The 57,671-nt window shown below is 48.4% G+C and carries 51 protein-coding genes and 1 pseudogene (2 of these 52 cut by a window edge); all 52 read right to left on the reverse strand.

Annotated features, from left to right (window positions below; translation table 11 throughout):
- Nucleotides 1–1,241, reverse strand: the 5' portion of a protein-coding gene (locus tag CZ379_RS18945; protein ID WP_110933048.1) for a 2-oxoacid:acceptor oxidoreductase subunit alpha. 520 nt of this gene lie to the left of the window's left edge; the window shows 1,241 of its 1,761 coding nt (coding positions 1–1,241); it begins with the start codon at nt 1,239–1,241; its stop codon lies off the left edge, out of view.
- 228 nt (nt 1,242–1,469) lie between these two features.
- Nucleotides 1,470–2,444, reverse strand: a complete 975-nt coding sequence (locus tag CZ379_RS18950; protein WP_199925685.1) for a dipeptidase — start codon at nt 2,442–2,444, stop codon at nt 1,470–1,472.
- A gap of 128 nt (nt 2,445–2,572) precedes the next feature.
- A complete protein-coding gene (locus tag CZ379_RS18955; protein ID WP_006286829.1) occupies nt 2,573–2,833 on the reverse strand; it encodes a stage V sporulation protein S in 261 nt (86 codons plus the stop codon).
- 128 nt (nt 2,834–2,961) lie between these two features.
- Entirely contained in the window at nt 2,962–3,756 is a 795-nt protein-coding gene (locus CZ379_RS18960) for a TIGR00282 family metallophosphoesterase (RefSeq protein ID WP_110934461.1), read from the reverse strand.
- Between the two features lie 88 nt (nt 3,757–3,844).
- Nucleotides 3,845–5,386, reverse strand: a complete 1,542-nt coding sequence (gene rny / locus CZ379_RS18965; protein WP_110933049.1) for a ribonuclease Y — start codon at nt 5,384–5,386, stop codon at nt 3,845–3,847.
- A 283-nt stretch (nt 5,387–5,669) separates the two neighbouring features.
- Nucleotides 5,670–6,497 (reverse strand): regulatory protein RecX, encoded by an 828-nt coding sequence (locus CZ379_RS18970; RefSeq protein ID WP_234404956.1) that lies wholly within the window; start codon nt 6,495–6,497, stop codon nt 5,670–5,672.
- 135 nt (nt 6,498–6,632) lie between these two features.
- On the reverse strand, nt 6,633–7,694 hold the full coding sequence (recA, locus tag CZ379_RS18975) for a recombinase RecA (protein ID WP_110933050.1): 1,062 nt from the start codon (nt 7,692–7,694) through the stop codon (nt 6,633–6,635).
- Nucleotides 7,695–8,475: 781 nt separating this feature from the next.
- Complete coding sequence (locus CZ379_RS18980) at nt 8,476–9,741, reverse strand: competence/damage-inducible protein A (protein ID WP_110933051.1); 1,266 nt, start codon at nt 9,739–9,741, stop codon at nt 8,476–8,478.
- 48 nt (nt 9,742–9,789) lie between these two features.
- On the reverse strand, nt 9,790–10,377 hold the full coding sequence (pgsA, locus tag CZ379_RS18985) for a CDP-diacylglycerol--glycerol-3-phosphate 3-phosphatidyltransferase (protein ID WP_110933052.1): 588 nt from the start codon (nt 10,375–10,377) through the stop codon (nt 9,790–9,792).
- Nucleotides 10,374–11,702, reverse strand: a complete 1,329-nt coding sequence (gene rimO, locus CZ379_RS18990) for a 30S ribosomal protein S12 methylthiotransferase RimO (protein ID WP_110933053.1) — start codon at nt 11,700–11,702, stop codon at nt 10,374–10,376. The genes pgsA and rimO overlap by 4 nt, the downstream gene beginning before the upstream one ends.
- A 138-nt stretch (nt 11,703–11,840) precedes the next feature.
- The gene (locus tag CZ379_RS18995) at nt 11,841–12,332 is read right to left on the reverse strand and encodes a YajQ family cyclic di-GMP-binding protein (protein WP_110933054.1); all 492 of its coding nucleotides are present in this window, start codon (nt 12,330–12,332) and stop codon (nt 11,841–11,843) included.
- Between the two features lie 193 nt (nt 12,333–12,525).
- A complete protein-coding gene (locus tag CZ379_RS26305; RefSeq protein WP_199925686.1) occupies nt 12,526–12,687 on the reverse strand; it encodes a hypothetical protein in 162 nt (53 codons plus the stop codon).
- A gap of 88 nt (nt 12,688–12,775) precedes the next feature.
- Nucleotides 12,776–13,786 (reverse strand): RodZ domain-containing protein, encoded by a 1,011-nt coding sequence (locus CZ379_RS19000; protein ID WP_110933055.1) that lies wholly within the window; start codon nt 13,784–13,786, stop codon nt 12,776–12,778.
- Nucleotides 13,787–14,221: 435 nt separating this feature from the next.
- The gene (locus CZ379_RS19005; RefSeq protein ID WP_110933056.1) at nt 14,222–14,476 is read right to left on the reverse strand and encodes a DUF3243 domain-containing protein; all 255 of its coding nucleotides are present in this window, start codon (nt 14,474–14,476) and stop codon (nt 14,222–14,224) included.
- Between the two features lie 144 nt (nt 14,477–14,620).
- Complete coding sequence (ymfI, locus tag CZ379_RS19010) at nt 14,621–15,388, reverse strand: elongation factor P 5-aminopentanone reductase (RefSeq protein ID WP_110933057.1); 768 nt, start codon at nt 15,386–15,388, stop codon at nt 14,621–14,623.
- A gap of 3 nt (nt 15,389–15,391) precedes the next feature.
- On the reverse strand, nt 15,392–16,672 hold the full coding sequence (gene yfmH, locus CZ379_RS19015) for an EF-P 5-aminopentanol modification-associated protein YfmH (protein WP_110933058.1): 1,281 nt from the start codon (nt 16,670–16,672) through the stop codon (nt 15,392–15,394).
- Between the two features lie 3 nt (nt 16,673–16,675).
- Nucleotides 16,676–17,956 (reverse strand): EF-P 5-aminopentanol modification-associated protein YfmF, encoded by a 1,281-nt coding sequence (gene yfmF / locus CZ379_RS19020; protein ID WP_110933059.1) that lies wholly within the window; start codon nt 17,954–17,956, stop codon nt 16,676–16,678.
- Between the two features lie 128 nt (nt 17,957–18,084).
- Complete coding sequence (gene sleB / locus CZ379_RS19025; RefSeq protein WP_110933060.1) at nt 18,085–18,915, reverse strand: spore cortex-lytic enzyme; 831 nt, start codon at nt 18,913–18,915, stop codon at nt 18,085–18,087.
- 161 nt (nt 18,916–19,076) lie between these two features.
- Nucleotides 19,077–21,785, reverse strand: coding sequence for a DNA translocase FtsK (locus tag CZ379_RS19030; protein ID WP_110933061.1), 2,709 nt, complete (start codon nt 21,783–21,785; stop codon nt 19,077–19,079).
- Nucleotides 21,786–21,846: 61 nt separating this feature from the next.
- A complete protein-coding gene (locus CZ379_RS19035) occupies nt 21,847–22,077 on the reverse strand; it encodes a YlzJ-like family protein (protein WP_110933062.1) in 231 nt (76 codons plus the stop codon).
- Nucleotides 22,074–22,838: a ClpP family protease gene (locus CZ379_RS19040; RefSeq protein ID WP_110934463.1), complete on the reverse strand. Its 765-nt coding sequence runs from the start codon at nt 22,836–22,838 to the stop codon at nt 22,074–22,076. Before CZ379_RS19040 ends, CZ379_RS19035 begins: the two co-directional genes overlap by 4 nt.
- Before the next feature lie 208 nt (nt 22,839–23,046).
- Nucleotides 23,047–24,726 carry a ribonuclease J gene (locus CZ379_RS19045; RefSeq protein WP_110933063.1) on the reverse strand — a complete coding sequence of 560 codons (1,680 nt, stop codon included), beginning with the start codon at nt 24,724–24,726 and terminating at the stop codon, nt 23,047–23,049.
- A gap of 225 nt (nt 24,727–24,951) precedes the next feature.
- Complete coding sequence (gene dapA, locus CZ379_RS19050; protein ID WP_110933064.1) at nt 24,952–25,827, reverse strand: 4-hydroxy-tetrahydrodipicolinate synthase; 876 nt, start codon at nt 25,825–25,827, stop codon at nt 24,952–24,954.
- Nucleotides 25,828–25,852: 25 nt separating this feature from the next.
- Entirely contained in the window at nt 25,853–27,073 is a 1,221-nt protein-coding gene (gene dapG, locus CZ379_RS19055; RefSeq protein ID WP_110933065.1) for an aspartate kinase, read from the reverse strand.
- An 81-nt stretch (nt 27,074–27,154) separates the two neighbouring features.
- Nucleotides 27,155–27,816: pseudogene (locus CZ379_RS19060) on the reverse strand (aspartate-semialdehyde dehydrogenase).
- Nucleotides 27,817–27,867: 51 nt separating this feature from the next.
- The gene (locus CZ379_RS19065) at nt 27,868–28,458 is read right to left on the reverse strand and encodes a dipicolinate synthase subunit B (RefSeq protein ID WP_110933066.1); all 591 of its coding nucleotides are present in this window, start codon (nt 28,456–28,458) and stop codon (nt 27,868–27,870) included.
- A complete protein-coding gene (dpsA, locus tag CZ379_RS19070) occupies nt 28,455–29,354 on the reverse strand; it encodes a dipicolinate synthase subunit DpsA (RefSeq protein ID WP_110933067.1) in 900 nt (299 codons plus the stop codon). Before dpsA ends, CZ379_RS19065 begins: the two co-directional genes overlap by 4 nt.
- Before the next feature lie 179 nt (nt 29,355–29,533).
- Nucleotides 29,534–29,983, reverse strand: a complete 450-nt coding sequence (gene dut / locus CZ379_RS19075; RefSeq protein ID WP_234404957.1) for a dUTP diphosphatase — start codon at nt 29,981–29,983, stop codon at nt 29,534–29,536.
- Nucleotides 29,973–31,226: a M16 family metallopeptidase gene (locus tag CZ379_RS19080; protein ID WP_110933069.1), complete on the reverse strand. Its 1,254-nt coding sequence runs from the start codon at nt 31,224–31,226 to the stop codon at nt 29,973–29,975. Before CZ379_RS19080 ends, dut begins: the two co-directional genes overlap by 11 nt.
- Before the next feature lie 174 nt (nt 31,227–31,400).
- The gene (locus CZ379_RS19085; RefSeq protein ID WP_110933070.1) at nt 31,401–32,387 is read right to left on the reverse strand and encodes a polysaccharide deacetylase family protein; all 987 of its coding nucleotides are present in this window, start codon (nt 32,385–32,387) and stop codon (nt 31,401–31,403) included.
- Nucleotides 32,388–32,566: 179 nt separating this feature from the next.
- The gene (gene pnp / locus CZ379_RS19090; RefSeq protein ID WP_110933071.1) at nt 32,567–34,672 is read right to left on the reverse strand and encodes a polyribonucleotide nucleotidyltransferase; all 2,106 of its coding nucleotides are present in this window, start codon (nt 34,670–34,672) and stop codon (nt 32,567–32,569) included.
- A gap of 264 nt (nt 34,673–34,936) precedes the next feature.
- Nucleotides 34,937–35,206: a 30S ribosomal protein S15 gene (rpsO, locus tag CZ379_RS19095; RefSeq protein WP_110933072.1), complete on the reverse strand. Its 270-nt coding sequence runs from the start codon at nt 35,204–35,206 to the stop codon at nt 34,937–34,939.
- 195 nt (nt 35,207–35,401) lie between these two features.
- Nucleotides 35,402–36,355 (reverse strand): bifunctional riboflavin kinase/FAD synthetase, encoded by a 954-nt coding sequence (locus CZ379_RS19100; protein ID WP_407668686.1) that lies wholly within the window; start codon nt 36,353–36,355, stop codon nt 35,402–35,404.
- Between the two features lie 35 nt (nt 36,356–36,390).
- A complete protein-coding gene (gene truB, locus CZ379_RS19105; RefSeq protein WP_110933073.1) occupies nt 36,391–37,314 on the reverse strand; it encodes a tRNA pseudouridine(55) synthase TruB in 924 nt (307 codons plus the stop codon).
- The gene (locus tag CZ379_RS19110; protein ID WP_110933074.1) at nt 37,311–38,288 is read right to left on the reverse strand and encodes a DHH family phosphoesterase; all 978 of its coding nucleotides are present in this window, start codon (nt 38,286–38,288) and stop codon (nt 37,311–37,313) included. The genes truB and CZ379_RS19110 overlap by 4 nt, the downstream gene beginning before the upstream one ends.
- Before the next feature lie 17 nt (nt 38,289–38,305).
- Nucleotides 38,306–38,659: a 30S ribosome-binding factor RbfA gene (gene rbfA / locus CZ379_RS19115; protein ID WP_110933075.1), complete on the reverse strand. Its 354-nt coding sequence runs from the start codon at nt 38,657–38,659 to the stop codon at nt 38,306–38,308.
- A 15-nt stretch (nt 38,660–38,674) separates the two neighbouring features.
- Nucleotides 38,675–41,230, reverse strand: coding sequence for a translation initiation factor IF-2 (gene infB, locus CZ379_RS19120; protein WP_110933076.1), 2,556 nt, complete (start codon nt 41,228–41,230; stop codon nt 38,675–38,677).
- Nucleotides 41,223–41,546 carry a L7Ae/L30e/S12e/Gadd45 family ribosomal protein gene (locus tag CZ379_RS19125; protein WP_110933077.1) on the reverse strand — a complete coding sequence of 108 codons (324 nt, stop codon included), beginning with the start codon at nt 41,544–41,546 and terminating at the stop codon, nt 41,223–41,225. The genes infB and CZ379_RS19125 overlap by 8 nt, the downstream gene beginning before the upstream one ends.
- Nucleotides 41,539–41,853, reverse strand: a complete 315-nt coding sequence (gene rnpM / locus CZ379_RS19130) for an RNase P modulator RnpM (protein ID WP_110933078.1) — start codon at nt 41,851–41,853, stop codon at nt 41,539–41,541. The genes CZ379_RS19125 and rnpM overlap by 8 nt, the downstream gene beginning before the upstream one ends.
- A 41-nt stretch (nt 41,854–41,894) precedes the next feature.
- A complete protein-coding gene (nusA, locus tag CZ379_RS19135; RefSeq protein WP_110933079.1) occupies nt 41,895–42,992 on the reverse strand; it encodes a transcription termination factor NusA in 1,098 nt (365 codons plus the stop codon).
- Between the two features lie 39 nt (nt 42,993–43,031).
- A complete protein-coding gene (rimP, locus tag CZ379_RS19140) occupies nt 43,032–43,493 on the reverse strand; it encodes a ribosome maturation factor RimP (protein ID WP_110933080.1) in 462 nt (153 codons plus the stop codon).
- Between the two features lie 218 nt (nt 43,494–43,711).
- Nucleotides 43,712–48,028, reverse strand: coding sequence for a PolC-type DNA polymerase III (locus CZ379_RS19145; RefSeq protein WP_110933081.1), 4,317 nt, complete (start codon nt 48,026–48,028; stop codon nt 43,712–43,714).
- Between the two features lie 223 nt (nt 48,029–48,251).
- On the reverse strand, nt 48,252–49,703 hold the full coding sequence (gene proS, locus CZ379_RS19150) for a proline--tRNA ligase (RefSeq protein WP_110933082.1): 1,452 nt from the start codon (nt 49,701–49,703) through the stop codon (nt 48,252–48,254).
- A 34-nt stretch (nt 49,704–49,737) separates the two neighbouring features.
- The gene (gene rseP, locus CZ379_RS19155) at nt 49,738–51,015 is read right to left on the reverse strand and encodes an RIP metalloprotease RseP (protein ID WP_110933083.1); all 1,278 of its coding nucleotides are present in this window, start codon (nt 51,013–51,015) and stop codon (nt 49,738–49,740) included.
- A 118-nt stretch (nt 51,016–51,133) separates the two neighbouring features.
- Entirely contained in the window at nt 51,134–52,273 is a 1,140-nt protein-coding gene (locus tag CZ379_RS19160) for a 1-deoxy-D-xylulose-5-phosphate reductoisomerase (protein WP_110933084.1), read from the reverse strand.
- Between the two features lie 67 nt (nt 52,274–52,340).
- On the reverse strand, nt 52,341–53,144 hold the full coding sequence (locus tag CZ379_RS19165) for a phosphatidate cytidylyltransferase (protein WP_110933085.1): 804 nt from the start codon (nt 53,142–53,144) through the stop codon (nt 52,341–52,343).
- Between the two features lie 21 nt (nt 53,145–53,165).
- Nucleotides 53,166–53,933 (reverse strand): isoprenyl transferase, encoded by a 768-nt coding sequence (locus tag CZ379_RS19170; RefSeq protein ID WP_110933086.1) that lies wholly within the window; start codon nt 53,931–53,933, stop codon nt 53,166–53,168.
- Between the two features lie 70 nt (nt 53,934–54,003).
- Entirely contained in the window at nt 54,004–54,558 is a 555-nt protein-coding gene (gene frr, locus CZ379_RS19175; RefSeq protein WP_110933087.1) for a ribosome recycling factor, read from the reverse strand.
- Nucleotides 54,558–55,286, reverse strand: coding sequence for a UMP kinase (gene pyrH, locus CZ379_RS19180; protein ID WP_110933088.1), 729 nt, complete (start codon nt 55,284–55,286; stop codon nt 54,558–54,560). Before pyrH ends, frr begins: the two co-directional genes overlap by 1 nt.
- Before the next feature lie 165 nt (nt 55,287–55,451).
- Nucleotides 55,452–56,102: a translation elongation factor Ts gene (gene tsf, locus CZ379_RS19185; protein WP_110933089.1), complete on the reverse strand. Its 651-nt coding sequence runs from the start codon at nt 56,100–56,102 to the stop codon at nt 55,452–55,454.
- A 142-nt stretch (nt 56,103–56,244) separates the two neighbouring features.
- The gene (rpsB, locus tag CZ379_RS19190) at nt 56,245–56,943 is read right to left on the reverse strand and encodes a 30S ribosomal protein S2 (protein WP_110933090.1); all 699 of its coding nucleotides are present in this window, start codon (nt 56,941–56,943) and stop codon (nt 56,245–56,247) included.
- Nucleotides 56,944–57,163: 220 nt separating this feature from the next.
- On the reverse strand, nt 57,164–57,671 hold the 3' portion of the coding sequence (locus tag CZ379_RS19195; RefSeq protein WP_110933091.1) for a hypothetical protein. It continues 155 nt past the right edge of the window; only the last 508 of its 663 coding nucleotides appear in the window; the start codon falls outside the window, past its right edge; its stop codon occupies nt 57,164–57,166.

The following is a 57,671-nucleotide window of genomic DNA, read 5'->3' on the forward strand; positions in this document are numbered from 1 at the left end:
GGGGATATGCCGTTCTCCGTAAATGCATAACGGTTGAACATGCTGCCGTCTTCACGATCGGGAATATCCTTCACCACATATCCGCGATCAATGACGATTTTGTTGTAATCGAGCATTTCGCAGGACTGCTTGCCCAAAGAGAGCTGAAGATCCGTCGCCAGAATAACAGGCACTTGATATTTATCAGCTAGATTGAAGGCTTCGATCGTATCGTAGAAGCATTCTTCAATTGAGCTTGGCGAAATTACAATCTTTGGAATTTCACCGTGGGTACCATAGATCAGAGCGTTAATATCACTTTGCTCTTGCTTTGTCGGCAGACCTGTACTAGGTCCTCCGCGCTGCGTATCTACGATAACTACAGGAGTTTCCGTCATTCCTGCAAGGCCGATCGCTTCCATCATCAGGGACAAGCCAGGCCCGGCAGATGCGGTCATCGTTCGAACGCCTGCATAGTTCGAGCCGATCGCCATCGTAATTGCCGCAATCTCATCTTCGGTTTGAATCACTGTTCCACCGAATTTCGGTAGTTTTTGAATCAAATATTCCATAATTTCGGAAGCCGGTGTGATCGGGTATGCGCTCATGATTCGGCAGCCCGCAGCAACCGCTCCAAGACCGATCGCATCGTTTCCGATCATGAACAGCTTCTCCTTGCCGTCAGCAGGGCCTAGCTTGAAGCTGTCAATCGGCCCGCCAGCAAGCTCCAGTACGAAATCCGCACCGCGCTTCACCGCTTCGATATTCTTCTCCACAATCGCAGGCCCTTTACGGCCAAACTCTTCTTCCACAGCTTTGTTAAACACTTCTAACGGTAGACCGAGCAACGCCCAAGAAGCTCCGGACGCCACCATATTCTTCATCAGTGAAGTACCCAGCTCTTCCGCAATCGCCGTGATCGGCACTGCAAAAAGAGTCGCGCCCACACCTTCAGGAACAGTAGGATTGAATTTAGCATCCGCCACGATGACGCCACCGCTGCGAAGCTCGTGTGCATTCAAATCGATACTTTCTTGGTCAAAAGCGACTAAAATGTCCAAATCGTCGGAAATTGCACGAATCGGCATTGTACTGATCCGAATTTTGTTATTCGTATGGCCGCCTTTAATACGGGAGGAAAAATGCCGATACCCGTATAAATAATATCCCAGTCTGTTTAAGGCCGTCGAAAAAATTCGATCTGTACTTTCAACGCCTTCACCCTGCTGTCCACCGATCTTCCAAGACAATTGACTAATCAAGATCGCCCACCCCTTTAATCGTATCGCTATAGCACTATTAAGATATTTATAGTGCAGCTAGAATGTTGACTTGGAAACAGTATTCACCGTCTCCATAATTGTGAACATTCTGTTTCAGAGTCATGTCAATTTTATGTCGCAAACAAATAAAAAGCAAGCGTTTTCGAGCCTTTTCTCATATAGTTGTTTTCGATCATATCAATCTCACGATTGGATTAATTAAAGCGCTTACTCTTTTTTTGGCAGCCACATGCGTAAAAAAGCGACTGCATTATCGTACAACCACCCTCGTACAAGGCGCTCCGGATAATGCTTCAGCAGTGTTTCGATCCAATCGGAATATCGTCCGCAATGATCTAAATCACAAAGATAACTTTCGATTCCATCGAAATCTGAGCCGAACATAATAGCTTTCTCCCCGCCTAAAGCACATATATGCTCTAGATGCGGTAGTAGATCTTTGCTGGACGGCGCGCCGCCCTTCTGCACAAACCATGGGACAAATGTCACACCAATTCGCCCGTCCATCCGTATAATAGCTTGAATTTGTTCATCGTGCAAATTTCTAACATGATCGCAAATTTCGTATGCATTTGAGTGAGATGCTATGAAAGGACGCCGCGCCTTCTCAGAGAGCTCTACAAGCTCCCAGAAGCCTTTCTGCGATAGATGGGATACATCCAGTATCATTTCTAGTTGATGGCATAAATGAACCAGCTGGAGACCTTTGAGCGTGAATCCTCCGTTGCGCGGCTCCAGTATGCCATCTGCTGCCCAGTTGGCATGATTCCAAGTGAGTCCGAGACAACGAACGCCCAAATCAAAGCAGATTTGCAAGTAATGCAAGTTCCCTTCTAACCCATCCGCCCCCTCCAGCGACAGCAAGCCCCCCAAACCGCCGCTTTGCTCCCATTGCTCCAAATCCTCGGCGCAGCGAATAGGAGACAAGCCGCTCGGAATGACCTTTGTTTTGAAGATATCTATTTGATCCAGAATATGCTCCACATTCGGTGAACCAAGCTTATTGGATAAAAAAATAGCAAAGCACTGCAGCATCACATTACCTTGTTTCATTCGTTCCATCGTTACGTCAAGCCTATCGTCTCTATTGAAATCCATATCAGGATGAATCCGCATTTTGCTCAATGCATCACAATGGAAATCGACGACTTTTAATTTCAACCTCGTCACCCCGCTTTTCATTAGCTGATTACACCTTTCTACCGTGAAGTGAAACGATGAGTCAACAATATGTCCCCCTAAACGCAAAAAACCTGTCTACGTCAATATCCTCGTAAACAGGTATCTAATTCCTCGAACGATGTATTATTTTATCTAGGCTCAACGATCAGTTTAATGGCTGTACGATCTTCCCCATCGATGACAATGTCAGTAAACGCCGGAATACAAATCAAGTCAACACCGCTAGGTGCGACGAATCCCCGGGCTATCGCTACCGCTTTAATAGCTTGGTTCAGAGCACCGGCCCCAATGGCTTGAAGTTCAGCAGCGCCTCGTTCTCTAAGAACTCCAGCAAGCGCACCGGCAACGGAGTTGGGATTGGATTTTGCTGAAACTTTTAATACTTCCATGGTAAGTACCTCCCTGGGAATAATGGTTGATTCCACTACTTAGAAGATATTCGGTAGAAGTGAAAAAATTCCTGCTTTTTCCCACGGCCCCGTCTTCCGCAACCGTCTTTCAAGCTATTGCCCTTGTCCTACTCCATGATCCATTCATCTTCCAGCAGACGAATTTTTTGAATCTTCTTGGCACGGCCTGTAGACTCATCAATGTCCACAACAACCGCATGGAAATGCCACTTCCCTTCGCATACTTGAAAGCGCACAGGCAGCTGCGTCGTGAATTTGCGCAGCACAGCTTCCTTTTCCATGCCAAGGATGCCTTCACGCGAGCCAACCATGCCTACATCGGTCAAATAAGCGGTTCCCTGTGGCAGTATAATATCGTCGTTGCTTTGCACATGCGTGTGCGTGCCTACGACAAGGGAGGCCCGGCCATCCAGATGCCAGCCCATGGCAATTTTCTCCGAAGTAGCCTCTGCGTGAAAATCCACGAGAATGCATTTGTGTTTCTTTGCTAATTTTCCTATGATGTCATCTGCCGCCCGGAATGGATCGTCAATTGCTGGAAGAAAGGTTCTCCCCATTAAATTAACGATTGCCAGTTCCTTCCCATTTGCTTTAATTACCGTATGGCCGAGCCCTGGTGTACCTGGCGGGAAATTGGCTGGCCGAATCATCCGCGGCTCATCATCGATAAATTCAAATATTTCCTTATTATCCCATGTGTGATTTCCCATTGTAAGGCCATGTACGCCAAGCTCGAAAAACTCTTTGGCAATCGCTGCAGTGATCCCTCTTCCCCCTGCAGCATTCTCACCATTGGCAATGATGATCTGCGGGTTATATTTAGATTTCAATTGCGGCAGCGTTTGCTTCAGTGCTTTGCGGCCCGTACTTCCAACGATATCTCCGATAAATAAGACCTTAATGATCGGTTCCTCCCTAAAAATCAATATTCTTATCTCATAAGCAATGAGAAAAAGCGGCCCCGTAAGGGCCACTTTCTCAGCATTAGCTTTACTTTGCGTATTCAACCGCCCGCGTCTCACGAATGACTGTAACTTTGATATGTCCTGGATAATCCAGTTCATTCTCAATCGTCTTCGTAATATCTCTGGCCAGCCGGAATGCTTCTGCATCGTCGATTTTATCAGGCTGCACCATGACGCGAACTTCGCGTCCAGCTTGAATGGCATAGGATTTCTCCACGCCTTCGAACGATTCCGAGATTTCTTCCAGTTTCTCCAGACGCCGGATATACGTCTCCAGCGTTTCGCGACGAGCGCCAGGTCTTGCCGCTGACAAGGCATCAGCCGCACCAACCAGCATGGCGATCACCGATGTAGCCTCGCAATCCCCGTGATGGGATGCAATACTATTAATAACCACCGGATGCTCCTTGTACTTCTTAGCCAGTTCCACGCCGATCTCGACATGAGATCCTTCCACTTCATGATCAAGCGCTTTACCGATATCATGCAGCAGTCCCGCCCGCTTAGCCAGAACGATATCTTCGCCTAATTCGCCAGCCATCAGGCCCGCCAAATAAGCAACTTCCATCGAATGCTTCAGCACGTTCTGACCGTAGCTTGTCCGGAATTTAAGACGTCCCAAAATTTTGATCAGATCCGGATGAAGCGCATGAACACCAACTTCGAAAGTCGCTTGTTCACCGTATTCACGGATCCGTTCATCCACCTCGCGGCGCGACTTTTCAACCATTTCTTCAATCCGTGCCGGGTGAATCCGTCCATCTGCCACCAGCTTCTCCAGTGCAGTACGGGCGATTTCGCGACGAATCGGATCAAAGCCTGACAAGATGACCGCTTCCGGCGTATCGTCAATAATGAGATCGATCCCGGTCAGTGTCTCCAGAGCTCGGATATTCCGGCCTTCGCGACCGATGATCCGTCCCTTCATCTCTTCGTTCGGCAACGCTACGACAGAAACAGTTGTTTCCGCAACATGATCGGCCGCGCACCGTTGAATAGCCAGCGTAATGATTTCACGCGATTTCTTATCGGCTTCCTCTTTCGCCTGCTGTTCAATATCTTTAATCAGCTGCGCCGTCTCATGGCGTACTTCCTGCTCCACATTATTCAGGATAATGACTCTCGCATCCTCCATCGTTAAGTTGGAGATCCGCTCCAATTCCTGAACTTGATTTTTATAAATCTGGTCAATTTGCTGCTGTGTTTCTTCAATTCGCTTCTCTTTGCCTGCCACCTGCTCTTCTTTTCGTTCGAGCGATTCCAATTTTTTATCCAGCGACTCTTCCTTTTGCAACAATCGTCTTTCTTGCCGTTGAACTTCATTCCGACGTTCACGAATGTCTTTATCAGCTTCAGTCCGGATTTTATGGACTTCGTCCTTAGCCTCCAGAACTGTTTCTTTCTTCAGTGCTTCTGCGTCTTTCTTTGCGCTTTCCAAGATTTGACTTGCAGCGTGTTCCGCACTGGAAATTTTAGCTTCTGCAAGAGATTTGCGAATAAAATATCCGATCACGAACCCAAAGAATAAAGCGGCTGCAACGAGAGCGACCCAGACTCCATCATGCATCTGTTCACCTCCCCGTTGATTCCTCCAAGGCATTCCTTGGGATACTTGCAGTTGTAGTTAACTTTCTCAATTCATCATCATTACTAAGAATCGAATACAGGCCGATTCAGGTAGGCTGCTCATCGTAAATCATGAGCCAATTCGTTATAAGCCTTCATGATTGGCGAATAGAATGTGTACAGAGTCATAATTTTGGAAGGAAAAAAGGACTCTGTGCATATAGACATTTTATTATTTGACGAAAGATATTGTCAAGCAATTGACAGCATCCCCTCCAACGGGCCTATTCCTCTTCCCAATCCTCTGTATTTTTCCGACCTTCCTGATCGGCCAATTCGCGGATGACTTTGGAAACAAGTCCTCCAGAGTATCCCCTGCGCATTAAAAATGCTCCCGTCTTACGTTTCCTTTCCATAAATTCACCTTTTGTAGCATTCCATTTCTTCAGCCCCAGTTGGAATGCACTGTTGTACTCTTCCTCTTCGCTGACCTCGCCAAGCGCATCCTCAATTAAAGGCTTTGCAATGCCCTTCTGACGCAACTCATGACGAACCCATAGTTTTCCCTTCCCGCGATTCCCTACGCGCTGTCTGGCCCATTCCTGAGCGTATGCGGCATCATCTACCAACTTCTCTTGCATTAGCCTGTGAATCACGTCGCTTACCGTATCTTCACTCCACCCCTTCTCTCCAAGGCGCAAAGCGATTTCATAAGCCGTACGCGGCTTGCGGCTCAAATACAAGAGAGCATCGCCGTAGCTTCTCTGCCGCTCATCCGCAGCAATGATCTCTTCCAGGTCAACTTTGGCAAATGCCGTACCCTTGATCATCCGATATTTAATCATGACATCTTCATGAACTTCAATGGAATAGGAACCAAAATGTATCCGATAACGAAACTTAGGCCGCTTTAGGGCTTCCACCCTCGTAATTTCCAACTCTCCATCCTCCGGGAAATCCGCAAACCTTGGTTCCTCGTTAAAGGATTCTCCTTTAGTATTTCCCCAAAAACGTTCTTCAGAAATATCAACTATTCCCTTGGCTTCCTCCAAGTGCCTTTCCCCTTTCTTTGAGGGGTTCGGCATCTTTCGATTACCGCATTGCTCGTACATCAAACAATCCTCCTTGCTGCCGTTCATCTTATCACTCACGTAGAATAACATAGCTCGCGGTTCGTGTCCCCTAATATAAAATAAAAGCGCTCTGTTCTGGAGTACACCAGATTACAGAGCGCATATCATTATAAATTATTCTTCGTCGAAAAGCGCCTGCTCTTCTTTCGCTTCTTCCTCTAACTCGTTAGCCGATGCCGAAGGAACAACCGTTGTCAAATTGCTGGCTTCACGAATTTTCTGTTCAATCGCGTCAGCGATTTGCGGGTTATCCTTCAAATATTGCTTCGCATTCTCGCGGCCCTGGCCAAGACGCTCCCCGGTATAAGAATACCAAGCTCCGCTCTTGTCGACAATGTCATGCTCTACGCCGATATCAATAATGCTGCCTTCTCTGGAGATACCTTCACCGTACATGATATCAATCTCAGCCTGCTTGAAGGGAGGTGCTACTTTATTCTTGACAACCTTCACCCGCGTGCGGTTACCAACCATATCATTCCCCATCTTGATCGTCTCTATGCGGCGTACATCCAGGCGAATCGTAGAGTAGAACTTTAGAGCCCGTCCGCCAGGTGTTGTCTCCGGATTACCGAACATAACGCCGACTTTCTCACGCAATTGGTTAATGAAGATCGCAATCGTCTTCGATTTGCTGATCGCTCCCGACAGCTTACGAAGCGCCTGAGACATCAATCTCGCCTGTAAACCGACGTGCGAATCTCCCATTTCGCCTTCAATCTCCGCTTTCGGAACCAGCGCCGCAACGGAGTCGATGACGATAATATCAACAGCACCGCTTCTTACGAGCGCTTCCGCAATTTCAAGCGCCTGCTCCCCAGTATCCGGTTGGGAAAGCAGCAGTTCATCAATATTAACGCCAAGCTTGCTGGCATAAGATGGATCAAGCGCATGCTCCGCATCGATGAACGCAGCTTGTCCGCCAATTTTCTGAACTTCTGCAATGGCATGCAGAGCCACCGTCGTCTTACCTGAGGATTCCGGCCCGTAAACTTCAATAATTCGGCCGCGCGGCAAACCGCCTGTTCCAAGTGCTATATCCAACGCTATTGAACCACTGGGTACAATTTCCACCTGCATATGAGTGGATTCACCTAGCTTCATAATCGAACCTTTACCGAATTGCTTTTCTATTTGACGAAGCGCCATATCCAGCGCTGCACGACGATCTGACAATTAGCTCACATCCTTATCAAATTGATTAATCGTAGGACTTCACATTTGTAATTGTACCTTGTTTTGGAACGTTTGCCAAGCATTTTTTCGAACATACATTCGGGGGTCTCATCCCTCCCAAACCCTCCCTTACCATAAGGGAGGGCCCCCGTAGGGCTTGCAGCCCTCAGGACTCCCGCCAATTGGAGGAACGTGGGAGGTGCAGAGGCGCTCCTGCCCGCTGTTCCCTTTGGGGATGCGCTCTGAGTTTGTGCGTGGAACGCTTTTCCCCCTTCGGGTACGTCTTACGTTGGGTTCACCTGGGTTACCTGGAAACACGCTGCTCAAGGAGCCAAGGTGGTGCACCCGAGCTGCTTTAGCTGCAAGGAGCCGCTTGTCACCCTACGGGTACGCTCTTGGTCGGCACTCCTGCAAGATGGTGCTGGAAGTTACGATGGTGCGATTTGCTTCTACTTCGTGCCAGGGGGACGCTCTCCCTACGGGATTCGCTTGCGTCCGGTGCAGGGATCTTTTGATGGTACACTCTTGGGTATTGGGCTGGGCGTTACGTTCGTGCGGGCTGTTCTACTTCCCGCTGGGAGAGCGCTCTCCCTTCAGGATTCGCTTGCGTCTGTTCAGATCCAAACACAGTGTTAGATAAATAAGTGCTGCAGCAATTCTATGACACCGAATGGGTCGTCACCCGATCAAACAAAAAAAGAACCGCAGCGCAACAAATCAGTTAGGCTACGGTTCTTCCGTGATCACATTATACATCGAAGCATGCACACTTGCAATATGATTACGCTTCGCCAGCTATCTCTTTCAGTTGCTTCCAAAGGTGGTAGAGAATCGTCTTCGTGGAGCGAATCCGAATCGTCTCCCGGTTCCCCTTCAGGTTCAGTTCAAGAACACGGGTATCCTGCCCGCGGCGCGAGATGCCGATGTATACAAGGCCGACAGGCTTGCGCTCCGAGTAGCCAGGACCAGCCACGCCGGTAATCGACAAGCCGAAATCCGTATCCACGATCATCCGCACTTGCTCAGCAAGCACCTTGGCCGTCTCAGCACTGACAGCGCCGGGAGCGTTTTCGCCCTCAAGCATATCATGAGGGACGTGGAGCAGCTTTTCTTTCATTTCATTGGAATAGCAGACGATTCCGCCATGAAACACCGCAGCGCTGCCTGGAATCGAGGTCAAGGTCTGCATCAAAAGGCCGCCAGTACAGCTTTCCGCACAGCTCACCGTAAGGTTCAGCTCAGTCAGCATATCGACAATCGTTTTTTCGATCGGTATATCTCCGGTAGCATACATATGTTCTCCAAGCCGGGAGGCGATCTCCTTCTCCAGCGTATCCAGCTTGGCCATTGCTTCGCTCTCGCTGTCCGCCTTCGTTGTAATGCGCAGAGTAACCTCACTCTCCTTGGCATAAGGAGCTACTGTCGGATCGATTTGTTTCTCGATCAAATCGATGACCCGAGTCTCCAGTGCAGATTCGCCAATCCCCGCAAATTTCAGCATTTTGGAATAAATCGGCTTCTCATGCGTCAGTACATGCTGCAATATCCAGGTTTTCGCCTGATTTTGAAACATAGGAATCAACTCTTTCGGCGGCCCAGGCAATACAATATAGAACTTGCCATTATGAGCGATAGCGTTCCCCACAGCGAGCCCCGTCTCATTCGGCAGCGGCGTGCATCCATCGATGGCGTGCGCCTGCCGCCGATTGTTCTCGGTCATAGGAATATTCCGGCCCTGAAAGAACCGATCGATGTTATCCATCGCCATCCGGTCATAATGGAGATTTCTCCCAAGAACCGAGGCAAGAGCCTCTTTCGTTAGATCGTCCTGCGTCGGCCCGATGCCGCCCGAGAAAATGAGCACATCCGCCCTGGATTCGGCGGTTTCAATCGCTTGGCGCAAACGATCCATATTGTCGCCAACAACGGTTTGAAAATACACGTCAATCCCGAGAGACGCCAATTCCTGAGACAAAAACTGGGCATTCGTGTTCACAATTTGTCCGAGCAAAAGCTCGGTGCCTACGGCGATAATTTCAGCTTTCATATCCCAACGTCTCCTTCTACCCGCTAAATACAACTGTCAGTTCTCCAATTAACTTTTAGAGAATGAAAGCAATTTTTTATTCTTTACAAAATAATCGATACCCGAATAAATCGTGATCAATGTAGCAATCCAAATCGAGATCTCATCAAATGGAATGTTAAGCCATTCAAAAGGAAAATTGTTCAGAAGCAGCGCCGAGATTGCAATGATTTGAGCAATGGTCTTCGCCTTCCCCCACTTGCTTGCCGCAATTACCGAACCTTCCAGCAATGCAATTTCCCTCAGGCCGGTCACCGCGAATTCACGGCTAATGATAATGATCGCAATGATCGCTTCAATCTCGCCCATCGCAACAAGCGCAACCAACACTGCGGCAACCAGCAGTTTATCTGCAAGCGGATCCAGCAGCTTGCCAAGATTGGTAACTAAATTATGCTTGCGGGCGATATATCCATCGATGCCGTCCGTGCTGGCTGCCACAATAAACAGTAAAGCTCCAATCAACTGATTTACTGGCAGCGTATATGCACCCAGCGACAGCTCATAAGACCACCATTGCAAATCCACCAGCAAAAAGATGAGCATGACTGGAATCATAAAAATTCGGGCAATTGTAATGCGATTGGGTAAGTTCAAAGGACACCCTCCCCGGACAAATCATATTCATAAGCATGCGTAATCCGCACCTTGGCCATCTCGCCGATACCGACGGGACAGTTCGTTACATACACTTCACCATCTATTTCGGGAGCATCATATTGTGAACGTCCGATATAGACATCACTTCGCCCATCATAACGCTCCACAAGTACGTCCAGAACTTGTCCTACAAATTTGCTGGCATTCTGATTAGAAACCTCCCGCTGAATTTCCATCAGCGTAGTGGCGCGCCACTCTTTCACCTCATCCGGGACTTGATCCGGCAGCCTTGAGGCTGGCGTATCTTCTTCCTTCGAATAGGTAAATACGCCCAATCGGTCAAATTTGATCTCCCTTACGAAATCGCATAAGCGCGCAAAATCCTCTTCCGTCTCCCCCGGAAAACCAACGATGAGCGAAGTTCGCAACGAAACATTCGGAATGCGGGAACGTATTTTGGCAATCAGTTCGCGAATATCGCGATTGCGTCCGGGACGGCGCATCCGTTTGAGCACGGCATCCTCGCTATGCTGCAGCGGCATGTCAACATATTTGCATATCTTTGGATTCGTCGCGATCATTTCAATCAATTCATCCGTGAAAAAGCCCGGGTATGCATAGTGCAGCCGCACCCATTCGATGCCGTCAACCTCCGTAACCATGCCCATCAGCTCTGCGAGTTTATATTCACCATAAAGATCCGTACCGTAATTGGTGGAGTCCTGGGCGATTAGACTGATCTCTTTGACCCCTTGAGAAGCCATGAGCTTCACCTCAGCCACGATCGATTTCATCGAGCGACTGCGGAAATTCCCGCGCATAATCGGAATGCTGCAAAAAGTACAATTGTTATCGCAGCCCTCCGCTATTTTCACATATGTAGTATACTTAGCCGTCGATACTTTGCGAGGAAGCGCCTCTTCATAATTAAACACCGGATTCCCGACTTGAATCGGCTTCTTGCCCTTTAATGCTTCATCCACGATCTGAGTGATATTATAAAAATCTCCGGTTCCGACGATGCCGTCGATCTCCGGCATTTCTTCCATTAAGGCCTGCTTGTAACGCTGGGTCAGGCAGCCAGATACAATGAGCGCTTTCAGCTTCGCCGTCTCTTTTAAATCAGCTAAATCCAAAATCGTATTCACCGATTCCTCTTTAGCAGCGTCAATAAATCCGCAGGTATTAACGATAATGACCGTCGCCTCTTCATGATTCTCAACAAGCCGATAGCCTCTCTGATCGATTAGGCCTGACATTATTTCCGAGTCAACCAGGTTTTTCTCACAGCCAAGTGTTACGATTTTCACTTTTTCCGTCATATGCAGTATCCCCCATTGAAATTAACCGATTACCCGTTTTTCCCTACAAGTATAAGCTTTAGGAACATACCATGTCAAAAACGTGTAAAGGTCTCTCACCACGCGATTAACGCAGCGAAAGACCAACATTTTTAACGCTTATTTGAAGTTGGTAAATTGTAAATCGAGCGTTAGATCGCCTTTGCGGAGCAGCTGCATCACCTGCTGCAAATCATCCTTGCTCTTGCCGGTAACCCGGATTTGATCGCCTTGAATTTGGCTCTTGACTTTCAACTTGGAATCGCGGATCATCACATTGATTTTCTTGGCATTCTCCGCATCGATGCCTTGCTTCAGCTTAATACGCTGACGAACAGTTCCTAGTGAAGCCGGCTCTACTTTACCGTAATCTAGGTTTTTGATCGGCAACCCTCTCTTGATCATTTTCGACTGCAAAATGTCAATGACAGCGCCAAGCTTGTAATCATCGTCCGAGACGACAACTAATTCATCTTTCTCGACTTTAAGCTCGCTTTTGCTCCCTTTGAAGTCGAATCGATTAGCTATTTCCCGCTCCGTCTGGTCAATCGCATTCGTAAGTTCCTGCATGTCCATCTTGGAGACGATATCAAATGAGCTTTCAGAAGCCATAATTCTCCGTCCTTTCCTGTTCACTTATCTCTATTAATTATAATGTAATCCTATGGGCAAAGTCCAACCTTAAGGGACAGATTGGCATACCCAGCAGCTTGATCATCTGATTCAGGCCTATGAAAAAAAGGCGTTCTTCGGACAGCCTACCCGAAAAACACCTATGACTCTCTTATCAACAAACCAAACCAGCTCAGCTCGTCTGGCGATTAGGGCTTCGAAACATATCCAAAATGCCAAGCAGCATATGCGCTAGGCCAAAACCGAATATGCCATAGCCCCACGCGCTCGGCATCAAGTAATAACCCAGAAGCAAAGCAATAATCCCTAGGCCGAGAACGATCCAGCTAGCCACATCCAGGCACCTCAATTCATCGGGAAAATAACAAGCACGCCGCGAAGCTCTGCGGCATTACAGCTATTCTCTCCGATGCTTGAAGCGGTTATTCTGCGGCATTATTCGAGTCGGCCTCGCTTCCCGCCCCAGCTTCGGTTTCCGTGCTGGAAGCACCTGTATCCATGTTAAGCTGAATTTTGGAAGTGTTCTTGCCATCTTCAACGACCTGACCCGCTACCGTAATTTGCGTATTTGCAGAAGCTCCTGATTTAATATACATTCCTTCAGGCCCAAGCTCATAAGTCAGCACTTCGCCCTCAGATGTATTGTCAAAGTACAGCTTCTCGCCGTCCCTGCCGCCCTTGTACACCTCAACCCAGCTCTTGCCGGTTGCGTTGATTACAACCTGCACCGGCTGCCCACCAGGATTGGATACCTTGAAATTGGTCGTGCTTCCGCTTTTCCCGTCCGGCAGGACGACAACCTCTCCACCAAGACCCGTTCCTGCTCCGTTATTCGAACCATCATCCGTACCGTCAGACGCGTTAGAATCTCCTTGGTTTCCACCGGCAGCGGGCGGGGTGTTCTCGGCATCCGGCTGCTGGTCGGCATCTTTACCATCCCCGTTAGAAGCCCCGTTCTGGCCCTTATCGCCTTGCTTCGTAGGATTCTCCGATTGAGTTAATTTCGTCGGATCCGTCTGATTGTTCTTGTCCGCAGCCGGATCTTTACCCCAAACCGTGAAATACATATAAATGACGATCAGGATGATTATAGCAAAAGACCACATCAGCGCCGTAGACATCCATTTCGAATTGCGTTCCGATGTTTGTCTGCTGCGGCGTTTCTGCAAGACGGGCTCCATCGTCTGCTCCACCTGCGGGGCTGGCACATCCTGGCGATGCTCGCTGAGCAGCTCATCCGCATTTACTCCGACCGTTTCAGCGTATGTCTTTATAAAGGCCCGCACATAAAAACTTCCCGGCAACACTTTATAATCTCCCGCCTCGATGGCTTCCAAGTATCTTTTGCGAATTTTTGTCATATCTTGCACATCATCTAGTGACAAGCCTCTGGCTAGGCGGGCTTCCTTCAACTGCTGGCCCAAATCCGACACGTCCATCACCTCCTGCAAATGATTGAAATATAATTTATGATTTGAAATTGAAAATACAATTTTAATTCATAGATCGTAACGCTCCGATCCATTAACGTATAAACCCCTTAAATTGTTACGCATTTCAAAACATTTTGGCAAACATCCTGTGTACTATTTCACCAAAAAAAGACGACAATTAACGCCATCTCTCATCATCGTACTCAAAAAGACCTACGAATTTATGTATTGGAATGCTCAAACCCTTTAGAAACACTCATTCGACAATATAGGTCATTATTCCTGCATTCATTTACAAGGCTGTGAAAAGTATGCAGAATTAATGCGAACAATTACAATACGTGTTTTATGATATATAAAATATTTTCGAAAGGCAAGCGGCTGTATAAAATGGTAGAAAAAGCTCCCCGTTACAGGGAGCTTTTTCTCCGTAAACTATGCGTTTTCCTTAGCCAACTTTACCATCAGCCGGGCGATCGTCTTGCGCTCTTCTTCATTTCCGACATCCCACAGCTCTTTCAGGGTGCGGTTAGAAGCATTTTGAGGGTCGACCTTCTCATCCAGAAAGCCGCCGATCTCATAAGCAAGATGAGATATGGCCTCCTCGCTCAGACCTGATCTTTCCGCATGTTTAACGCGTTCACCCAAGAATTTCTTCCAGGTATCAAAATTTTTGAGTACTGTTGACATGTTTAAATCCTCCTTCGCTTGGACGTGAGATTTAAAATCAACAGTCGTAATATGCGATTAATTCAGCTTCTTTATTCGCCAAACGCTTGAACTGCCGCCGCCATTCCTTGCCTCTCTAGCCTAAATTCGGCTTGCCTTACGACTTTACGTAAGCCAGCCGCCATTAGGACTAATAATTTGCCCCGTAATATAACCTGATTCAGGAAGCGCTAGAAAATAAACCAATGACGCGATCTCCTCTGGCGAAGCTAGCCGCCCTGCCGGAATTTCCTCCTCCAGCATGCGGATTTCCTCAGCGGCAAAGCGCTCCATCATATCCGTTTTTACGGCCCCAGGAGCTACCGCATTGACCGTTACAGATGATGGGGCTAGCTCTTTAGCCAACGCCTTCGTAAAGGCGTTTACGCCCCCCTTGGCGGCTGAATAGACGGCTTCGCAGGCCCCGCCGGAAATTCCCCAAACGGAGGAAACATTAATAATCCGTCCAAACCGCTGATGAATCATATAGGGCATGAATGCCTGGCTGCACAGAAACACGCTTTTTAAATTGACATCCATCACTTCATCCCACTGCTCTTCTTGGACATCCGACAACAGACTATAGTGAGAGATCCCTGCATTATTCACCAGAATATCCGGTTTAAGGCCACGACTCTCCAGCTTTTCCTTCATCCGGTAAATTTCTTCCCGGCTTCTTAAATCAGCACTAACCGTAAACACTTTAGCGCCAAGCTCTAGGCATTTTCTTGCCACCTCATTGGCCGCTTCGTGCGATTGCATGTAGTGGATGACGATATTCATACCGACTGCGGCAAAACGGAGTGCAATCTGAGCCCCGATGCCTCGGCTCGCCCCCGTAATCAGCACGGTCATTTCCCCAATACTTTTATCTATCCCATGATTGCTGTTCATATATTACGGACTAACAACGAGCGATATGGCTAGTTGTTCCCAATCAATATGCTCGCGCAGCCGATTGTTCACCTCTTCCAGGGTCAGGGATTCATAAATCTGCAATACGGAGAAGAGATCTTGACCCCGGAACCGATAACGAGTAAATTCGTGAGCGATATTTTCCGGCGAATTCAGCATGCGCAAATAACCGCCAATTTTTTTCTTGCGGGCCCGCTCAAAGTCATCGTTCTCAAACCCTTTAGCAAGAACCGCCTTGATTTCTTCCGTTACGATCTCAAGAAGGCGCTCCGGATCCTTTGTGTCTCCGCCGATTGCCGTGAAGGCATAGTTTGGATTACTGTTATATTCATGGCCAAAGCCGTCCGAAATAAGATCCATGTCATAAAGCTTTTGATACAGCTTCGTGCTGGTACCGATCAGCAAATCTAAGGCCAGCTTAATCGCCAAGTCGCGCCGCAGCAAAGCCTCGCCCGTTATCCCGATATTCGTCTCTTTAAACCCAAACAAGCATTTCGGCAAAGAGACCGGAAGCTTAATCACCTTGCGTTTCTCATGCACCGCAGCCGGCTCCGCATCGAATAGCCGCTTAATTTCCCCCTGGGGCTGATACTTCTTCTTGGCTTGGTTGCTTCGTACGAGCGAGAATACCTCTTCCGGATCAACGCCTCCTACGACGAACAATAGCATATTGCTCGGATGGTAAAAAGCGTTGTAACACGTATACAGCGTCTCTTTTGTGATCGTTCCAATGGATTCCACCGTGCCTGCGATATCGATATGAACAGGATGGACGGCATACATTGCCTCAATCAAGCCAAAATACACGCGCCATTCGGGATTATCCTGGTACATGCCGATTTCCTGGCCGATAATGCCCTTTTCTTTCTCCACATTCTGATCCGTAAAATACGGATTTTGCACGAAATTCACGAGGGTTTCCAAATTTTCCATCACGTTCTCAGTGGCGGAGAACAAATAGACGGTCTGATCAAAGCTTGTAAAGGCATTCGCAGATGCGCCTAAAGAAGCAAATTTGGCAAAAATATCGCCCTCCGGCTCCTCGAACATCTTATGTTCCAAGAAGTGCGCAATTCCATCCGGCACCTTTGTTTCGGCTTCGCCTTCCACTCGGAAATGATTGTCGATCGAGCCGTACTTGGTCGAGAAGGTAGCATACGTCTTCTGGAAGCCCGGCTTTGGAAGCACATACACCTGCAAACCGTTATCCATCGTCTCCCGATATACCGTCTCCTTCAATCTTTCATGCGTAATGACTTCCATGAGTTACACCTCCTTCTTTCCAGTCAAAAAGTAAACCGTATCCAATTCCACCGTATTGGCAATGGAAACGACATCCTCCATCGTGATGGCTTCTACCTGCTGTAGAAGCTCTTCTGCCGGCCGTTCCCGATCCGACAATACGCGATTAAAGTCATATGCCACCATATCAAAGGCGGAATCCTGCATTTCCAGCAAACTATTGCGAATCATTGCCTTGGTCTGTGACATTTCCAGCTCGCTAATTTGACCTTCGCGCAGGCTCGCAAGCTGCGCCTTAATAATTTCAAGCGCTTTATGATAGTTCGCAATCTCAATTCCGGACTGAATCGAAATGATCCCTTTATGGCCATCAAATCTTGAGGCAGCATAATAAGCCAAGCTTTCCTTCTCCCTGACATTAATAAATAGCTTGGAGTGAGGATAGCTGCCGAGAATACCGTTATACAGAAGTGCCGCTGCATAGCGGTCATCTCCATAGGTGACCGGAATGCGCAAGCCCATATTCAGCTTGCCTTGGTTGACATCGAGCACTTCTTCCACGATGCGGACATCGTCTCCGGATGTATGGCTCTGAGCAGGCACATATTGCGGCGAATCCGATCGCCTCATAATAAAGTGCTGCCCTACAAGCTCCTGAACCTCTGCAAGCGTCGTGTCTCCAACGACATATAAATCAAGGTTCGCTTGCTGCAGCCACTGTTGAAACGCCTCGTATAACGATTGTGAGGTGATCCCGTCCAAATCCTTGCGCTGACCTAACGGGTGAAGGCGATAAGGGTCATTTCGGAACATCTCCTCCATACACCGTTCCGCAGCATAACGAATTTTATCATTGATGATCGCTTCCAGCTTCTTGCGTACCGTCTCCCGCTCCGAGTTCACATAAGCCTCACGGAAAACGCCGTTTTCTGTAACGGGCTTCGTTACGACTTCACCCAGAAAAGAGAATGTTTTGCGCAACAAGGAATCATCGCTGGACACAAATTCATCATTAATCGTATCCATGCGGAACTGCACAATTTGGTAATTCCCGCGCTTATAAACGTCAAAGCCGAAGCCTGCGCCGTACAATTGCTCAAGCTGTTCGCGAAATTGAATTGTCTCTGGATACGAAGCCGTACCACGCCGCAGCACGAAAGGGGTTAATGCCGTCGCAGTTACCGTATCCTCGTTCAACGGGATTCCCGCATAGAGCGAAACTGCGAAGGTTTTGAATCTAGTTGTCGGCAGGACATGAATTCGAATATGACCGGCACTGCCCCGTTCAAATACAGTTTTATTCAAGATGAAAACTCCTTTACAAGAGACTGTCTGGACTATTATACACAGGCAATTTTAGTTCCATTCTATACCATGGCAAAGTAAAGAAGCAACCCGACGAAATGAGCGGCTGCTTCCCTTCCAAACGTTATTTACATACAAAAAATATGTTTTCCGATCGTTTTAACCTGCGGTCGAGTCCAGATCCATTTCGAGGTTGCTGTCTCAGGATTAAAGTAATACAGACATCCGCCGGATGGATCCCAGCCGTTCAGCGCTTGCTGAACCGCTTTTGTTGCACTCTCATTTGGCTCAAGCCAAATTTGGCCATCATCAACAGCCGTAAAGGCCCGAGGTTGGAAAATGACGCCGGATACTGTATTCGGAAAGCTCGGCGATTTTACACGGTTAAGAATTACGGCAGCCACTGCTACTTGTCCCTCAAAGGGCTCTCCGCGAGCCTCCCCGTATACCGCATTAGCCATGATTTTTAAATCATTGGCCGATAGACCCATGGCGTTAGAGGAGGATAAATCCGCCGACGCGTTCGTTTCTTCTTGCTCGGTATTAGCGGCGCCTTGATTTGTGCCGGTTTGCCCGGCAGCTGTCTCGGTACCTGGCCTCCAGTTTTTCGAAGCATTATACAGCTTCAGCTTCGTTTTCGGCCCAGCCAGTCCATCAACATCCATACCGAATTCCGACTGAAACCATTTTAGCGAGTCCTGAGTTTTGGGCCCAAAGTAACTGTCGAGCTTGCCATGATAAAATCCTAGGAAGGCCAGTCGGCCTTGCAGTTCGTATACGTCTGTGCCGAATGCGCCATACTGGATAACCTGTTCACTGAATACGGGAAGAGAAGATTTCGGCTCCCCGCTTCTTTCCGTCATAGCGGGCGTGTTATTCCATAGTCGATAAGCTCCGAACAATGCCCCGCACAAAAGCAGCACTAAACCGGCGGCAAACCATATTTTAGCTTTTTTCATACGTTTAGCTCTACCTTTCTTTTGTGGATTAACATAGATGGATGACATTATTATGACTACTGTCGCACCTTCCTATGCACCCAAAAAAGAATCCTTTGAGCAAGAAAAAAAATAAAACAGCAGACCCCCTTAAGGATCTGCTTTATCTATAGCCTTATCAATCAAGAAGATATTTTTCCGAGTTTAAACTGCTCCATAGATATCAGAACTTCGCGCGGCTTGCTGCCCTCATAAGGACCAACGATGCCCCGTGCCTCCATGGAATCAATCAGTCTGGCTGCACGAGTGTAGCCGATACGCATCCTTCTTTGCAGCAGCGATACCGATGCCTGCTTCGCTTCCAGGATAATCTGCACGGCCTGATCAAACAGCTCGTCCACGATTTCTTCCGTTTCCTGCACCTCATCATCCACTTCAGGAACGAGGCTGTCATCATACTCGGCCTGGCCTTGTCCGCGAACATAACCCACGATCGCCTCAACCTCCTGATCGCTCATGAAAGCGCCTTGTACACGGATCGGCTTCGAAGCTCCCATCGGCATGAAGAGCATATCCCCGCGCCCGAGAAGTTTCTCCGCACCAGCCATATCCAGAATCGTGCGAGAGTCTACTTGAGATGATACGCCAAAAGCGATGCGTGATGGAATATTCGCTTTAATGACACCCGTAATGACATCGACGGAAGGGCGCTGCGTAGCAATAATGAGGTGGATGCCTGCAGCCCGGGCCATCTGCGCCAAGCGGGCAATCGCGTCCTCAACATCATTCGCCGCGACCATCATTAAATCAGCAAGCTCATCGACGATGACGACAATATAAGAAAGGACGGCTTCCGGATTATCCTTCATCATCAAATTATAGCCTTCCACATTTCGGGCACCGGATTTAGAGAACAGCTCGTAACGCTTCTCCATTTCAACGACAATCTTCTTGAGCGCCAGCGAAGCACGTTTCGGATCGGTAACTACAGGAGCAAGCAGATGTGGAATTCCATTATACACATTAAGCTCAACCATTTTGGGATCGACCATCAGGAACTTCACTTCATCCGGCTTCGCTTTGTATAAAATACTCGTAATAATCCCGTTGATGCATACCGACTTTCCAGAGCCAGTTGCCCCGGCAACTAGTAAATGGGGCATCTTGGCGAGATTTCCGACAATCGTCTGCCCGGAAATATCCCGCCCGAAGGCGATGGACAGCTTCGATTCGGCATCCTGGAACACAGGTGTCTCCATCACTTCCCGCATCGTCACCAGGGAGACCTCATTATTCGGCACCTCGATTCCGATTGCGGATTTGCCGGGAATCGGCGCTTCCATACGAATATCCTTAGCGGCGAGCGCCAGAGCGATATCATCCGTCAAATTCACAATCCGGCTCACCTTCACCCCGATATCCGGCTGAATTTCGTACCTCGTTACGGCAGGGCCTCGAACGACCTCCAGCACGCGCGCTCGTACTCCAAAGCTCTCGAGCGTTGCCTCGAGTTTGCGGGCCGTCTGTTTATAATCCGCCTGATCCCCAGCCTTGCCGCCACCGGCAGGCTTCGAAAGCAAGCGGAATGGCGGCAGCTTATATGGTTTAGGAGCCGGCTTCGGCGGAGGTGCTGCTTCCTCAAGTTTATCCTCTGAATTATTCTCGTCACCTGATATTTCTTCGGCGATTCCTCCAGGAGCCTTAGCCTCCTCACTGGAAGCTTCCTCTGCCTGCGCTTCCGTCTCAGGCAAGTCCAAGTCCTGGCTAAGCGAAATATCCTCTGGCGCCGATTCTGCATCCTCCGGCCATAACGCCGCTCCTTCAACCTGCTCATCCCCTTCGGGCTCAACATCATGCGCACGGCCTTCAAGATGAATGTTGTCGAAGAAATCACGGATAATAGGGCCTACGTCCCCTTGCTCTTCTTGAGCGAGCGGTTCACCGGTTAATGGATCGAATCTGGCAACCGTAGACTCCGAAGAATTTTCTCCATATTCTAGCGCATTCCAGTCCACATCAGAGCGTTGCTGATCGCCTTGATCGACGAGTTCCCCGTCCATACCTTCCTGCATTTCCGCAGCCGTTGCTGCCGGCTTTGGACGAGGCTTAAAATTAAACAGTTGGAAGAACACCGGCTTGTTTCTCGGCTGAGGAGGCGCAGTAAACTCCTCTTCCTCCTCATCTTCATATCCCGCACTCTGTACCGGCTCTGCAGAAGGCCTTTTGGATTTGCTATTGACAGGGACGGGCCTCAGCAATTTCAGCTTTCGGCTGAAATTCGTTCCCAACCCGCCTAAATGTTTACGAATGAGACGAAATAATTCGACATAAGACAAGCCTGTAATTAACATGAAGCTGATCGCCATCATAACGATCATAATCAGTTTTGCACCAGCAATGCCAAATAGGGAATACAGCAGAGCAAATTCCAGGCCGCCTATATACCCTCCGCTTATATCCAAGCCGAGAAGGCTAAACCCGGTATCTCCCAGCGTAGGCTCGAATAAAGCTGTTTGGAGATCATGGTGAATTTGCGACATAATGTTGCCTGCTGACAAAGACACCGATGGAGCCAACTTCTTCTCCATAGCAAATATCGTGCTCATGAGCACGAGTGACAACACAGCGAGCAGCGCTCCACTGCGACGCGTATTCCAGCGAGACGGCCATTTCCGGCTAATCATCACACTAAGTCCAATAAAAATCCCGATCAAAGGAATGACAAAATAAAACTTGCCCAGAACAAGTGCGGACATTTTCGATAATGTCCTACCTACCGCAGCTTCCCCGGACAAGGCAATGATCGATAAAGTAATCAGGATGATCCCATAAATCTCATACTTGAGCATACTGCCCAGTGCTGCCTTTTTTTTCTTCTTTTTTCGTGCCAAACGAAGATCACCCCCTAGATGAATATTATACCATAATCACCGGGGGCAACCTATAGGACTCTTATTGTTTATTTAATATAGGCACAAACGAAATTTGTTGTCCAGGGGAGTATGCAGGATTTAAATAGTCATCCAAAGAACAGCGCAGCAAGCGTATGATCGTCGCCCGATTATGCTCATGCTCCATTCTTACCTGCATTAAAATACCGCCAAGTTCAATCTCAGTATAGCTATCGGATACTTCCTTATCGTCCCAATAAACGTCCTCCGGCATAATCGTATAATGAGTCATTGAGTCAAACCTCCTGCGGATGTCATGCGCCTCGATTCGATCAATGCATTCAATTTTGTCAGCCCTTGACCGATTCCGCCGATTTCGTCAATCAGTCCAAATTTAACCGCATCTGACCCTCCAACAGCTGTACCGATATCTCGATTTAATTCCCCGGTCTTGAACATCAGCTCCTTGAACATATTCTCAGGAATTTTCGAATGAGCCGTCACAAACCTTACAACTCTCTCCTGCATCTTTTCAATATACTCAAAAGTTTGCGGAACTCCGATAACCATGCCTGTCATCCGGATCGGATGGATGGTCATTGTCGCGCTCTCCGCTATAAACGAGTAATTCGAAGCTACGGCAATCGGAACGCCGATGCTATGGCCACCGCCGATAACGACCGTTACAGTCGGCTTAGTAAGAGATGATATCATTTCTGCGATAGCCAGCCCGGCCTCAACGTCACCGCCAACGGTATTCAGAATAATTAATAATCCTTCAATGCGCGGGTTTTGCTCAGCCGCCACTAGTTGGGGAATCAAATGCTCGTACTTGGTCGTTTTGTTCTGCGGCGGCAGTACGAGATGACCCTCGACTTGCCCGATTATCGTTAAACAATATACATTAGATTCCCCAGGTACAGGCACTGCAGTTTGACCAAGCTGTTGAATCGTTTCCACCACTGCCGCTGCTTTATCACCTTCTGGGACAACCGGGGCAGGTTCTGATCCTTCGTTAGATTTTTGGCTCGGTTGCTGTTGTTGCTCTTTCATTTCTTGCACTTCCTTTCGGCCGCTGGCCAGTATTGTCCATTGTAAAGTTAGTATGCCAAGGCCAACCTCCTTCATGCAGTCATTGAAGTAAAAAAAGAAAGCCCCCTCTCCTACAAGAAACCGTCCAATATTACCGGCAGGAGAAGGGGCGACTGCGTGCCCAACCTGAAAAGGTTAGTATAAAATTATTCTTCTATAATATAGTTTTTTACACTTCCATAATAATTGGAAGAATCATCGGTCTGCGCCGTGTTTGCTCATAGAGGAAGCGTCCTAACGAGTCCTTCACGTTCGTCTTCAAAGAAGCCCATTCATTCACGTTCTCACTCATTAATTTCTCGAGCGTACTGGACACAATCCGATTCGCTTCTTCAAGAAGTCCTTCAGATTCTCTTACATATACGAAGCCTCTGGAAATAATATCTGGTCCAGAAACGATAGTTCCATCTTGTTTGCTGAGCGTAACCACGACAACGAGAATGCCGTCCTGAGACAGCAGCTTGCGGTCACGAAGTACTATATTACCAACGTCACCGACTCCAAGGCCGTCAATTAGCACATTACCTGCCGGTACTTTACCCGCTTTGCGAGCAGCACCATTCTGAATTTCCACCATTTCACCGATATCCACTAGAAAAATGTTATCCGGATCAATTCCGACGGATTCACCGAGCAGAGCGTGCTTCCGCAGCATTCGATATTCCCCGTGAACAGGGATGAAGTATTTAGGACGCATCAAATTCAGCATCAATTTCAATTCTTCCTGGCTGCCATGCCCTGATACGTGAACTCCGGAATTAGAGCCGCTATAAATTACCTCAGCGCCAAGTCGGAACAATTCATCAATCGTGCGCCCCACGTATTTTTCGTTGCCAGGTACTGGAGTCGCAGCAATAATGACCGTATCACCAGGCAAAATATCCACCTTGCGGTGAGTTGAACGAGCCATGCGAGTTAATGCCGACATCGGTTCGCCTTGGCTACCTGTGCATAGTATAACTACGCGATCCGCAGCCATTTTATTCACTTCCTCCGGCTCGATTAAGATGCCATCGGGAACGTTCAGATAGCCTAGCTCCGAAGCAATCGACACAACGTTAACCATGCTGCGACCGATAATCGTCAGCTTGCGATCCGTCGAATAAGTCGCGTCGATGACTTGTTGAATCCGGTGCACATTGGAAGCGAACGTAGCAACGACAACCCGCTGCTGAGCCTTGCGGAAAATATCATCCAATACGATTCCGACATTTTTTTCGGAAGGTGTAAATCCAGGCTTCTCCGCATTCGTACTATCCGATAAAAGCGCCAATACCCCTTTCTTGCCGATTTCCCCCATGCGGTGCAAATCAGCAAATTGATCATTGACTGGAGTATGATCAAATTTGAAGTCACCCGTATGAACTACGTTTCCTTCCGGCGTTTCGATGCACACCCCAACCGAATCAGGAATACTGTGATTTGTTTTGAAGAATGTCGCTTTAAGTGTCGAGCCTAGCTGAACTTCCGAATCCGCATGAATCAGCACGCGCTTCGTATCCCCTAGCAGACCGGCTTCCTTCAGCTTATTCTCGACCAGACCTAGCGTCAATTTTGTTCCGTATACAGGAACATTTAAATTCTTGAGAACATAAGGCAATCCGCCGATATGGTCTTCATGGCCGTGCGTAAGCACGATGCCCCTTACTTTGTCACGGTTCTCCGTCAAGTAAGTGATATCGGGAATGACGATGTCAATGCCAAGCATGTCCTCTTCTGGAAATTTAAGGCCAGCATCAATCACAACGATGTCATTGGCATACTGAACGACGTACATGTTCTTTCCGATTTCCGCTACGCCGCCCAATGCAAAGATCGTCAATTTATCATTATTCATTTTTTTGGACAAGTGAATCTAACCCTCCTAGTTATTTGGACGTTGTATATTCAATCACATTAAATTTTTAAATCACCGCACCCAGTCACTTGAAATCATTATACATGATTAAAATGGCAAAAAACAAGTCAAACGCTTTACACTTAGTTAACGTTACCTTGTGCAATAATGAAAAAACCGATGCCCCAAAGGGGAGCATCGGTTCTTGGAAGAAGAGCACATTTTTAACTTTTTCCTTTATGGTAGCAGATTTCGGATAAACGCTGCCTCTTCCTCCGTAGGTGGTATAAGCGGCAAACGTACAGAGCCGACGGCAAGACCTGATTCGTGCAACGCGTATTTTACGGCTACCGGATTCGGTAACGGATGCGGGCAGTCGAATAATCCTTTGAACACAGGGAGCAGCTGCTGATGCAGCTTTGCAGAGTCCGCAACGCGGCCATTTAAGAACGCCTCGATCATTTCCTTCATCTGTTGACCGATAATATGGCTTGCTACGCTGACAATTCCATGCGCGCCAACTGACATAGCGGGCAAAGTCGCCGAATCGTCTCCGGAATATACCTTGAAGCCTTCTGGAGCTCCGGATACGATCTGAGCTACCTGCTCTAGTGATGCGCATTCCTTCGTCGCAACTATATTCGGAAGCTCGGCCAATCGCAGCGTCGTTTCCGCGCTAAGACTTATTACCGTACGGCTTGGCACATTGTAAAGCATGATCGCAAGCTTCGTCGAGCGGGCAATCGCTTCAAAATGACGGTAAAGCCCTTCTTGGTTTGGCCTATTATAATAAGGAACCACGAGAAGCACTCCGTCCACGCCGCATTTCTCAGCTTTTGCCGTCAACTGGATAGATTCTGCCGTGTTGTTGCTGCCCGTTCCTGCGATAATTTTGCAGCGTCCCTTGGCATGTTTCACCGCAAATTCAAATAATGCAACTTTCTCTTCCTCGCTTAATGTAGGAGACTCTCCCGTCGTACCGCATATGACAAGTGAGTCAGACTTCTGTTCCTCAATCAAATAATCCATTAGTCTCGCCGTCTGATCCCAATCGATAACCCCTTTGTCATCGAATGGAGTTACCATGGCTGTAATCAATCTTCCGAAATCCACGTTGTGTCCTCCTCCAAAATAATCGCTAATGGGCTAGTTCAAATTTAGCGTGCAGTGCTCTGAGCGCCTGCACCATATCTTCTTTATTGACGAGCACCCAGATCGTCGTATTTGAGTCCGCAGACTGCAATATTTGTATATCCTGCTCCGTTAATGCCTCCACAATTTTAGCCATAATTCCGGGAACGCCGTTAATCCCGCCACCAATAATAGAAACTTTGGCGCAACCGCTTAATATGCGGGGACGGAAGCCCATCGATTCCAAAATCGCCGATGCTTTGCCCGCATCACTGTCAAATACGGTATAAACGACGCCAGTTGGGGTAACATTAATAAAATCCACGCTGATGGCGTTCTCTGCCATGGCTTTGAATACCTGCAGCTGCAGTTTCGCTTCGGATTGTCCAGATGATTCCACCGTTATCTGAGTTACATTCCCGACATATGCAATTCCAGTTACATATCTGTCGACAACTCCGGTCTGCACATCTCTAAAGCCTTCCGGATTAGCAACCAGCGTCCCTTCGCTTTGTGAAAATGTAGAACGCACCCGAATCGGAATGCCGGATTGCATAGCAATTTCTACGGCCCGGGGATGAATCACCTTAGCTCCCTGATGCGCCATATTACAAATCTCAGCGTAACTGACATGCGGAAGCGCCCTGGCGTCCTCAACAATTCGCGGATCGGCTGTCAATATGCCGTTCACATCCGTGTATATGTCGACCATTTCAGCATGCAATGCCGCACCCAGCGCCGTTGCTGAAGTATCGCTGCCGCCTCGTCCTAATGTCGTAAATTCGCCGTTCAAATTCTGTCCTTGAAATCCAGTTACGATCACGACGTCCCTTTTCTCTAGTTCTTCAAGCACTCGAGACGGGACAACATCAAGGATCCGTGCATTGCCGAACTGGCTGTCCGTCCTGAATCCAGCCTGCGCTCCCGTTAGAACAGTAGAGGTGATGCCTTGACGCTGGAGCAGGCCGCTTAGCATGCTTGCGGAGATGATTTCACCACAGCACAGCAGTAAATCCTGTTCACGCGAGGAAAGAGATCCCCCTGTCTGCTCAATCAAGTCAAGCAGCGTGTCTGTTGCGTAGGGATCTCCCTTCCGACCCATTGCAGATACTACAATTACAAGCCGGTAGCCATTATCCAGTTCCCGGCGAATATGTGTTATGACGTGCTCCCTCGCTTCGGATGTAGAGAGGGAGGTGCCGCCGAACTTCTGCACCATAATGTGCATGCGTATTCCTCCAGTATGATGGCGGATTAAAGCATTACTTCATTCCGTCTTACTTTAAATTGCTGACATTTGCTTGCGGCATTATGCCCTAGCTGCCACGATTTCCGCAATTTGCACGGCGTTCCATGCAGCCCCCTTAATTAGGTTGTCAGATACGATCCACATGTTCAAACCACGCTCGTGGCCGAGATCACAACGTAAACACCCCACAAATACTTCTTTTTTGCCCGCCGCCTCCGTAGCAAGCGGATAAGCTTGGGCTGCTGGATCATCCACTAGTTTCAGGCCAGGAGCATTGGCAAGCACAGTGTTTTCACTTCTTCGAGGTCGTAATCATTCTTCAATTCGACATATACCGATTCAGAGTGACCGTATACGACGGGGACGCGGACACAGGTTGCTGTAACCTCAATGGATTCGTCTCCAAAAGTTTTCTTTGTTTCCCGTACATCTTCATCTCTTCCAGCGTATATCCGTTTTCCTGGAATTTATCGATTTGCTTTGCTGACATCGCCGCCGGCACTGAAGAGTGCGATATCGATGCCAACAAAGCTGTCTTGGCCAGCTTCCTCAACGACAATTTTCTGTCCCTTGAAAGTAAGAACGGTTCCCGCGGAACGAGCCGAAGATAACAGCTCAAATGATCAACTGGAAAATCCCTTTTCTTCCAGCGACTTGATAATTTGCTCTCCTACGGCTCCTGTTGCTCCTACTAGAGCGACATTCAATTTCGTTTCACTCATCTGGCACGTCTCCCCTTCACTAATAAAGCTATATGTGAATAAATTGGTTTCTTACCTGAAACGCTCAATAATGAGTGGTTGATACTGCTTGCCTTCCAGCGCTGCATAAGCCGTCTCGGGAACAAGCTCCATTCGGGCCACAAGCGAGTTCGGCTTGCCCGTCGGATTATCTTGACCGAACGGAACGAAATAAATATTCTTAGCAACGATTAGTTTGGCGATATTCGCCAGGTTAAAACCCAAACCGTCATTTGTCGAAACAGCTAGCACAAGCGGCTTGCCGTTGCGGAGCTGTGCCTTGGAGGCCATTAACACCGGACTGTCCGTCATCGCGTTCGCCAGCTTACTTGTAGTCGTTCCAGTACAAGGAGCGATGACAAGTACGTCCAACAACCTGCTTGGCCCTAGCGGCTCAGCTTCGACAATTGAAGAGATGATATCATTCCCCGTTATCTCTTTTAACTGTTTGCGCCAATCTTCCGACTTGCCGAACCTGGTATCCGTCGTTAAGACCGATTGGGAAATAATCGGAATGACTTTAGCTCCTCCATCGACAAATCGCTGGATCTGTGGCATTACTTCTGCAAATGTGCAATGCGAACCCGTTATCGCATAACCTACCGTTTTTCCCTGCCAATTCACATTTCATCCCCCCGTAAATGGAACTCTTCCGATATCGACTGACAGATCGTGTTCGCCATGATGATTCCAGCCGTTTTAGGAGCTACGATTCCAGGTAAACCGGGGGCAAGAAGCGCCTTGATTCCCCGCTTCTCCGCGAAGCGGAAATCCGTCCCGCCCGGAGCCGAGGCCAAATCGATAATGACCACGTTACGGGGCAATTTAGAGATGATTTGTGCTGTGACTATCATAGTCGGAATTGTGTTAAAAATCAAGTCAATCTCCCCTGTGTAAGCGGCCAAATCCGTTGCTACGAAAGGCTTCCATCCCATTTGGATCGCCCTGGCGACCTGATCCTCCCGGCGTACTCCTGCTCTCACCGTCGCCCCAAGCCCTTGCAAGGTTTGCGCTAGAGTAAAGCCCGTTCTCCCCAGGCCAAGCACCATGCAGGTAGAGCCATGAATCGTAATGTCTGTATGCTGAATTGCCATCATCAAGGCACCTTCAGCCGTCGGAATCGAGTTGTATATAGCGACATCGTCGCGTTCCAGCAGCTCGATTAATTTGAAACTGAATTCGGCGGCCATGCGCTTGAGTAAACTTTTGGCCATCCCTGTATAGACCGCCGTCCCTTCCCGAATTGCCGCAAACATTTCTCGGCTTACTTCGATCTCCTCCTTGGCGAACGGCGCACCGACTCCCCCTTGGTCATCGCAACCGACCACCGGGAATACAATGACGTCAGCTTCCATTAACAGGCCGGGAGACAGCTTATCATGCGAAACTCCGAAGAGAGGAGGCTCCAATTGATCGAAACCGACTACCTTCACTGTTGCGTCCAGCTCCGTGCACTTGTTAATAATTTCGATCTGCCGAGCGTCCCCGCCAATGAACACTATAGTTAGTCCGGTAAGCATCGTGGACGTCCTCCTTTCAATCTAGCACAGTATAGACCATCTTATGCCGTCGCCTACCAAGTGGTGAAACCGACTTCTTCCTAGCCCTGACTAGCACAAAAAAAGCTTGCTAAGCTCCGTACCGTTAGGTACAGAACCTGCAAGCTTGCATCATTGTCATGCTAATCGTGACTGGCAGATTAATTTCTACCCGTATGGCCGAATCCACCAGCACCGCGTACGGTAGCGGACAATTCGTCCACCTCAACAAGATTCACCTCGGGAACGATTTGGAATACCATTTGAGCAATACGCTCCCCCCGACGGAATGTGAATGGTTCTACTCCATGATTAATGAGCAGTACTTTAATTTCTCCGCGGTAGTCCGCGTCAATGGTTCCAGGGGTATTCAGGCAAGTAATGCCATGCTTGAATGCCAGTCCGCTGCGCGGGCGGATCTGGGCTTCAAGACCTCCCGGCATAGCCAGAGCAAAGCCGGTTGGAATCAAAGTTCGCTGTCCCGGCTGGAGCACGATTTCATCTGTAATTGCTGCACATAGATCAAATCCGGAAGCCAGCTCTGACATCTTACGGGGAAGCTCAAGATCTTCATTTCCTGCTAAACGGTTAATTTGGACTTCATACGACAAGTTCATCTCTCCTTATTCCTGACAATACCCGATCAGAGGAACCGACCATAGCTAAAGCATAGGGCTGCTTAAACATCCCCTGCAGCACATCGTTGATATCCTCCATCGTCACTGCTTCTATTCGTGAAATAATTTCATCCAGCGTATAATGGCGCCCGAGCATAAGCTCATTTTTGCCCAGCCGATTCATTCGGCTGCTCGTGCTTTCCAAACTAAGGATCAGACTGCCCTTTAACTGCTCTTTCCCTTTGCTCAGTTCGCTCATCGTAAGGCCGTTAAGGGATACATCATGCAGTATTTCCTTGGTCAGCTCCAGAACGTCCTTGGTTTGCTTCGGCGCGGTGCCCGCATAAACAGTAAACAGGCCGCTATCCGCATGAGAGCTATGGTAAGAAAAAACGGAGTAAGCCAGTCCCCGCTTCTCGCGAATTTCCTGGAATAGCCGAGAGCTCATCCCCCCGCCCAAAGCGTTATTCAGCAGCACCATGGCATACTGGTTTTTATCACCGATTTGTAGCCCAGGGAAGGACATACAAATGTGGTTTTGCTCCGTTTTTTTACGGTGAAATTTCATGTCGCCCAGGAAATCGGGAGCGGTCAGTCCGCCTTCCATTCCTCTTGCGCTGAATCCGCCAAAATGCTCCTCCAGCAGCTCGAGAATGTTGTCATCATAATTTCCAGCGATGCTGATGACCGTGTTATCGATCGTATATTTTTCACGCATATATGCCTTAAGATGAGATGGGTCCATAGCTTGAAGCTGCTCCTCTGTGCCAAGAATAGGCAGAGCAAGAGGATGACTGCCATAAGCAGCTTCGGATATAAGATCATGCACCATATCATCCGGCGTATCCTCATACATGGCGATCTCTTCCAGAATGACATTCTTCTCTTTACGCAGCTCTTCCTCATCAAACAACGATCTAAAGAACATATCTGACAATACATCTACAGCAATCGGCAAATGTTCGTCCAGTACTTTGGCATAGTAGCAAGTATACTCCTTTGACGTAAAGGCATTGACATTTCCGCCTATGGCGTCAAACTGTTCAGCAATCTCTTTCGCATCAAATCGTTCAGTTCCTTTAAAAAGCATGTGTTCTATGAAATGGGAAATGCCGCCTAAATCGGGACTTTCGTTCCTTGATCCGGTCTTGACCCATATGCCGAACGATACCGAGCGGAAGGTTGGGATTTTCTCCATAACCACCCTCAGGCCGTTTTTAAGTTGCGTTTTGTGCACGAAAGGCCCTCCTAAAAAGTTTTACGAAGTAAAACTTACTTCGTAAGCATACGCTTGTTTTGCAGAGCTTTACTGCTTTGAGATACTTCGCAGCAAAACTCGCTCCATAAGCATCCACTTTGTTTTACGAACTCCATGAAATCATCATTATCCTATCAAAAAAAGCAAGATTCCTCAACTCCCCGGCTTGAATACGCGATCACTCGAAAGCGTCTCCTCTACCGTTCCAAGCACCAATCCCTTATTCCGAATAACTGCGATCATTTCCTTCAACGCTCGGCTTGATGAATCCGTTGGATGCATCAAAATGAGAGTACCCGGCTCAACCTTATTGGATATCTTCTGAACGATGCTGGACGGGAGCGGTTTTTTCCAATCGACGGTATCCAGCGTCCAGAGCACCGTTTTCAATCCATAATCAGACGCTTGCCGCACGGTACGGTTATCAAAATCACCCGAAGGCGGGGCAAACCAGCGATTGTCCACGCCGAGTTCGCTTTTCAGCAAATCCTTTGTTTTGGAAATTTCCATTCTGGCCCGATAATCCTCCAACTGGCTCATATTGGGATGAGAATATGCATGATTCTCCAGTTGATGCCCTCTCTTCTGGATTTCCTTCGCCAGATCAACATTCTTCTTCAACCAACTACCATCGAGAAAAAAGGTTGCTTTGACCTTAGCTGCATCCAGCGTGTCCAACATCGGTATAATGAACTCATTGCCCCAAGCGACGTTTATCATGAGTGCAACCATGGGCTTATTCGGATTCCCGCGGTATATCGGCTCGGCTGCTAAGTCCTCCAAATTAACACGAGGCTTCGTTTCCCGGTACTGATAAGGAATATCCGCCCCCCGTGGAAGTTCTTTTGCTTTTTGATATGTTTTATCGACATCCACTTCAAGCCCGTTATACCCCGGGATCGCCTTCCAAACACGGTCAATCACCGCATCTACAGGCTCTTCACGGCGTTTGGCAGCTTCCTCCCGAATGGTATTCATCAGTTCATCATCACTACCGGCTTCTGCAAATAATCGAAATGCATAATCGCCGCTCGGCTTGATCAAGCTTCCTTCTAAAAATGTCCGAATTCCACCCCATTGCCAAAATGTAAGCACAACGACGATTCCAAGCGCTATCGCGATGAATTTATTCCGCTTCATGACAGGCCCATCCCTTCAACCCGGTTTTGTCCTCATCATATGAAGACAAGTTCTGTATTATGCAGCCTTCAGGTTGTCCATGTAGGAAATGATCTTAAAAAAGTGCAAATTAAAAAAGAGCCAGAATTTTGCATTCTGTCTCTTTTCCCGCACATTTTGTCATGAAATATGGGGATGGCTTAGGATGATGGTTTAGCGGCCTCTGCAGTTAATACTGCTTTGCGGGAAAGATTCACGCGACCTTGCTGGTCGATTTCCGTAACCTTTACAGTTACCGTATCACCGATTGCAACAACATCTTCCACTTTAGCAACACGCTCCGTTGAGAGCTGAGAAATATGAACCAGACCGTCTTTGCCCGGCAGAATCTCCACAAAAGCGCCGAACTTCTCGATCCGTTTTACCGTACCCACATAGATCTCTCCAACGACAACTTCCTTCACGATGCCTTCGATAATTGAACGTGCCTTATTATTCATCTCTTCGTTCGTGGAAGCAATGAACACACGGCCATCCTGTTCAATATCGATCTTTACGCCAGTCTCTTCAATAATTTTATTGATGATCTTTCCGCCAGCGCCGATTACATCGCGGATTTTGTCCGGATTGATGTTCATGATAAGAATTTTTGGCGCATAAGGCGACAAGCTTTCCTTTGGCTTCTGGATGCGTTCCATCATTTTAGAAAGGATATGCATGCGTCCTTCTCTAGCTTGAGATAATGCGTCTGTTAAAATTTGGCGGTCGATGCCGTCAATTTTGATATCCATTTGGATAGCAGTAACTCCATCCGGCGTGCCGGCTACCTTGAAGTCCATATCGCCCAAATGATCTTCCATGCCTTGAATATCGCTTAGAATCGATACTTGATCTCCGTCCTTGATCAGACCCATTGCAACCCCAGCTACCGGAGCTTTAATCGGCACACCAGCATCCATCATCGCAAGCGTACTCGCACAAATACTTGCTTGAGAAGTCGAGCCGTTCGATTCCAGCACCTCAGAGACCAGACGAATTGTGTAAGGGAACTCCGTCTCCGGCGGAATGACTTTGGACAACGCTCTTTCGCCGAGAGCCCCATGTCCTACTTCACGGCGGCCTGGAGCACGTAGCGGACGAGCTTCACCGACACTGAATGGCGGGAAGTTATAGTGATGCATGAATCGTTTGGATTCTTCAAGATCGATCCCGTCTAGAATCTGGACATCACCTAATGCACCAAGCGTACATACGCTGAGCGCCTGTGTCTGACCACGAGTGAACAAGCCTGAACCATGCGTACGCGGCAGCAAGTTGATGTCGCATTCGATCGGACGAATTTCATCCAATTTACGGCCATCCGGGCGCACTTTATCGTGAGTGATCAGTCGGCGCACTTCTTCCTTAACGATATCATGGAGAGCCTCCATAACATCCTTCAGAAGCTCTGGAGACTCTATGTACTTCTCCTCAAAATGGGCCATAGTCTCATCATTAATCGCATCGATTGCATCTTGACGAGCATGCTTCTCAGCGATTTTAACCGCTTCAACGAGACGAGCAGCAGCGAATTCACGAACCTCGCGATTGACCTCAGCATCTACGGCATGAAGCTTCACTTCCATCTTCTCTTTGCCGGACAGCTTAACGAGTTCTTCAATGACGGCCACAATGTTCTTAATTTCCTCATGACCGAACATAATCGCTTCCAGCATAACTTCTTCTGACACCTCGTTCGCTTCCGCTTCCACCATCATGATGGCATCTTTCGTTCCAGCGACCACGACATAGATATCACTTGCTTCCTGTTGGGCTACATCAGGGTTAATGACAAATTTCCCATCCACGCGTCCGACGGCAACACCGCCAATCGGGCCGTTAAACGGTACGTCCGAAATGCTGAGCGCTGCAGATGTACCAATCATAGCTGCGATTTCCGGCTCGCAATCCTGATCGACACTCATTACCAGGTTCACGATTTGCACATCGTTGCGGAATCCTTCTGGGAACAGCGGACGAATCGGGCGGTCGGTTAGGCGGCTTGCCAGAATCGCCTTCTCGCTTGGTCGGCCCTCCCGCTTAATGAAGCCTCCTGGAATTTTACCGACTGCGTACAATTTTTCTTCATAGTTAACGGTTAGCGGAAAGAAATCGAGATCTTTCGGCTCGGATGAGGCTGTCACCGTACACAAAACGGCAGTATCACCATAACGCACCATAACCGCGGCATTAGCCTGCTTGGCCAAACGACCGGTTTCCAGTATAAGAGGTCTTCCTCCCAACTGCATTTTCACATGATTCTCCATGAAATCCCTCCTTATTACAAATAGAAATTCGTTATAGACTTCATTATCTCCTCCTTTTGCTCAAATCATAAACGAAGTTGAATATGACTGAAGAAGGAGCAGGCAGTCTATCCCCACTCACAACAAAAGCTCCTGAAGGAGCCATATATACGTGAAAACAAAGCGTGTACATTCCATAACTGTTAAAAAGCAACCCGATTGCCACCGTTCGCTGAAAATAGCGCATCCGGCGGCAACCAGGCTGCTTTAGTTAACCACGAGAAATTAACGACGCAATCCGAGCTTCTCGATCAAAGCGGAGTAACGTCTTACGTCTTTGTTCTTCAAGTATGCCAACAGCTTACGACGTTGGCCGACCATTTTCAGAAGACCGCGACGGGAATGATGATCCTTCTTATGCGAGCGCAAGTGTTCGGTCAAATTTACAATGTTCTCCGTAAGGATAGCAATTTGCACCTCTGGTGATCCTGTATCGGATTCATGAGTTTTGTGCTCTTCAATCAGTTGTTGTTTGCGTTCTTGAGTCAATGCCATCCTGTTCACCTCCTTTATCTAAATCGCCATTAGCCTCGTCGTCGGGCGGTGAGGTCCGGTCAACCAAGCTAAGGTTATAGTTGTTATGATGAAAATACCAATCTCCACCATGAACAACGTAGATCAGTATACCATAAATAATAGACAAATGTAAATGCTGCTTGTAGGGATCGGGAAATAAATCGGCTTATGTTCCTAGTCAACTGCAAGCAGCAGGTTTTTTGCCGTATCCGCATCTTTACTAATCTGTGCCACAAGCTCATCGATCGAGCCGAATTTACGTTCCTCACGAATGAACTCTACCAATTCTACAGATAGGGGCTGGCCATATAAATCCCCGTTAAAATCAAATAAATGAACTTCCAGGGAAGGAGCAGCCTTATCGTTGTGAAAGGTTGGCTTGACTCCGACATTCATTACACCCTGCAGCCACTGCCCTTCATGGTTAACCCGTACAGCGTATACCCCCTTGGTCGGGAGTACGAAATGCTCCACCGGTCTAAGGTTGGCGGTAGGGAATCCGATTTTGCGACCCCGTTTCTCGCCATGCATCACGATTCCTTGAATCGCATATCTGCGTCCTAGCCAGCGCGCAGCAAGCTGTACATTCCCCTCCAGGAGCGCTCTGCGTATTCCCGAGCTGCTCACTTTCTCTCCATGAATAAGGAACGGAGGAACCGTGTTCACTTCCAATGTGTTATCACTAAGCTCGCGTAGCATTCCGGCATCTCCTTCCCCCCGGTAACCGTAGCGGAAATCAAAGCCGACGACAGCCGTATGAACTTGAAGCGGAACAAGCACGCCAGACACAAAGTTTTGCGGGCTTACCCGCGAGAAAGCATCATTAAATTCCACAATATATACATAGTCCACACCCAAGCTCTTTAGAATTCGCTCTTTTTCGCGAGGGGGCGTCAGATATCCATCATAATCGCCTTTTCTCATGACTTCTTTTGGATGAGGATGAAAAGTCATCACCGCTGCCGGCAGATTTAGGGATCCTGCAAGCCGAACCGCCGATTCGATCACGCTCACATGACCTAAATGCAAGCCGTCAAATTGGCCAATGGCCAGCACCTGCGGCCTGGTGCTAAAGTCTAAGATCTCTTTTGTAAGAGGATAGGTTAGATTCATTGTTTCCACTATCATTTCACCTGCAATTTCACTCGGATTAGCACGCAATTTCATTCTGGCGGGAATACTTTGACAGGCGTAATCGCCCCCGTAGTCTCTTCACCGCAAAAAATACCCAAAAACTGACCGGCCGCACCATATAATCGGATATTCTCTCCCCAGCGCACCGGCGGCTCAAGCAGCCTGGAGGAAAGCCGTTGTCCTTGCAAAGCATGCTTCACCTTCTCTTCAGGGATGTGATGTGCTGGCAAGTGGCTCACCGCTATATCAACAGGTATAAGCCGGCCTTCCAAGGTTCCCTCTTCCGCGTGAGCGGCAATCTCCTCAAGCGTCAGGCACTCCGCTTCCGAAATGCCTGCTGAAATCGTTCTTTTCAGCTCGGCCATGGCGGCAGGTACGCCTAGCGCACGACCGATATCCACGCAAAGTGTACGAATATATGTTCCTTTAGAGCACAGCACCCGAAATGAAATTGACGGATATGTTCCCTCAGGCTGATAAGAAATGAGCTCCAGTTCCTCAATCGTAACTTCCCTCGCCTTGCGTTCCACCGTTTTACCTTCACGGGCTAATTCATACAATCTTTTTCCATCCTGCTTCAACGCTGAATACATTGGCGGTACCTGAGAAATTGTTCCGATAAATTGACCTAAAACCGCTCTTACTTGTTCCTCGGTAACGCTTAGCCCTTCTATGCGCTCCATGATCGTACCTGACATATCTTCCGTATCGGTAGCGACACCGAGTAGCAGCGTCGCCTCGTACTCTTTAGGGAGCTCCTGCAAATACTCTACCATTCTTGTAGCCCGTCCGAGACAGAGCGGAAGCACGCCCGTCACAGCCGGATCCAGTGTACCCGTGTGTCCGATCCGTTTCATCTTTAATATGCCACGTGTTTTGGCCACGACATCATGCGAGGTAAATCCGGCCGGTTTATGGACGGCTAGTATTCCTTCATAAGACTTCGGCTTCATAATCGAGACTTCACCTGCTCTACAATTTGCGAGACAACCTCATCCAGGCTGCCTTGCATCCGCACTCCTGCTGCACGTACATGTCCACCGCCGCCAAATCCATGAGCTACAGCAGATACATCAACCTTACCGGCAGATCTCAAACTAACTTTTACGGCATGTTCATCAATGACTTTAAATAATAAGCCAACCTCAACGCCTTGAATGTTGCGAGGATAATTCACAATCCCCTCCAAGTCCTCGTGAATGGCTCCTGACTGCTTCATATCTTCGTCATTAATTGTTACCCAACTGATTTTGCCGTCCTCACTCATTTTCAGCCCGTTCAAGGCTCTCGTCAATAAACGAATTTGCGGCAGTGTCATCTCTTCCAGTAACAATTGAGACAATCCAGGACCATCCACGCCATAGCCCAATAAATCGGATGCGATGGCCATCACTCTTGGAGATGTGCTGGAGTAACGAAAACCACCCGTATCGGTAAGGAGACCCGTATAAATTGCAGTTGCGATATCATGATCCAGCCCGAGATTCAGCCAGTTCACGAGATCGTATAGCACCTGCACCGTCGCCGCAGCCTCGGGTACAATTAGGTTGATGCTTCCAAATCCGTCATTCGTGGGATGATGGTCGATGTTCACAATTTGCGCATCCGTTGCAAAATACTCGCTCGTCCTTCCGACACGGCGGAAATCAGCACAGTCTACGCAAATGATATGTTTATAGGACTTGCCTAGAGAGGTTACTGACAGATCCATGATGCGATCCGAATGCAGCAAGTAAGACATACGCTGAGGAATCGGCCCTTCATTGACCATAACGTAATTCTTACCCAGACATGAGAGAAGCCAGCCCACCACGAGGGTGGAACTGACTGCATCTCCGTCCGGCTGTACATGCGACACTACCAGGAAATCATCATGATCCTTCAGAAACTGCTCTACCTGTCGGAACTCCTGTTCATTGGTCTGCATTGCCGTCTCCTTTAAATTCATTTATCCTCGTCTTGCGTAATCTCTCCAAGCAGCTTCTCAATACGGCTGCCATATTCAATCGACTCATCGACTTTAAAGATCAACTCTGGTGTGTGACGCAATCGCATTCGCTTGCCAAGCTCGGTTCGAAGAAAGCCAATCGCTTTCTCCAGCCCTTTCAGCGAATCCGACTTCTTCTCCTCATCGCCAAATACGCTAATGTATACTTTCGCTTGCGATAAATCGCTTGTAACGTCCACGCCGGTCACCGTGACAAATCCGATTCGCGGATCTTTGACTTCATTCTGAATGAGCAGACTGAGTTCTTTCTTAATCTGTTCGCCTACACGGCCGACACGATTTTTAGCCATTGTTGTCACCTCACCTTACTTCCGTTCGACGGCCTCCATTATAAATGCTTCGATAATGTCGCCCTCTTTAAGATCATTAAAGTTATCAAGTGTAATACCGCACTCATAACCTTGGGCAACTTCCTTCGCATCGTCCTTGAATCGCTTGAGTGAATCAATTTTGCCTTCATATACGACGATTCCGTCGCGAACGAGACGAGTTTCTGCGTTGCGCGTAATTTTACCCGAGGTAACCATGCAGCCTGCAATCGTACCTACTCTGCTGAGTTTGAATGTATTGCGAACTTCGGCGTGGCCGATGACAACCTCTTTATATTCAGGGTCAAGCATTCCCTTCATAGCCTGTTCAATTTCTTCAATCGCTTTATAGATAACGCGATGGAGACGAATATCTACCTTCTCCTGCTCGGCCGTCGCCTTCGTCTGGTTATCCGGACGAACGTTAAAGCCGATTACAATCGCATTAGATGCTGCTGCGAGAATAATATCCGATTCGGTGATGGCACCCGCGCCGCTGTGAATGATTTTCACGCGCACGCCTTCCACTTCGATTTTCTCCAGCGAGCCTTTGAGCGCCTCGACCGAGCCCTGTACGTCTGCTTTGATGATAACATTCAGATCTTTAATTTCGCCGTCCTTAATATGACGGAACAGGTCGTCAAGCGTGACTCGAGTATTGCCGCCAAGTTCGGATTGACGCTGGGTAATCGCACGCTTGTCAGCGATGGAACGGGCTTTGCGCTCATCCTCGAATACTATGAACGGATCGCCAGCCAGCGGCACTTCAGTCAAGCCAGTGATTTCAACCGGCGTGGAAGGCCCCGCTTCTTTCAAACGCCGGCCTTTATCATTGACCATGGCGCGAATACGTCCAAAGCAGTTCCCGGCAACAAATGCGTCGCCAACTTTCAGCGTACCGTGCTGCACCAGCACGCGAGCAACTGGGCCGCGGCTCTTGTCCAGCTCGGCCTCGATCACCGCACCGCGAGCACGTTTGTCTGGATTCGCTTTATATTCATTGACCTCTGCTACAAGCAAGATCATCTCCAGCAGGTCTTCCAGTCCCATTCTTTGCTTCGCAGACACGTTAACGAAGATGGTTTCTCCGCCCCATTCTTCCGGAACGAGACCATACTCAGTCAGTTCCTGTTTAACCTTGTCCGGGTTAGCCGTCGGTTTATCAATCTTGTTCACGGCAACGATGATTGGAAGGCCTGCAGCTTTGGCGTGGTTGACCGCTTCCACCGTCTGTGGCATGACGCCGTCATCCGCAGCTACAACGATAATCGTAATGTCCGTTAACTGTGCGCCACGAGCACGCATCGCCGTGAACGCTTCATGCCCCGGGGTATCGAGGAACGTAATCTTCTTATTATTAATCTCTACCTGGTAAGCGCCGATATGCTGGGTAATGCCCCCAGCTTCGCCGCTGCTGACATTCGTTGAGCGAATCGCATCAAGAAGCGTCGTTTTACCATGGTCAACGTGACCCATGATCGTCACTACTGGAGGACGCTCCAACAAATCCGCTTCATCGTCGTTCTCTTCCAATGTCTCGAAGCGATCTTCCTCTACCGGAATTTTCACTTCAACCTCAACGCCGAAGTCGCCTGCAAGCAGCAGGATCGTGTCGATGTCCAATTCCTGGTTGATCGTCGCCATGACGCCGAGCATGATAAGCTTCTTGATGACTTCTGAAGCATCTTTATGCAGCAGCTTGGCTGCTTCCCCAACCGTCATATTGCCGCGAACGATAATCTTCTTCGGAGTGTTGTCGATCTTCTCGCGCGGCGGCTGCTGAGGAGCGTTCCTGCCGCGGCCGCCTTTTCCCCCACGATTGTTCTTATAATTGCCTGGTCTGTTGTCGTCAAAGCGTCTTTGGCCAGGTCTGTTGTTATTCCCCTTGCGTTGTCCTTGTCCTTGTCCTTGCCCTTGTCCTTGGTTTCTGCCAGAAGAGTAATTTTCATTACTGGACTGAGCCGGACGCGCCTGTGCTCCTTGGCGGGAAGGCCCTGCCGAATTTGTGTTGGCACGTTGTCCGCCAGCTTGTTGCGAACCTCGATTAGCTTGGGAGTTATTCCGATTCCCTTGCTGATTTCCGCCGCTAGGCCGATTGTTTCTTTCTTGCGTTGCTTGTGCTCCGCCCGTCTGGGAGGATGTTTTTACATCATGTGTTCTATTATTCATACTTACCTGCTTTTCTTGTTGATTTTTTGTCTTGCTTGGCGTACTGCTGTTCGTTCTAAGGCTCTGACCTTGATCTTCACGCTGGCCGGCACCTGCACCGGCCCCAGTTTTCGGCGTTTGGCTTCCTCCTGCGGAAGCTGGCGCCGACGATTTAGCTGGAGATTTCGTAGGTTCGGAACCTTCCCGTTTGGCAGCAGCATTGTTCTTAATATCTTTGAAAAACTGTTCTACCCGCGATACGGCATCATTCTCCATCACGCTCATGTGATTGTTAACGGGGATATTAAGCCGTTTAAGAATCGTAATAATTTCCTTACTGCTCATATTGAGCGATTTCGCATATTCATACACCCTGAGCTTATCTTTGTTCTCTTGTTTACTCAATATACTCCACCTCCGACGTTTTCACGACCGTTTTCCGAATCATATCGGCAAATCCCTGATCCATCAGAGCCAGAACGACTCGTTCCGGCTTACCGACGCTTGAACCAAGCTGCTCCCGGTCGTATCCGATGATCAATGGAACTTTGTAGGTTGCGCATTTATCGCGAAATTTCTTGCGAGCATTCGCAGACGCATCCTCTGCAACGATGACGAGCTTAGCCTCCCCGGAGCGAACCGCCTTAAGGACGCTCTCATCCCCGGTGACTACTTTACCTGCCCGCATCGCAAGGCCAAGCCCGGACAGCACTTTACTCATCGGCATCCTCTTCCCGATCGCGTTCAGCGATAAAGTCAACCTCTACCGCAAGGAAGTCTCGTGCCAGCTGCTCATAAACCTCTGCGCCAACCGGCGATTTAAGCGCCCTGTCCAATGCCCTATTTTTATGGGCCAGCTTGAAACAGGACTCTTGGCCGCATAAATAGGCGCCGCGGCCTGATTTCTTGCCCGTCAAATCAATCGAAACGTCTCCTTCCGGAGAGCGTACGATACGAATCAGCGACTTTTTGGGCTTCATTTCATTGCAAGCTACGCATTTGCGCAGCGGTATCTTTCTAGGTTTCATTTCCTTCGCCCCCCGTCCCATACGTGCATTAGAGGTTATTTTTAATCGACGGAAACGGAATCCTGCGGCAATTCGCCTGAGTCTGTCTTTTCTCTTCCAAATTCCTCTTCCGCTTGACTTTCGCTCTTGATGTCGATTTTCCATCCTGTCAGCTTGGCTGCAAGACGGGCATTCTGCCCTTTAATACCGATAGCAAGCGAGAGCTGATAGTCAGGAACGATCACGCGGGCCATCTTCTCCGCTTCGAATACCTGAACTTCAAGCACCTTCGAAGGGCTGAGCGCATTGGCTACATATTCCTCGACGCTTTCGGAATAGCGCACAATATCGATTTTCTCGCCGCGCAGTTCATTCACGATCGTTTGAACACGAGTCCCCTTAGGACCGACGCAAGATCCAACCGGATCTACTTCACTGTTGCGAGAATACACCGCGATTTTGGAGCGAAAGCCTGCTTCCCGCGCCACAGAGCGAATCTCTACGACGCCGTCAAAAATTTCCGGCACCTCAAGCTCGAACAAGCGCTTAAGCAATCCCGGGTGCGTACGAGAAAGTAAAATTTGCGGTCCCTTAGTCGTATTCTCTACCTTAGTAATGTAAGCTTTGATACGGTCTCCATGTTTAAACTTCTCATTAGGCATCAGTTCATTAAGCGGAAGATGGGCCTCGATTTTGCCAAGATCCACGTAAACGTTGCGTTGATCCTGACGCTGGACGATGCCGGTAACGATATCCTCTTCCTTCTCGACAAAAGCATTGTAAATCAAGCCCCGCTCAGCTTCACGGATGCGCTGGGTCACGACCTGCTTGGCCGTCTGTGCAGCGATGCGTCCGAAATCACGAGGCGTTACTTCAATCTCGGAGATATCATCCAATTGAAAACTTGGATTAATCTCGCGAGCAGCGGGCAGAGAAATTTCGGTCCGCGGATCAAGCACCTCTTCCACGACAAGCTTGCGGGCAAAAACCTTAATCGCCCCGGTATGGCGATTCATGTCGACACGAACGTTCTGTGCCGTGTTGAAATTACGTTTGTAACTGGAAATCAGAGCGGCTTCAATCGCTTCGAACAAAATATCTTTGCTGATTCCTTTTTCCCTTTCCAACTCATTTAAGGCTTCAATAAAATCCATACTCATCTGCCTCGAGCTCCCCCTTTCATATTCCCGAATAGGTCATTAAAAAATGATGGCCAACCTTGCGCTGGCGACTTTGTTATATGGAATGGCGTAATCCTTCTTTCCGACCGTGACGACGAGTTCATCATTGTCAAAAGAAAGAAGCCGGCCCTCAAATTCCTTCAGACCATCTACCGGTTCATATGTAGTTACAAATACATCCTTGCCGACAGCATTACTAACATCCTCTGCCTTTTTGAGCGGACGTTCCGCCCCGGGTGAAGAGACTTCCAGAAAATAAGCGGACGGAATCGGATCTTCAGCGTCCAGCTTCTCGCTTAGATATTCGCTGATTCGGCCGCAATCATCAATATCGATGCCTCCATCCTTGTCAACGAAGACGCGCAGAAACCAATTGCTTCCTTCCTTCACGTATTCCACGTCTACCAGTTCAAAGCCGTTCTCCTGCAAAAAGGGGAGAACCATCTCTTCTACGGTCGCTTTGATCTTCGGTGTGCTCAAGCGTACATACCTCCATAAATTTCATTCCTATATACCAAAGAGTAAAGAGTGGGTTTCCCCACTCTTTAAACAACGGCTCTATCTCCATGATTACCAAAAAAATTATAACATAGTCCGGCATTAGTGACAAGTAAAACACCTTTACTGAGCAGACATAAGACGCTCTCGTAGAGCGCTTGCCAGTGCCCCCGAGAAGGCCATAGCTCCTCGCAGACAGTTTAGAACAGGGAAAGCTGGTTGCTTTCAGGCAGTCCGCGGAAGCATCCCATCGTATTCAGCAGCTCAACAACCGTCTTCGTCGCCTTCGATTTCTGCTGGAAATCCTCGATGGAAAGAAATTCTCCTTGCTCCTTTGCAGCAGCAATATTTCTAGCCGCATTGTCACCGATCCCCGCGAGCGCCGAAAACGGAGGAATCAGGGAATCCCCATCCACAATAAAGCGAGTGGCGTCCGAGCGGTAGAGATCGATGCTCTTAAAGCTGAATCCTCGAGCCGTCATTTCCAGCGCCATCTCTAAAATCGGCAGCATATTCCGCTCCTTCGGCAGTGCCTGGAACCCCTTTTGCTCGATTTCTTCGATTTTGCGGTAGATTGCCTCGTAGCCTTGGCAGAACAGCTCGATATCAAAATCTTCCCCACGTACGGAGAAATACGTCGCATAATATTCGATCGGATGATAAAGCTTAAAGTAAGCGGTACGCACGGCGGAAATAACATAAGCCGCCGCGTGCGCCTTCGGGAACATGTACTGGATCTTGAGGCAGGAATCGATGTACCATTGCGGCACCTTGCATCTCTTCATCTCATCGATCCATTCCTGGGACAAGCCCTTTCCTTTACGCACGCTCTCCGTAATTTTAAACGCCAGACCGGCATCCATGCCAGCCTTATAGATCAGGTACAGCATAATATCGTCCCGGCAACCGATAACGGTCTTAATGTTGCAAGTCCCGTTCTTGATCAGTTCCTGGGCATTGCCGAGCCATACGCCCGTACCATGGGACAATCCTGATATTTGCAGAAGGTCAGCAAATGAAGACGGCTGCGATTCCACCAGCATCTGGCGCACGAACTTCGTCCCCATCTCCGGTACTCCATAGGTCGCTACCGGCGTACGGATTTTCTCCGGCGTGACGCCGAGCGATTCCGTCGAGTTGAACATGCTCATCACCTTCGGATCGTTCATCGGAATCGTCGTCGGATCGACTCCGGTCAAGTCCTGCAGCATCCGCATCATCGTCGGATCATCGTGTCCGAGAATATCTAGCTTGAGCAGGTTCGCATCGAAGGCATGATAGTCGAAATGCGTCGTCTTCCATTCGGCGTTGATATCGTCCGCAGGGAATTGAACCGGCGTGATGTCCTCCACCTCAATGTAATCGGGAACGACGACGATCCCGCCGGGGTGCTGACCCGTGCTTCGTTTAACGCCCGTACAGCCTGACGCTAAGCGATTCAGCTCAGCGCCCCGCCACTGCTTATGATGCTCTTCCTCATATTTTTTTGCAAAGCCAAACGCTGTTTTCTCGGCCACCGTGCCGATTGTACCGGCGCGAAACACGCTTTTCTCGCCGAACATCTCTTTTGTAAAGTTATGGGCATGTGGCTGATATTCCCCCGAAAAGTTCAAATCGATATCGGGAACCTTGTCGCCCTTAAATCCTAGAAATGTCTCAAAGGGGATATCCTGACCCTCGCCCTTCAATTTCTCACCGCACTTCGGACATGGCTTATCCGGAAGGTCGAATCCGCTTGGTACGCTTCCGTCAAGGAACCATTCGCTATGCTTGCACTCCTCATTCATGCAAATATAATGCGCCGGAAGCGGGTTAACCTCCGAAATTCCGAGGAATGTCGCAACGACCGAGGAACCAACCGAACCCCGGGAGCCAACCAAATAGCCATCCCTATTCGATTTCTTAACAAGCCGTTCGGAAATCAGATAGTTGGCGGAGAAGCCGTATCTTATAATCGGCTCAAGCTCTTTTTCCAGACGCTGAACGACAACTTCTGGCAAATCCTCGCCATAAATCGATTTGGCCGTATCATAGCAAGTATTGCGAATTTCTTCATCTGCTCCTTCGAGAATGGGGGTAAAGAGCTTATCCGGGAATAATTCCAGCTCCTCGAACGAATCGGCTAGCACTGACGTATTTTTGACCACTACTTCGTAAGCCTTCTCTTCTCCGAGAAATTGGAATTCCTCGAGCATTTCTTCAGTCGTTCTAAAATGAGCATCTGGCTTGCGGATATCCTTAAGCGGACTGAAGCCGGTAATACCGTGGATCGTAATATCCCGATAAATCTTATCGCGAGGATCCAAGTAGTGTACGTTGCCGGTAGCTACTACCGGCTTACCGAGTTTAAAGCCAATTTCGCATACTTTGCGCAGCGCCGTCTCCAGCTCCTGCACGCTTCCGACGAGTCCCTTCTCGACAAGATGCATATACATGGTCAACGGCTGAATCTCCAAAACATCGTAAAATTCGGCCACCTGCTCTGCTTCCTCTACCGATTTATTTAGGACTGTCTCAAAGAACTCGCCTTTTTCGCAGCCCGATAAAATCAGCAGCCCATCTCTGAATTCGGCAAGCTTCGATTTCGGTATGCAGGCAACTCGTTTGAAATATTCCGTATGGGACATCGATACCAATTTATACAGGTTTTTCTTCCCGGTCGCATTAAGCGCATAAATGCAGCAGTGGAATGGCCGAGCGTTCGACAAATCCTTGCCGACTTTGGCATTTAGCTGTTCCAGCGTCTTATAGCCTTCAATTTTGACCGCATCCTCCAGCAATCCATTAAGAATTTCACCGAGCGCCAATGTGTCATCAATCGCCCGGTGATGATTCTCCAGCGATACCTTATATTTGGCAGCCAATGTATTCAGACGATGATTCTTCATTGTCGGAAACAGCATTCTAGCTAGCTCGAGTGTATCCAACACCGGATTGTCCATTGGCTTCTGCCCCAGCTCCTTCAGCTTGGCATTCACGAAACCGATATCAAACCTGGCATTATGAGCTACTAGTACAGCATCGCCGGCAAATTCGACAAATTCCTTGAGTACGGGCCCTACATCAGGTGCATCCCTAACCATATCATCATTGATGTTCGTCAACTGCTGAATATTATAAGGAATGCGAACATGCGGATTCACAAACGTGGCATAGCGATCCACTTCCTTGCCTTCCACCATTTTGACCGCTGCGATCTCGATGATTTTGTTTTGCGTAACCGATAAGCCCGTGGTCTCAATATCAAATACGATATATGTAGCACCCCTTAAATCGTCGGCTCGCGGATTCAATACGACGGCAACATCATCATTTACAACGTTGGCCTCAAGTCCATAAATCATTTTGATACCATGCTTGCCCGCCGCTTTGACCGCTTCCGGATAGCACTGAATGCCCCCATGATCCGTTACAGCAATCGCTTTATGTCCCCATTTTGCCGCTGTTTTGATATATTCGCCGATTGGGGTTACCGCGTCCATCGTACTCATGGTCGAGTGCAAATGGAACTCGACGCGCTTCTCCGGAGCATTATCCTTGCGGCTTGGCGGTGAAGAGACTTCGTTGACGTCTGATGGAATCATGACGAGTTCAGGTATTGGCATGAAACGATCCATTTCCACCCGACCGCGCGCCCTGATCCATTTACCGTTAGCCAACTGATTCATCACTTTCAAATCTTCCTTATTCTTGGCAAACAGCTTCATTTGCAGCGAATCCGTATAATCCGTCAAATTGAATATGAATAAAGTATTCCCGTTGCGAAGCTCTTTGCGATCCAGTCCAAAGATCATGCCCTGAATCGTAATCTTCTTCTCTTCATCCTGAATTTCCTGAAGCGGAACGGGCTGCTCCTTAATATCGTATCCGATCTGCAGCTTGATGACTTCCCCATCATCCTCTTCCGGCGAGGCTTCCACCGCCATGCTCTCCATCATTTGCTGAATGAAATCCCGTTCTTCCTCGACAATGCGCTGTTGAAATTCCTCAAAAGCCTCGGCACTATTCTTCCCAGTCTGAAGCTTCACGCGCAAAGTCAGAGCAAAATACGTTTCGTAGAAGGACACGATATAACGATCAATATTCTTCTTCTTAGCAAGCTCAAGAGCCATATCGTCAGTAAGGGTAATCGTAAGCAGATCCCCTTCGGTTTCATAAATAGCCCGGGCCATCCAGCCATTCACTGAGGGCACTTCACGCTGCACCCACTCGAGGAACAGCTTCCAATATTCCGACACAACATCAGCAGCCGCTGCATTTTTTCCATAGCGAAATTCAAACGAGATTTGAGCGATATGCTCCAGTCGTTCTTTCACACGCAAACAAAAAGTACGATAAGCCTGAGCGGGAACGAGCGTGTCTTTGCAAATCACAATCTTCCACTCTCTGTTGCTGCGACTTACTTCCACCTGCTCGATCCACCCGTCCGAGAAATAAGGATCTCTTAGTCCATCAGGCATTTCCGCCTGCTGCATTAACAATTCCAGCCTCTGTCTCTTCTCCCCAACTGCGGTCATGATATCCTCCCCCCGATACATTCCTCAATATGAGGTTAAGGTACGCGCTGCACATGAACATCAAATATTTAAAAAAAGAGCTTCCGTTACGAGGTCCGAGCGGGCTGTTGCCCACCCGGCAGCTCACTGCCGGAAGCCCTCCTATGTTTACTAACTTGTTTTTACTCACTGTCCTACACAAACAGCTCCCTGACTGGCAGTCCATTCATTGTCCAAGCTGCAATCAGTACGCTCTCGCAAAAATAACTGTGTGCTGTGCTTCTTCTCCGCATACGAGACATGTCGACTTCGACGTTGCCGGTTCAAAAGGTATGTTCCGGCTCGTTGCACCTGTCTCATCTTTGACATGTTTCTCGCAAGCTTCCGAACCGCACCAGCCTGCCAATGTGAAGCCGCGCTTCTCCTCGATGCTCGCTTTCATCTCATCGAGCGTATCCACGCTATAGAAATGCTCTTCGCGGAAAGCTTTGGCTCGCTCATACATTTCATTATGAACCTGCTCCAGCATCGCCTGAACCTCTTCCACAAGATTGTCCTGCTGCACTACCTTCTTCTCGCCGGAAATCCGGGAGACAAGCACACAGACGCCATTATCCATATCACGAGGGCCAATCTCCAGTCGAACCGGCACGCCGCGCATTTCATACTCATTGAATTTCCAACCTGGACGCACGTCAGCCCGGTCATCCATTCCGACGCGAATACCCGCCTTCTTCAATTGAGCGAATAGCTCATCTGCTCGGCCTATGACCGCATCCCGTGTCTTCGGCGGGCCGATCGGAATGATCATGACTTGCTTCGGTGCCACCTTCGGCGGCAAAGCAAGTCCGCGGTCATCTCCATGAACCATTATGAGAGAACCAATCAGACGTGTGCTGACTCCCCATGAAGTCGTATGAACGTATTCCTGCACGTTGTCGCGGTTCAAATATTGAATATTGAAGGCAACGGCAAAATTCGTTCCAAGATAGTGGGATGTACCTGCTTGAACGGCCCGGCCATCCTTCATCATCGCTTCAATCGAATACGTATCCACTGCTCCGGCAAATTTTTCCGAAGGTGTCTTCTGGCCCACAATCACCGGAATAGCCAAGTAATTTTCAACGAAGTCACGGTAAATTTCTAGCATTTGCATCGTTTCTTCACGTGCTTCCTGCTCATTCTCATGAGCCGTATGACCTTCCTGCCACAGGAACTCGCTCGTCCGCAAGAACGGCAACGTCCGCTTCTCCCAACGAACGACGTTGGCCCATTGGTTAATGAGAACTGGCAAGTCCCGATAGGACTGAATCCACTTTTCGTACATATGGCCGATCATCGTCTCCGAGGTTGGACGAATGGCCAGACGCTCCTCTAATTTCTCGCCCGCAGCCTCTGTCACCCACGGAAGCTCAGGATTAAAGCCTTCCACATGCTCCTTTTCCTTCTGAAAGAAGCTTTCTGGGATGAAGAGTGGAAAGTAAGCATTGCGATGGCCCGTCTCTTTGAAACGGCGATCCAACTCTTCCTGGATGTGCTCCCAAATTTCGTAACCGTCCGGTTTAAATACGATACAACCGCGCACTGGCGAATAATCCATCAGATCTGCTTTTTTGATGACATCGATATACCAGCGTGAGAAATCCTCACTTTGCGGGGTAATTTCAGTTACGAATTGTTTCTCCTCATTAGCCATATCCAACCTAGTCCTCCCATTAATAAACACAGTATTATCCGTTAATCAATCGTAAAATGTCATTATAGGTTACAGCAATCATTAGCAGGAATAACATTGCGAAGCCGACAAAATGCACCATTCCCTCGCGGTTCGGATCAACTGGCTTGCCGCGAATCGCTTCAACAGCAAGGAAGATAAGACGGCTTCCGTCAAGGGCCGGGATCGGCAGCAAATTGAAGATACCAAGATACAGGCTCAGTATCGCTGCCCAATAAGTCAGCTTCACGATTCCCTGCTTCGCAATTTGTCCGGTGACCTCAAAAGTACGTACCGGGCCTCCTAAATCATCCATCGAGAACTTCTGGATCAATTGCTGAAAGCCGATAAATATCATTTTGGTCGTATTCACCATATCTTTGCCTGCTACCGTAAATGTCTCGCCAAACGACGCACTTCGCGTCTCAAAATAGGTCACAATCGTCGTGCCTACCTTGCCGCCTTCCTGGTTCTCCATCGTTCGTGGGGTGACTGTAATCGGAATGATATCGTCCCCGCGACGAACCGTCCAGTTCATCGGCACATCTTTGGAGGCACCAATCGTCTCGATCAATTTCTCGGCATCCGTACCCACAGGCACTCCGTTAATCGTCTCGATGATGTCACCTCGCTGAAGTCCTGCCTCCGAAGCAGGCATCTTCTCAATCACATCGCCGATTTCCAAATGTTCCGGCTCATCTAGAGGAATTCCCGCCATTTGCGTATGGAGGGCAAAAAGCACAAAAGCCAAAATAAAGTTCATCAAAGGGCCGGCAAAAATAGACAATGCACGTTGCCCTACCGTCTTGCTTGCGAATTGGCGGTCAAGCGGGGCGATTTGAGTCTCTTTACCCTTGGCTACCATCATCGCCCGCGGATGTACCTTGTAATTAACAATTTCTCCATCGACGTCCAGCACGATAGCCAGCCTGTCTTCCAAATCAACCTCTACAATTTCACCGCGGATAACATTTTTCCGGTTATCCAAGCGATCGAGGTAAATTTTCCGTACTTCCTGTCCTTCCAAGCGAAGCGCGACGGTTTGTCCGACCTGAATTTGAATCAGCTCCGGATCCTCGCCGGCCATTCTCGCATACCCGCCAAAAGGCAGCAATCGAAGCGTAAACTGGGTTTCGTCTCTTCGATAAGAGAACAATTTCGGCCCGAAGCCTATCGCGAATTCACGTACCAATATACCAGCCCGTTTGGCAAAATAATAATGTCCCCACTCATGTACTGTAACGATGACAAAGAACATGAGTATTGTCAAAAATATGATCCTCAGTAATTCCAATCGAAAGCATCCTCCTTTTGGCCACAGATCGTCCAGTTCATTTAGATTATCATTATTCTCCGATCAGGCACAAGAGAATACCAATATGGAAACTTTTTTTACACAGTGATCGGGGTAATCACAATGATGCGGCCATCTCTCTAGCCCACCGATCCGCAGCTTGAATCGTTTCTAGATCGGCTTGTTGTTGAGGTATATGCTCGGAGAGTACGGTTTCAATAATCGTTTCAATCTGCAGAAATGGAATTTCTCTCTTCATAAAACGGGCGACCGCCATTTCATTGGCTGCATTAAACACCGTCGTCGCCGTCCCTCCTATTTTACCACATTCAAAGGCAAGTCTTAAACAAGGGAATCGTTCGTAATCCATCTCTTGAAAATGAAGCTTACCCACCTCTGAAAGCGATAATCGCTTGGATGCGGATAAGAATCTTGCCGGGTAAGTCATGGCATATTGAATCGGAATGCGCATATCCGGTGTGCCGAGTTGGGCAATCACGCTTCCGTCACGATATTCAACGAAAGAGTGGATAATACTCTCCGGATGCAGAAGGACATTTATTCTGTCATAAGGAAGACCGAAGAGCCAATGCGCCTCAATAACTTCCAATCCTTTGTTGACCATCGTGGCCGAATCGACCGTAAGCTTGGCCCCCATCGACCAGTTCGGATGCTTGAGCGCGTCCTCCAGCGTTACATCCTTAAGCTGCTCCCGCGTTAAATGGCGGAAAGAACCGCCTGAAGCCGTTAAGGTGATTTGCTCGACATCATCCATACTCTCCCCGTTTAGGCATTGAAAGATCGCAGAGTGCTCACTATCTACGGGAAGCAATGCAACGCCTTTCTGCTTAGCCAGCTCTGTAACGATATGCCCTGCCGTCACAAGCGTCTCCTTGTTGGCGAGTCCGATCGTTTTTCCTTCAGATATTGCGGCTAATGTCGGCGGCAATCCTGCACTGCCTACAATCGCGCTCAACACAAAATCTGCATCGGTGCCTGCCGCCACTTCTACTAAGCCTTGCTCGCCGTAGAACAGCTCAACTCCGGCCGGGAGCAAAGGAGCTACTTGTTCCGCGAGCTGCTTATTTCCAATCGAAGCCTTCTTCGGGCGAAATGCGTTGACCTGCTGAATAAATAGATCGATATTCGTTCCGGCAGCTAAACCCTCCACAACAAATTGATCAGGATGTTGTCTAACGACGTCTAGAGTTTGCGTTCCAATCGAACCTGTGGAGCCAATGACAGCTATTTTTCTCATAACATACCTCACATGAATTAGATGACTATTCTGACGGCGGTCTATGAAGCGTTCAACGATTGAATTTTCAATAGTAAGGAAGCAGCATTAAAATATGTACAAACGGAAACACCACAACCCAACTATCACAGCGATCAAGAATGCCTCCATGGCCCGGCAGCAGCTTACCTGAATCTTTAATTCCGTAAACGCGTTTATAGGCGGATTGAATCAGATCGCCGAGCTGCCCCACTACAGCGGCTGATACTCCAAGCAAAAGAGCTCGTCCAATCGAAAGAAGCCCGCCAGAAAATAGGGAGAACAATACTGCTGCGACAATGGCAAGTGCAATGCCACCGATCGCCCCTTCCACGGTTTTGTTCGGGCTGATTGCAGGCCACAGCTTATTTTTCCCAAACCTTCTTCCGGTGAAATAAGCCCCCGCGTCACTGCTCCAGATCGCAGCCAGCATGAGGAACGTCCAGAATACGCCTTGTCCGTCCGGTGTTATCCGCGTAATGGCAATGGCTGAAAATCCGATACCAATATATGCAGTGCCGAGAAATAATATTGCAGCCTGGCTAATCGGAAATTCGTTTTTGCTAAATACCGTAACCGCTAGAAACAGGAACATCATTAACCACAGGGCAGGCAATACCTCAAGCGGCATGTTCAGGCCCAGCAGACTCCAGGGAAAAGTCATATAGAGTATACATAAATAACCGAGAATTGCAGCGCCTCTGAAAGCCGGCAATTTGATCATTCGCACGAACTCATAATAACCAACCAAAGCCATTGCCATGATTAGCATTTGATATCCCAGCCCGCCGAGCAGGCACATGCCTAGAAAAAAAATGCCAGCAATCAGTCCTGTAATTAACCGTGTTTTCAACCTTCTACACCTTCTATCCTGCTATGATAATCCACCATAGCGACGCGTACGCCGCTGATATTCGGCGACCGCTTCTACTAACTGCTCGCGGCCGAACTCAGGCCAATATAAGTCCGTAAACCATAATTCACTATAAGCCACCTGCCAGAGCATAAAGTTGCTAAGCCGAAGCTCGCCACCTGTGCGAATAAGCAAGTCAGGATCGCTCATACCATGAGACAGCAAGTTAGAATCGACCATTTCTTCCGTAATGTCATCCGGGGACAATTGCCCCTCCCGAACCTTACGTGCAATCACCTTCATACTCTCCGTCATTTCGCGACGGCTACCATAATTCAAAGCAAAATTCAATATAAGGCCGGTATTATCCTTCGTTCGAGAGATCGCTTCCTCCATGGCTTCAATCGTATGCCTGGGGAGATTATCCGTATGCCCCATCATCCGAACCTGAACGTTCTTCTCAATTAGCTCTTCCAGTTCGAGCGCCAGAAATTCTTGCGGCAGCGACATCAGGAAATCCACCTCATCCTTTGGCCGCTTCCAATTTTCTGTGGAGAACGCATATAAGGTCAAAATTCGAATGCCGAGTTCATCTGCAGCAATTGTAGCTCGTTTCACGGCCTTCATTCCTTTGCGATGCCCAACCACTCGCGGCAGACCTATTCTGCGAGCCCAACGCCCATTCCCGTCCATAATAATGGCAACATGTTCTGGAATGTTGTCGCTTGGCAACACTTTTGCAGAACGATTCCCCTTATTTTTCCACCAGGATTGAAATAACTTGATCATTCCTCTTCCTCCAGCCGGTGACGAAAAAGAGACAAACCCCACCGTAAAAGGAGGGGCCGCTTTTCGTCTCTTAAACTTCCATAATCTCTTTTTCTTTTACAGCGAGTACTTTATCGACTTCCGCGATAAATTTATCCGTGGACTTCTGGATATCATCCTGATGGCGGCGAGACTCGTCCTCCGAGATCTCCGTTTTCTCAAGTTTCTTGATATCGTCATTGGCATCACGACGGATGTTACGGATGGCAACTTTCGCTTCTTCACCGAATTTCTTCGTCATCTTGACCAGATCAACGCGGCGTTCTTCCGTTAGCGGTGGAATCGACAAACGGATCATTGAGCCGTCGTTAGCTGGCGTGAGCCCCAGATCGGACTTTTGGATCGCACGCTCAATTTCAGCCAGGGATGATTTGTCCCAAGGCTGGATCATCAGCGTACGGGAATCTGGCGTGTTAATGTTCGCCAACTGGTTAATCGGCGTCGGCGTCCCGTAATAATCCACTTGAATACGATCCAGCAGCGAAGGAGCCGCTCTTCCGGCACGCAGTGTTGCCAAATCTCTTTTTAATGACTGAATCGCCTTATCCATACGTTCTTCAGCGTTACTCTTAATCGATTGTGGCATTAATCTACACTTCCTTTCACGGTCGTTCCGATTTTCTCACCGAGGACTACTCGTTTAATATTATCTTGTTCCGTAATTGCAAACACGATAAGCGGAATGTCATTGTCCATGCATAGCGATGATGCTGTGGAATCCATAACGCCCAGATTTTTACTGAGCACTTCCATATAGGTAAGTATTTCATATTTCTCCGCTGTCGGATCCACAAACGGGTCTGCAGAGTATACGCCATCCACTTTATTCTTTGCCATTAAAATCACTTCAGCTTCGATTTCAGCGGCACGCAGTGCTGCAGTCGTATCCGTTGAGAAGAACGGGTTGCCTGTTCCAGCAGCGAAAATAACGACACGCCCTTTCTCCAAGTGCCGAATCGCACGGCGCCGTATGTATGGCTCGGCGATTTGCTGCATAGCAATCGAAGTCTGTACGCGTGTAGGCACATCGATTTGTTCCAGCGCATCCTGCAAAGCGAGCGAATTCATGACGGTGGCCAGCATCCCCATATAGTCCGCCGTAGCACGGTCAATGCCCTTTGCACTGCCCGCAATACCGCGCCATATGTTGCCGCCGCCGCAAACGATAGCGACCTGCACACCCAGCTCAACGACCTCTTTCACCTGCTCAGCAATCGACGAGATGGTCCCCGCATCGATTCCATACCCATTTTGACCAGCTAGCGACTCCCCACTTACCTTCAACACAACACGTTTAAAAACTGGCTGCTCCAATTGTATACCCTCCACTTTAGATGAACCCTCTTAGAGGTTGCCGGGGAATAGCGGCTGACAATAGGCCGCCGTGTTCCCCGTGCTCACACAATTAAGGGCGTATGGTTAAAAAAGAAGGAACACGCCGTGTTCCATCTCTCTATAACATTTAATTTAATGATACTCTTATTGATTTACTTGGGACATTACTTCTTCTACGAAGTTATCCACTTTTTTCTCCAAACCTTCACCCAGCTCGTAACGAACGAAACGACGAATCGAGATGTTTTCTCCGATAGTAGCGATTTTCTCGTTAAGCAGCGTAGCAATTGTTTTGTCTGGGTCTTTAACAAAGGACTGCTCCATCAAGCAATACTCTTCGTAGTATTTAGAAATACGTCCTTCAACCATTTTCTCAACGATTTTCTCAGGTTTGCCTTCGTTGAGCGCTTGAGCTTTCAGGATTTCCTTCTCTTTTTCAATTTCCTCTGCTGGAACCTCTTCGCGACGAACATAACGAGGGCTTGACGCAGCAATGTGGATTGCAATGTCACGAACGAATTCTTTAAATTGATCCGTCAAAGCGACGAAGTCAGTCTCACAGTTCACTTCAACGAGAACGCCAATCCGGCCGCCAGCGTGGATGTAAGATTCTACAACACCTTCAGTAGCAATACGTCCAGCTTTCTTTGCAGATGCAGCCAAACCCTTCTCACGAAGAAATTCAATCGCTTTCTCAATATCACCGTTCACTTCTTCAAGCGCTTTTTTGCAATCGAGCATACCTGCACCCGTTTTTTCGCGTAGTTCTTTTACCGCTTTTGCATCAACTGCCATTTTAATTTCCCTCCATATCGTATTAGGACGTAATCTGTGAAATTAACCAGAGATTTATCCTTTAAAAAAAGGGCAGTGAGAGGTTTGACACCTACCAACCACCCTTTTCATTTAATTCATCACTTATAATGGAAGCTCAGCATTAAGCTGTTGTTTGCTCCCCTTGGTTAGCTTCGATTACGGCGTCTGCCATTTTGCCAGTCAACAATTTAACCGCGCGAATCGCGTCATCGTTACCTGGAATGACATAGTCGATTTCATCCGGATCACAGTTAGTATCTACGATACCAACGATTGGGATACCCAATTTGCGAGCTTCTGCTACAGCGATGCGCTCTTTACGAGGATCGATGATGAACAATGCGCTCGGCAGACCCTTCATGTTCTTGATTCCGCCCAGGAATTTCTCCAGACGATCTTTCTCCTTGCGAAGAAGGATAACTTCTTTCTTCGGAAGCACTTCGAAAGTGCCGTCCTCTTCCCAGTTCTCCAATTGTTTCAAACGGTCGATCCGCTTTTGAATCGTCGAGAAGTTGGTCAGAGTTCCGCCAAGCCAGCGTTGGTTAATGTAGAATTGACCAGCGCGCTCAGCCTCTTCTTTCACGGAATCTTGAGCTTGTTTCTTAGTACCAACGAAAAGAATAGTACCGTTATCTTCGGCAATGCTCTTTACAAAGTTGTAAGCTTCTTCAACTTTCTTGACCGTTTTTTGCAGGTCGATAATGTAAATCCCGTTTCTCTCTGTGAAGATATAACGATCCATTTTCGGGTTCCAGCGACGTGTCTGGTGTCCGAAGTGTACGCCTGCTTCAAGCAGTTGCTTCATGGAAATGACTGCCATCTCCACGCACCTCCTAAGTTTTGGTTTTGTTTGATGCTTCCTCCGCGGGTTTCATCCCTCACCAAGACTTCTCATCCTCATGAAAAGCACCCTTGGTAAAATCAACCCCCGTGCGTTATAACACCGTCAATTAATATACCATAAGTGGCAAATGGATGCAACCAAAGTTGACCCGTTTCGGGCGGAATGGGTACTTTCTATAGAAATAAAAGAAACCATCTTATTTCCCAGATGGTTTAGCTGTAATTTTCGTAATAATCGAACTGTATTTTTCCCCGATTTGAAAAGAGTACGTTCCTGTTCTAATCTTTGTATTAATACCGCGCTTTGAAGCTTCCTTAATAAATGCTTCACTGCTCGAGATGATACCCGCCTGCTTCAGGCCGTCAGCTACTGCAGTTAAACTGTCGCCATAAGCGATTTTGTACTTTACCGTTACAGGCTCTGGCTTATTGACCAATGCAGCCTCGGCGCTTTCCGCAGTTTTGGGCGCTGTAGTATCCGGCTGCTTTGGAGCTGTCGGAGCGGCAGCTTCTGATTTGCTGATTGAAGGCTGATCAGAAGCTTTGTCGCCGTCCGATTGCGGCTCCTGCGGGACTGATGGCAATTCCGGAGCTTCAGGCTGCTCTGGCTGGGCCGGTTCCCCTGCTTCAGCCTCTTCCTCTGCCTTCTGCTCCATCTTAGCCTTCCACTCTTCTTCCGTGAAGAGCTGCTCATTTTCTCCGACA

Origin of the sequence: Paenibacillus bouchesdurhonensis (assembly GCF_900155685.1) — a bacterium.
In the GTDB taxonomy this organism is placed as follows: Bacteria; Bacillota; Bacilli; order Paenibacillales; family Paenibacillaceae; genus Fontibacillus; species Fontibacillus bouchesdurhonensis.

Bases quoted from the DNA above. Each gene is read 5' to 3' on its own strand.
- frr (WP_110933087.1), bottom strand. From the start codon at position 54,558: ATGCCACAATCGATTAAGAGTAACGCTGAAGAACGTATGGATAAGGCG.
- CZ379_RS18980 (WP_110933051.1), bottom strand. From the start codon at position 9,741: ATGAAAGCTGAAATTATCGCCGTAGGCACCGAGCTTTTGCTCGGACAA.
- CZ379_RS19040 (WP_110934463.1), bottom strand. From the start codon at position 22,838: ATGAAAGAGCAACAACAGCAACCGAGCCAAAAATCTAACGAAGGATCA.
- CZ379_RS19145 (WP_110933081.1), bottom strand. From the start codon at position 48,028: ATGACCGCAGTTGGGGAGAAGAGACAGAGGCTGGAATTGTTAATGCAG.
- proS (WP_110933082.1), bottom strand. From the start codon at position 49,703: ATGGCTAATGAGGAGAAACAATTCGTAACTGAAATTACCCCGCAAAGT.
- tsf (WP_110933089.1), bottom strand. From the start codon at position 56,102: ATGGCAGTTGATGCAAAAGCGGTAAAAGAACTACGCGAAAAAACGGGT.
- CZ379_RS18970 (WP_234404956.1), bottom strand. From the start codon at position 6,497: ATGTACGAGCAATGCGGTAATCGAAAGATGCCGAACCCCTCAAAGAAA.
- truB (WP_110933073.1), bottom strand. From the start codon at position 37,314: ATGAAGCCGAAGTCTTATGAAGGAATACTAGCCGTCCATAAACCGGCC.
- sleB (WP_110933060.1), bottom strand. From the start codon at position 18,915: ATGAAAAAAGCTAAAATATGGTTTGCCGCCGGTTTAGTGCTGCTTTTG.
- rbfA (WP_110933075.1), bottom strand. From the start codon at position 38,659: ATGGCTAAAAATCGTGTCGGCCGTGTAGGCGAACAGATTAAGAAAGAA.
- CZ379_RS19125 (WP_110933077.1), bottom strand. From the start codon at position 41,546: ATGAGTAAAGTGCTGTCCGGGCTTGGCCTTGCGATGCGGGCAGGTAAA.
- pnp (WP_110933071.1), bottom strand. From the start codon at position 34,672: ATGGAGAATCATGTGAAAATGCAGTTGGGAGGAAGACCTCTTATACTG.
- rpsO (WP_110933072.1), bottom strand. From the start codon at position 35,206: ATGGCATTGACTCAAGAACGCAAACAACAACTGATTGAAGAGCACAAA.
- dpsA (WP_110933067.1), bottom strand. From the start codon at position 29,354: ATGCTTACCGGACTAACTATAGTGTTCATTGGCGGGGACGCTCGGCAG.
- rnpM (WP_110933078.1), bottom strand. From the start codon at position 41,853: ATGAAACCTAGAAAGATACCGCTGCGCAAATGCGTAGCTTGCAATGAA.
- CZ379_RS19100 (WP_407668686.1), bottom strand. From the start codon at position 36,355: ATGATAGTGGAAACAATGAATCTAACCTATCCTCTTACAAAAGAGATC.
- CZ379_RS18950 (WP_199925685.1), bottom strand. From the start codon at position 2,444: ATGAAAAGCGGGGTGACGAGGTTGAAATTAAAAGTCGTCGATTTCCAT.
- rimO (WP_110933053.1), bottom strand. From the start codon at position 11,702: ATGACGGAAAAAGTGAAAATCGTAACACTTGGCTGTGAGAAAAACCTG.
- CZ379_RS19170 (WP_110933086.1), bottom strand. From the start codon at position 53,933: ATGATCAAGTTATTTCAATCCTGGTGGAAAAATAAGGGGAATCGTTCT.
- CZ379_RS19035 (WP_110933062.1), bottom strand. From the start codon at position 22,077: ATGACTCATTATACGATTATGCCGGAGGACGTTTATTGGGACGATAAG.
- CZ379_RS19085 (WP_110933070.1), bottom strand. From the start codon at position 32,387: ATGAAGCGGAATAAATTCATCGCGATAGCGCTTGGAATCGTCGTTGTG.
- rpsB (WP_110933090.1), bottom strand. From the start codon at position 56,943: ATGGCAGTCATTTCCATGAAGCAACTGCTTGAAGCAGGCGTACACTTC.
- CZ379_RS19110 (WP_110933074.1), bottom strand. From the start codon at position 38,288: ATGCAGACCAATGAACAGGAGTTCCGACAGGTAGAGCAGTTTCTGAAG.
- nusA (WP_110933079.1), bottom strand. From the start codon at position 42,992: ATGAGTATGGATTTTATTGAAGCCTTAAATGAGTTGGAAAGGGAAAAA.
- CZ379_RS18995 (WP_110933054.1), bottom strand. From the start codon at position 12,332: ATGGCTTCTGAAAGCTCATTTGATATCGTCTCCAAGATGGACATGCAG.
- ymfI (WP_110933057.1), bottom strand. From the start codon at position 15,388: ATGAACAGCAATCATGGGATAGATAAAAGTATTGGGGAAATGACCGTG.
- CZ379_RS19160 (WP_110933084.1), bottom strand. From the start codon at position 52,273: ATGAGAAAAATAGCTGTCATTGGCTCCACAGGTTCGATTGGAACGCAA.
- dapG (WP_110933065.1), bottom strand. From the start codon at position 27,073: ATGCACATTATGGTGCAGAAGTTCGGCGGCACCTCCCTCTCTACATCC.
- yfmH (WP_110933058.1), bottom strand. From the start codon at position 16,672: ATGGAAGTCATTACGCATGAAAGATTGAAGGAGACGGTATATCGGGAG.
- CZ379_RS19005 (WP_110933056.1), bottom strand. From the start codon at position 14,476: ATGTCAACAGTACTCAAAAATTTTGATACCTGGAAGAAATTCTTGGGT.
- CZ379_RS18955 (WP_006286829.1), bottom strand. From the start codon at position 2,833: ATGGAAGTATTAAAAGTTTCAGCAAAATCCAATCCCAACTCCGTTGCC.
- rny (WP_110933049.1), bottom strand. From the start codon at position 5,386: ATGCATGATGGAGTCTGGGTCGCTCTCGTTGCAGCCGCTTTATTCTTT.